The sequence below is a fragment of the Pseudomonas sp. NPDC085632 genome (assembly GCF_044541255.1).
GTDB lineage: Bacteria > Pseudomonadota > Gammaproteobacteria > Pseudomonadales > Pseudomonadaceae > Aquipseudomonas.
In genome coordinates this window covers 1-55,185 of the sequence record NZ_JBITSX010000034.1, presented here as the reverse complement: position 1 = coordinate 55,185, position 55,185 = coordinate 1, and the positions used below count along the sequence as shown (strand labels likewise).

General features: G+C 60.4%; 57 protein-coding genes and 1 pseudogene (1 of these 58 only partly in view). 22 read left to right on the top strand and 36 right to left on the bottom strand.

Going from position 1 to position 55,185, the window contains the following annotated elements; translation table 11 throughout:
• The 5 genes and pseudogenes from ACIF4X_RS20030 to ACIF4X_RS20010 form a co-directional block, all read right to left on the bottom strand.
• Positions 1-1,160: the 5' portion of a multidrug effflux MFS transporter gene (locus tag ACIF4X_RS20030; protein ID WP_397483437.1), read on the bottom strand. It extends 73 nt beyond the left edge of the window; only the first 1,160 of its 1,233 coding nucleotides appear in the window; the start codon lies at positions 1,158-1,160; its stop codon lies beyond the left edge, outside the window.
• Positions 1,153-2,131 (bottom strand): annotated as a pseudogene (locus tag ACIF4X_RS20025) (diiron oxygenase). Before ACIF4X_RS20025 ends, ACIF4X_RS20030 begins: the two are co-directional and overlap by 8 nt.
• Positions 2,128-3,201 (bottom strand): SagB family peptide dehydrogenase, encoded by a 1,074-nt coding sequence (locus ACIF4X_RS20020; protein WP_397483436.1) that lies wholly within the window; start codon positions 3,199-3,201, stop codon positions 2,128-2,130. Before ACIF4X_RS20020 ends, ACIF4X_RS20025 begins: the two are co-directional and overlap by 4 nt.
• 436 nt (positions 3,202-3,637) lie before the next feature.
• On the bottom strand, positions 3,638-4,834 hold the full coding sequence (locus ACIF4X_RS20015) for a class I SAM-dependent rRNA methyltransferase (RefSeq protein WP_397483435.1): 1,197 nt from the start codon (positions 4,832-4,834) through the stop codon (positions 3,638-3,640).
• Positions 4,835-4,937: 103 nt separating this feature from the next.
• Complete coding sequence (locus tag ACIF4X_RS20010) at positions 4,938-5,477, bottom strand: type 1 glutamine amidotransferase domain-containing protein (protein WP_397483434.1); 540 nt, start codon at positions 5,475-5,477, stop codon at positions 4,938-4,940.
• Between the two features lie 227 nt (positions 5,478-5,704).
• Here ACIF4X_RS20010 and ACIF4X_RS20005 point away from each other — a divergent pair, with 227 nt between their 5' ends.
• The 3 genes from ACIF4X_RS20005 (at position 5,705) to ACIF4X_RS19995 (ending at position 7,735) form a co-directional block, all read left to right on the top strand.
• Positions 5,705-6,517, top strand: coding sequence for an HDOD domain-containing protein (locus tag ACIF4X_RS20005; RefSeq protein ID WP_397483443.1), 813 nt, complete (start codon positions 5,705-5,707; stop codon positions 6,515-6,517).
• A 12-nt stretch (positions 6,518-6,529) separates the two neighbouring features.
• Positions 6,530-7,342 carry a bifunctional DNA-formamidopyrimidine glycosylase/DNA-(apurinic or apyrimidinic site) lyase gene (gene mutM, locus ACIF4X_RS20000; RefSeq protein WP_007913582.1) on the top strand — a complete coding sequence of 271 codons (813 nt, stop codon included), beginning with the start codon at positions 6,530-6,532 and terminating at the stop codon, positions 7,340-7,342.
• 69 nt (positions 7,343-7,411) lie between these two features.
• On the top strand, positions 7,412-7,735 hold the full coding sequence (locus ACIF4X_RS19995) for a multidrug transporter (RefSeq protein WP_397483433.1): 324 nt from the start codon (positions 7,412-7,414) through the stop codon (positions 7,733-7,735).
• A 124-nt stretch (positions 7,736-7,859) separates the two neighbouring features.
• Here the strand turns inward: ACIF4X_RS19995 and ACIF4X_RS19990 are convergent, their stop codons facing one another.
• The 5 genes from ACIF4X_RS19990 to ACIF4X_RS19970 all read right to left on the bottom strand — a co-directional run bounded on the left by ACIF4X_RS19990 (position 7,860) and on the right by ACIF4X_RS19970 (position 12,597).
• Positions 7,860-8,111: a YfhL family 4Fe-4S dicluster ferredoxin gene (locus tag ACIF4X_RS19990; protein ID WP_038358877.1), complete on the bottom strand. Its 252-nt coding sequence runs from the start codon at positions 8,109-8,111 to the stop codon at positions 7,860-7,862.
• 141 nt (positions 8,112-8,252) lie between these two features.
• Positions 8,253-8,732: a pantetheine-phosphate adenylyltransferase gene (coaD, locus tag ACIF4X_RS19985; protein WP_042606545.1), complete on the bottom strand. Its 480-nt coding sequence runs from the start codon at positions 8,730-8,732 to the stop codon at positions 8,253-8,255.
• A gap of 115 nt (positions 8,733-8,847) precedes the next feature.
• A complete protein-coding gene (locus tag ACIF4X_RS19980) occupies positions 8,848-10,443 on the bottom strand; it encodes a GMC family oxidoreductase N-terminal domain-containing protein (protein ID WP_397483432.1) in 1,596 nt (531 codons plus the stop codon).
• 130 nt (positions 10,444-10,573) lie between these two features.
• Positions 10,574-11,119 (bottom strand): twin-arginine translocation pathway signal protein, encoded by a 546-nt coding sequence (locus ACIF4X_RS19975; RefSeq protein ID WP_397483431.1) that lies wholly within the window; start codon positions 11,117-11,119, stop codon positions 10,574-10,576.
• Positions 11,120-11,148: 29 nt separating this feature from the next.
• Positions 11,149-12,597 (bottom strand): coniferyl aldehyde dehydrogenase, encoded by a 1,449-nt coding sequence (locus tag ACIF4X_RS19970; protein WP_397483442.1) that lies wholly within the window; start codon positions 12,595-12,597, stop codon positions 11,149-11,151.
• 128 nt (positions 12,598-12,725) lie between these two features.
• Between ACIF4X_RS19970 and ACIF4X_RS19965 the strand changes: the two genes are divergently transcribed.
• Positions 12,726-13,397 (top strand): TetR/AcrR family transcriptional regulator, encoded by a 672-nt coding sequence (locus ACIF4X_RS19965; RefSeq protein ID WP_007913599.1) that lies wholly within the window; start codon positions 12,726-12,728, stop codon positions 13,395-13,397.
• Between the two features lie 32 nt (positions 13,398-13,429).
• Positions 13,430-14,284 (top strand): sulfurtransferase, encoded by an 855-nt coding sequence (locus tag ACIF4X_RS19960; protein WP_397483430.1) that lies wholly within the window; start codon positions 13,430-13,432, stop codon positions 14,282-14,284.
• A gap of 78 nt (positions 14,285-14,362) precedes the next feature.
• Here ACIF4X_RS19960 and ACIF4X_RS19955 read toward each other — a convergent pair whose 3' ends face one another.
• From ACIF4X_RS19955 to ACIF4X_RS19930, 6 genes are all read right to left on the bottom strand, one after another.
• Positions 14,363-15,193, bottom strand: a complete 831-nt coding sequence (locus tag ACIF4X_RS19955; RefSeq protein ID WP_397483441.1) for an AraC family ligand binding domain-containing protein — start codon at positions 15,191-15,193, stop codon at positions 14,363-14,365.
• On the bottom strand, positions 15,190-16,185 hold the full coding sequence (locus ACIF4X_RS19950) for a hydrolase (RefSeq protein WP_397483429.1): 996 nt from the start codon (positions 16,183-16,185) through the stop codon (positions 15,190-15,192). The genes ACIF4X_RS19955 and ACIF4X_RS19950 overlap by 4 nt, the downstream gene beginning before the upstream one ends.
• Before the next feature lie 63 nt (positions 16,186-16,248).
• Positions 16,249-16,863 carry a 16S rRNA (guanine(966)-N(2))-methyltransferase RsmD gene (gene rsmD, locus ACIF4X_RS19945; protein WP_397483428.1) on the bottom strand — a complete coding sequence of 205 codons (615 nt, stop codon included), beginning with the start codon at positions 16,861-16,863 and terminating at the stop codon, positions 16,249-16,251.
• Positions 16,863-18,350, bottom strand: a complete 1,488-nt coding sequence (locus ACIF4X_RS19940; protein WP_397483427.1) for a M16 family metallopeptidase — start codon at positions 18,348-18,350, stop codon at positions 16,863-16,865. Before ACIF4X_RS19940 ends, rsmD begins: the two co-directional genes overlap by 1 nt.
• The gene (locus ACIF4X_RS19935) at positions 18,343-19,698 is read right to left on the bottom strand and encodes a pitrilysin family protein (protein WP_025112091.1); all 1,356 of its coding nucleotides are present in this window, start codon (positions 19,696-19,698) and stop codon (positions 18,343-18,345) included. Before ACIF4X_RS19935 ends, ACIF4X_RS19940 begins: the two co-directional genes overlap by 8 nt.
• 152 nt (positions 19,699-19,850) lie before the next feature.
• On the bottom strand, positions 19,851-20,045 hold the full coding sequence (locus ACIF4X_RS19930; RefSeq protein ID WP_397483426.1) for a hypothetical protein: 195 nt from the start codon (positions 20,043-20,045) through the stop codon (positions 19,851-19,853).
• On the opposite strand from ACIF4X_RS19930, the gene ftsY reads away from it, so the two are divergent.
• The 4 genes from ftsY (at position 20,044) to rpoH (ending at position 24,245) form a co-directional block, all read left to right on the top strand.
• The gene (gene ftsY / locus ACIF4X_RS19925) at positions 20,044-21,585 is read left to right on the top strand and encodes a signal recognition particle-docking protein FtsY (protein ID WP_397483425.1); all 1,542 of its coding nucleotides are present in this window, start codon (positions 20,044-20,046) and stop codon (positions 21,583-21,585) included. The genes ACIF4X_RS19930 and ftsY overlap by 2 nt on opposite strands.
• Complete coding sequence (gene ftsE, locus ACIF4X_RS19920) at positions 21,582-22,253, top strand: cell division ATP-binding protein FtsE (RefSeq protein WP_008065082.1); 672 nt, start codon at positions 21,582-21,584, stop codon at positions 22,251-22,253. Before ftsY ends, ftsE begins: the two co-directional genes overlap by 4 nt.
• Positions 22,250-23,275, top strand: a complete 1,026-nt coding sequence (gene ftsX / locus ACIF4X_RS19915) for a permease-like cell division protein FtsX (RefSeq protein WP_077574909.1) — start codon at positions 22,250-22,252, stop codon at positions 23,273-23,275. Before ftsE ends, ftsX begins: the two co-directional genes overlap by 4 nt.
• A gap of 115 nt (positions 23,276-23,390) precedes the next feature.
• A complete protein-coding gene (gene rpoH, locus ACIF4X_RS19910; RefSeq protein WP_007913617.1) occupies positions 23,391-24,245 on the top strand; it encodes an RNA polymerase sigma factor RpoH in 855 nt (284 codons plus the stop codon).
• Between the two features lie 206 nt (positions 24,246-24,451).
• Here rpoH and mtgA read toward each other — a convergent pair whose 3' ends face one another.
• Positions 24,452-25,174, bottom strand: coding sequence for a monofunctional biosynthetic peptidoglycan transglycosylase (mtgA, locus tag ACIF4X_RS19905; protein WP_016983236.1), 723 nt, complete (start codon positions 25,172-25,174; stop codon positions 24,452-24,454).
• Between the two features lie 74 nt (positions 25,175-25,248).
• On the opposite strand from mtgA, the gene ACIF4X_RS19900 reads away from it, so the two are divergent.
• The 4 genes from ACIF4X_RS19900 to trmB all read left to right on the top strand — a co-directional run bounded on the left by ACIF4X_RS19900 (position 25,249) and on the right by trmB (position 27,491).
• Positions 25,249-25,629 (top strand): DUF423 domain-containing protein, encoded by a 381-nt coding sequence (locus ACIF4X_RS19900; protein ID WP_397483424.1) that lies wholly within the window; start codon positions 25,249-25,251, stop codon positions 25,627-25,629.
• Between the two features lie 71 nt (positions 25,630-25,700).
• Positions 25,701-25,901 carry a sulfur carrier protein ThiS gene (thiS, locus tag ACIF4X_RS19895; RefSeq protein ID WP_122604433.1) on the top strand — a complete coding sequence of 67 codons (201 nt, stop codon included), beginning with the start codon at positions 25,701-25,703 and terminating at the stop codon, positions 25,899-25,901.
• Positions 25,902-25,961: 60 nt separating this feature from the next.
• Positions 25,962-26,756 (top strand): thiazole synthase, encoded by a 795-nt coding sequence (locus ACIF4X_RS19890; protein WP_007913621.1) that lies wholly within the window; start codon positions 25,962-25,964, stop codon positions 26,754-26,756.
• A gap of 9 nt (positions 26,757-26,765) precedes the next feature.
• The gene (trmB, locus tag ACIF4X_RS19885; RefSeq protein WP_397483423.1) at positions 26,766-27,491 is read left to right on the top strand and encodes a tRNA (guanosine(46)-N7)-methyltransferase TrmB; all 726 of its coding nucleotides are present in this window, start codon (positions 26,766-26,768) and stop codon (positions 27,489-27,491) included.
• A 131-nt stretch (positions 27,492-27,622) separates the two neighbouring features.
• On the opposite strand, the gene ACIF4X_RS19880 is transcribed toward trmB, so the two are convergent.
• The 11 genes from ACIF4X_RS19880 to ACIF4X_RS19830 all read right to left on the bottom strand — a co-directional run bounded on the left by ACIF4X_RS19880 (position 27,623) and on the right by ACIF4X_RS19830 (position 35,354).
• Positions 27,623-28,171 (bottom strand): RNA 2'-phosphotransferase, encoded by a 549-nt coding sequence (locus ACIF4X_RS19880; RefSeq protein ID WP_397483422.1) that lies wholly within the window; start codon positions 28,169-28,171, stop codon positions 27,623-27,625.
• A 48-nt stretch (positions 28,172-28,219) separates the two neighbouring features.
• A complete protein-coding gene (locus ACIF4X_RS19875) occupies positions 28,220-28,543 on the bottom strand; it encodes a DUF3392 domain-containing protein (RefSeq protein WP_034153666.1) in 324 nt (107 codons plus the stop codon).
• A 34-nt stretch (positions 28,544-28,577) separates the two neighbouring features.
• Positions 28,578-29,783 (bottom strand): radical SAM family heme chaperone HemW, encoded by a 1,206-nt coding sequence (gene hemW / locus ACIF4X_RS19870; protein WP_134176069.1) that lies wholly within the window; start codon positions 29,781-29,783, stop codon positions 28,578-28,580.
• A complete protein-coding gene (rdgB, locus tag ACIF4X_RS19865; RefSeq protein ID WP_034153664.1) occupies positions 29,780-30,376 on the bottom strand; it encodes an RdgB/HAM1 family non-canonical purine NTP pyrophosphatase in 597 nt (198 codons plus the stop codon). The genes hemW and rdgB overlap by 4 nt, the downstream gene beginning before the upstream one ends.
• Complete coding sequence (locus ACIF4X_RS19860; RefSeq protein ID WP_397483421.1) at positions 30,373-30,807, bottom strand: DUF4426 domain-containing protein; 435 nt, start codon at positions 30,805-30,807, stop codon at positions 30,373-30,375. The genes rdgB and ACIF4X_RS19860 overlap by 4 nt, the downstream gene beginning before the upstream one ends.
• A gap of 26 nt (positions 30,808-30,833) precedes the next feature.
• Positions 30,834-31,454, bottom strand: coding sequence for a methionine biosynthesis protein MetW (gene metW, locus ACIF4X_RS19855; protein ID WP_064116270.1), 621 nt, complete (start codon positions 31,452-31,454; stop codon positions 30,834-30,836).
• A 7-nt stretch (positions 31,455-31,461) separates the two neighbouring features.
• Entirely contained in the window at positions 31,462-32,601 is a 1,140-nt protein-coding gene (locus ACIF4X_RS19850) for a homoserine O-acetyltransferase (RefSeq protein ID WP_093429832.1), read from the bottom strand.
• Between the two features lie 330 nt (positions 32,602-32,931).
• Positions 32,932-33,228: a DUF167 domain-containing protein gene (locus tag ACIF4X_RS19845; RefSeq protein ID WP_397483420.1), complete on the bottom strand. Its 297-nt coding sequence runs from the start codon at positions 33,226-33,228 to the stop codon at positions 32,932-32,934.
• Positions 33,225-33,815, bottom strand: coding sequence for a YggT family protein (locus ACIF4X_RS19840; RefSeq protein WP_129395902.1), 591 nt, complete (start codon positions 33,813-33,815; stop codon positions 33,225-33,227). Before ACIF4X_RS19840 ends, ACIF4X_RS19845 begins: the two co-directional genes overlap by 4 nt.
• A 10-nt stretch (positions 33,816-33,825) precedes the next feature.
• On the bottom strand, positions 33,826-34,644 hold the full coding sequence (gene proC, locus ACIF4X_RS19835; RefSeq protein ID WP_150749752.1) for a pyrroline-5-carboxylate reductase: 819 nt from the start codon (positions 34,642-34,644) through the stop codon (positions 33,826-33,828).
• Positions 34,645-34,667: 23 nt separating this feature from the next.
• Entirely contained in the window at positions 34,668-35,354 is a 687-nt protein-coding gene (locus tag ACIF4X_RS19830; protein WP_397483419.1) for a YggS family pyridoxal phosphate-dependent enzyme, read from the bottom strand.
• A gap of 56 nt (positions 35,355-35,410) precedes the next feature.
• Here ACIF4X_RS19830 and ACIF4X_RS19825 point away from each other — a divergent pair, with 56 nt between their 5' ends.
• Positions 35,411-36,445 carry a type IV pilus twitching motility protein PilT gene (locus ACIF4X_RS19825; RefSeq protein WP_007953348.1) on the top strand — a complete coding sequence of 345 codons (1,035 nt, stop codon included), beginning with the start codon at positions 35,411-35,413 and terminating at the stop codon, positions 36,443-36,445.
• A gap of 106 nt (positions 36,446-36,551) precedes the next feature.
• On the opposite strand, the gene ACIF4X_RS19820 is transcribed toward ACIF4X_RS19825, so the two are convergent.
• Positions 36,552-37,169: a C40 family peptidase gene (locus tag ACIF4X_RS19820; RefSeq protein ID WP_242207790.1), complete on the bottom strand. Its 618-nt coding sequence runs from the start codon at positions 37,167-37,169 to the stop codon at positions 36,552-36,554.
• Between the two features lie 248 nt (positions 37,170-37,417).
• Here ACIF4X_RS19820 and ACIF4X_RS19815 point away from each other — a divergent pair, with 248 nt between their 5' ends.
• Entirely contained in the window at positions 37,418-37,849 is a 432-nt protein-coding gene (locus ACIF4X_RS19815; protein WP_242207791.1) for a TM2 domain-containing protein, read from the top strand.
• A gap of 83 nt (positions 37,850-37,932) precedes the next feature.
• Here the strand turns inward: ACIF4X_RS19815 and ACIF4X_RS19810 are convergent, their stop codons facing one another.
• The 7 genes from ACIF4X_RS19810 to gshB all read right to left on the bottom strand — a co-directional run bounded on the left by ACIF4X_RS19810 (position 37,933) and on the right by gshB (position 44,001).
• Positions 37,933-39,204, bottom strand: coding sequence for a dihydroorotase (locus ACIF4X_RS19810; protein WP_397483418.1), 1,272 nt, complete (start codon positions 39,202-39,204; stop codon positions 37,933-37,935).
• Positions 39,201-40,205, bottom strand: a complete 1,005-nt coding sequence (locus ACIF4X_RS19805; protein ID WP_007913665.1) for an aspartate carbamoyltransferase catalytic subunit — start codon at positions 40,203-40,205, stop codon at positions 39,201-39,203. Before ACIF4X_RS19805 ends, ACIF4X_RS19810 begins: the two co-directional genes overlap by 4 nt.
• A 27-nt stretch (positions 40,206-40,232) precedes the next feature.
• Positions 40,233-40,739: a bifunctional pyr operon transcriptional regulator/uracil phosphoribosyltransferase PyrR gene (gene pyrR / locus ACIF4X_RS19800; protein ID WP_034153653.1), complete on the bottom strand. Its 507-nt coding sequence runs from the start codon at positions 40,737-40,739 to the stop codon at positions 40,233-40,235.
• A gap of 80 nt (positions 40,740-40,819) precedes the next feature.
• Positions 40,820-41,257: a Holliday junction resolvase RuvX gene (gene ruvX, locus ACIF4X_RS19795; protein ID WP_007913667.1), complete on the bottom strand. Its 438-nt coding sequence runs from the start codon at positions 41,255-41,257 to the stop codon at positions 40,820-40,822.
• Positions 41,257-41,829, bottom strand: coding sequence for a YqgE/AlgH family protein (locus ACIF4X_RS19790; protein ID WP_397483417.1), 573 nt, complete (start codon positions 41,827-41,829; stop codon positions 41,257-41,259). Before ACIF4X_RS19790 ends, ruvX begins: the two co-directional genes overlap by 1 nt.
• A 193-nt stretch (positions 41,830-42,022) precedes the next feature.
• Entirely contained in the window at positions 42,023-42,922 is a 900-nt protein-coding gene (locus ACIF4X_RS19785; protein ID WP_008077848.1) for an energy transducer TonB, read from the bottom strand.
• Between the two features lie 107 nt (positions 42,923-43,029).
• Complete coding sequence (gene gshB, locus ACIF4X_RS19780) at positions 43,030-44,001, bottom strand: glutathione synthase (protein WP_397483416.1); 972 nt, start codon at positions 43,999-44,001, stop codon at positions 43,030-43,032.
• A 225-nt stretch (positions 44,002-44,226) separates the two neighbouring features.
• On the opposite strand from gshB, the gene pilG reads away from it, so the two are divergent.
• From pilG to ACIF4X_RS19745, 7 genes are all read left to right on the top strand, one after another.
• On the top strand, positions 44,227-44,631 hold the full coding sequence (gene pilG, locus ACIF4X_RS19775; RefSeq protein ID WP_007913673.1) for a twitching motility response regulator PilG: 405 nt from the start codon (positions 44,227-44,229) through the stop codon (positions 44,629-44,631).
• Positions 44,632-44,691: 60 nt separating this feature from the next.
• A complete protein-coding gene (pilH, locus tag ACIF4X_RS19770) occupies positions 44,692-45,057 on the top strand; it encodes a twitching motility response regulator PilH (RefSeq protein ID WP_007913674.1) in 366 nt (121 codons plus the stop codon).
• A 10-nt stretch (positions 45,058-45,067) separates the two neighbouring features.
• Positions 45,068-45,607 carry a chemotaxis protein CheW gene (locus ACIF4X_RS19765; protein ID WP_007913675.1) on the top strand — a complete coding sequence of 180 codons (540 nt, stop codon included), beginning with the start codon at positions 45,068-45,070 and terminating at the stop codon, positions 45,605-45,607.
• A 141-nt stretch (positions 45,608-45,748) separates the two neighbouring features.
• Positions 45,749-47,797: a methyl-accepting chemotaxis protein gene (locus ACIF4X_RS19760; protein WP_397483415.1), complete on the top strand. Its 2,049-nt coding sequence runs from the start codon at positions 45,749-45,751 to the stop codon at positions 47,795-47,797.
• An 11-nt stretch (positions 47,798-47,808) separates the two neighbouring features.
• Positions 47,809-53,718 carry an Hpt domain-containing protein gene (locus ACIF4X_RS19755; RefSeq protein ID WP_397483414.1) on the top strand — a complete coding sequence of 1,970 codons (5,910 nt, stop codon included), beginning with the start codon at positions 47,809-47,811 and terminating at the stop codon, positions 53,716-53,718.
• Positions 53,711-54,181 (top strand): chemotaxis protein CheW, encoded by a 471-nt coding sequence (locus ACIF4X_RS19750; protein ID WP_397483413.1) that lies wholly within the window; start codon positions 53,711-53,713, stop codon positions 54,179-54,181. Before ACIF4X_RS19755 ends, ACIF4X_RS19750 begins: the two co-directional genes overlap by 8 nt.
• 532 nt (positions 54,182-54,713) lie before the next feature.
• On the top strand, positions 54,714-55,079 hold the full coding sequence (locus ACIF4X_RS19745; protein WP_123376177.1) for a DUF6124 family protein: 366 nt from the start codon (positions 54,714-54,716) through the stop codon (positions 55,077-55,079).
• Positions 55,080-55,185 lie beyond the last annotated feature (106 nt).

Here is a 55,185-nt window from a genome sequence, read left to right as displayed (position 1 = left end):
ACCAGCGCTGTCGCGCTCAACAGCACAAAGCTGTAGCCGAGCGTGGATTGCAGATTGGTTGGGCTGAGGCTGATCAACGCGCTGATAAGACCGCCACAAATAAAGATGATCGTACTGCCCGCCGCGGCCGACGTCCCGGCGTTCTCGGCAAACAGGCCCATGGCCCGCGAGGTGGCAGCGGGGCGGGCGATGGTAGTGCCCGCCGTGCAGATCAACATCGGGATCAACACAGTGGCCGGCGCCAACGCGTGATTGGCTGCCAGGTACAGCATCGCCAGCCCCGACAGCAGTATCAGGCTTAGCCCGGTGAAGACTTGCTGAGCAGGAGTGATCCGTCGGTTGAGTACGGTGGCGAGGATGCCACCGACGACATAGGCCGCACCGTAAACCAGCAGGATCAGCGAAAAGTCATAAGGCGCGAGTTGCAGTTGCTCCATGAAAATCAGCGGCGAAATCACGATGAATGAGAAGTGGCAGGCGAAAGCAAACGCTGAAATCAGCCAGTAGCCGACAAACTCGAAGTCCCCCAACACGCGCCGGTAGGACTGAATGATGCCGATCGGCGAACCCCCCGAGGCTGGACGGCTGCTCGGTAAAAACAGCCAGGCCTTGATCAGCACCATGGCGGACAGCGCGGTAAACACCCAGAAGCTGCCGCGCCAATCGAGTGTGGCTTGCAGAAAGGTCCCGGCCAGCGGCGACACCGAAATGAAAATCCCGGTGGTCGTGACCATCAGGATACGCAAGCGGTCGCGCTCCTCGCCTTCGAACAGATCCTGCACCAGTGCCTGGGACAACACGAAACAGCCACAACCCAAGGCCTGTATCACCCGAAAGACCAGGAATAGCGTGTAATCGGAGGTCAACACGCAGCCGAGCGCGCCCAGCATCGATACGCTCATGCCGGCGAGTAACAAGCCTTTACGCCCGATCACGTCCGAGAGAGGGCCGATCAGCAACTGGGCAAACGCGATCCCCACGGCGAACAGGCTGATGGACAGTGCGATATCCGCCGGGGAGCTGCGAAAGTGTGCCGCCAATGCGGGAAATGAAGGCAGCAGAACATCCAGTGGAAACACGCCCAGCAGCACCATGGCCAGCAACAGGCTGACAGCTGCGCGGCGCTGCCTGGTGGTTGCCACGGATTTTCCTTTATCCATCGATCAGTCCTGCCTTGGCGAAAAGTTTCTGGTTATGGGGAAGTGCGAAGAAACCGGCCCTGCGCAGTGCGTCAAGCGTAGCGATGGAACCTGATCGTGCGCGTGCTCGATTGGCGTGCGCCGTTGCCATGCCGCCGATGATGTCCCTCACATCGCTGTCGGCAATGCCTGCTCCTCGCAAACTCTGTTGCAGCCAGACTTCATCGGCCTCGAAAAAAAATCCCGATGATCTCCAGCAGTGTTCTGCTCACAAACGTACGCTGGCGGCTGTTCATGGACAGCCAGAAGTAATGGAACACTTCGGCGAAGTAACGGCTGTGGCGGGCTTCATCAGTCAGATGATCGCGCAGCATGTCGCTCACGCTGGACACCAGGCTGTCGCGGCAGACGTCCAGCAGCTCCCGGGCAATGATGGTTTCCGAGACGAAACCGAGCAGAAACCATGCCAGTGCCCGGTTGTTTTCCAGGGTGCGGGCAATCAGAGCGTTCATGCGGGTGATGCGCTTCGCAATCACCGGACGACCGGTGAACCCGTAAAACGCGGCGATCTGCTCTGCGAGGCGATTGGAGAACAACGCGTGATAACCCTCGTCGGTGTAGAGCTGCAGCGCGGCGTTTTTCATTGCCAGGGGCACGTGAATGGGCAGTTCGCGGTGCACGATGACTTCCACGGCACGGTTGACGATGCGGTGTTCGAGCAGGGTGGTGTAATCGAGAAAGTGCACCAAGTGGTTGGCTGACAGTCGGTGCAACACATCACGCCCCGCCGTCTGGATAGCCGGGTGTGCCAGATAAGGTAGAAACGCCGGTGGAAACCAGTGGCGGGTTTGCAGTTGCAGCGGCACGTCATCAGGCAATTGATAGTCATGGGTACTGCTGCGCACCGAGGCACGGCTGTCCCAGTCTCCCAAGGTGAATTTGAGTGCCCAGGACACCGGCGCTTCATCCGGGGCGGCAGCTGACAGGGTCATGCTTGCCCCTCGCGCAACAGCTCGCGCATTTCGTGACACATCACTTGCCCGTCGCTGTGTCCGCAACCAACGAAGAACAGCGGTTGTTCAGCACTGTCCTCGAGTTTGAGGAGTGCTTCGACCTGCTGGTCGGCAAACGCGCCGGTCAACCAGGTGTTGAGGCCCAATGCCGTGGCGACCAGTTGAAAGGTCTGCGACAGATGGCCGGCTTCGACGAAAGCCATGCGATAGGCCCGCGAGTGTTCGTACTTCCACCAGAGCCGGTCGAAACGTGCGGTGATGAACAGCCCCAATGGCAGGTTGTTGATGAAATGCTGCCCGCCGAGCAAGTGGCCGAGCGCCGGTTGAGGCAGCGGATTGACCCGGCTCAGGGTGTGTTCGGCCGGATGATAGGCATAGATGCCGGGTTCCAGGCCATCGACGTTCTGCACCAGTAGAAAGCCTTCGCAAGCGTTCAGGCCGCCAGCGGAAGGACTGCTGCGGCGTGCGCCGAGCCCTTGGGCGATACTGTCGTCGCGGTCATTGTCTCGTTCCTGGAGATAACCGAGGGCAAGGTAGAGCAGGGTGCCGACGTCCTTCAGCGTTATCGCTGCACCTGTATAGGAACGGCAGGTTTTGCGCTGGAGCAGAACATTTCCCAGACGGTCGTCATACAAAGCGCACGGCGCAGGCAGGGCGATACGCTGCTTGGGTGCTGGCGTCGGGCGGACTGTAGCGGGCTGTGGGGTGGCCAGTACTTCGTTACAGTGCGCCAGATATTGTCTGGACCACTCGTGAATATTCTGTGGGGTATGTTCGCAGGGAATATTTTGCGTGCCGATGTGATAAATCTTCGACAGCTCATCCCAACCCCATTGCGGACTGTCTATTTTGGAAACGGTTAGAATGCCCGCGCTTAATAGTTGTGTGTCTATTATGTTGTGAACGTTGAACAATTCCGGGTTATGGATTAGTTGTGCAAGTCGATTGGCATAATTAAAGTCAAGCTCGTGCTGTGTGTGGTTTTTATAGTTCCACACGATTTGCCCGGGTGAGCGTGGCAATATAAATAAATAAGGGTTGATGTGCATGGCTGTCGATTCACTCTGGAAAAGTCAAAAGGACGCCGGGTTTCCGGCACTTCCCAGCGTCCTGACTTACTTAGCGGGCTTTAGAGGCAACCAGAAAAGCCAGGTTTGCGATTTTGTTACTTTCCAGAGAAATACGTTTCATGATGTGAACTCCTTGTTCATTGATAGTTGAAGTCACCTCGTGGCGACAACTTCATAATAGTTTGTAATGGGTTCTTGGCAAGAGGATATTAAGTAGGAAATTTCCAGTAATTTTGTCGGAGTAGTCTTTAGTCGCAAATAAACTTGTAGGGTAAGTTTCGATAATTAAAGGACGTAAGGAAATATCCTGCACGTCAGCGAGAAAATAATTGTAGGAGTTATGGGGGAATAGCGAGGAGGAGGGGATGCGCGCAAAAAAAGGGGAGCCTGCTGGCTCCCCCGTTATCCGCATGGATCAGCTATTGGGCAGCAAGCGGCAGGTGATGCTCTTGATGTAGCGCGTTTCAGCGATGGCCGGGTGGACTGGGTGATCCGGGCCCTGACCACCGCGCTCCAGCAACTGGATATTGCGGTCCAGGTGACGCGCGCTGGTCAGCAGGATGTTCTGCAGATCATCTTCCGGCAGGTGCATCGAGCAGGACGCGCTGACCAGGATGCCGTCCTTGTTGAGCAGGCGCATGGCTTGCTCGTTCAGGCGACGGTAGGCGCCTTCGCCGTTTTTCATGTCTTTCTTGCGCTTGATGAACGCAGGCGGGTCGGCAACGATCACGTCGAAGCGCTCTTCGCTGGCTTTCAGTTCTTTCAGGGCTTCGAAAACGTCGCCTTCGATACAGGTCATCTTGTCGGCGAAGCCGTTCAGTGCCGCATTGCGCTCAACGCCGTCGAGGGCGAACGCCGACGCATCAACGCAGAACACTTCGCTGGCGCCGAACGCGGCAGCCTGCACGCCCCAGCCACCAATGTAGCTATAGAGGTCGAGGACGCGTTTGCCTTTGGCGTAAGGGGCCAGGCGTGCGCGGTTCATGCGATGGTCGTAGAACCAGCCGGTTTTCTGGCCCTGAATGACCGGGGCTTCGAACTTCACGCCGTTCTCTTCCAGCGCCACCCACTCCGGCACCAGGCCGAACACGGTTTCGACGTAGCGGTTGAGGCCTTCGGCGTCACGGGCGGCGGAGTCGTTCTTGAACAGAATGCCGCTTGGCTTGAGCACTTGGGTCAGCGCGGCGATCACGTCATCTTTATGTGCTTCCATGGTCGCCGAGGCGATCTGGACCACAAGGATGTCGCCGAAACGGTCAACGACCAGGCCGGGCAACAGGTCGGAATCACCGTAGACCAGACGGTAGAACGGTTTGTCGAACAGGCGCTCGCGCAGCGACAGGGCCACGTTCAGGCGGTGCACCAGCAGCGATTTGTCCAGCGCAACTTTAACGTCGCGCGACAGCAGGCGGGCACAGATCAGGTTGTTCGGGCTCATCGCCACGATGCCCAGCGGCTTGCCGCCGGCGGCTTCGAGGATGGCTTGATCGCCGGCATTAAAGCCGTGCAGCGGGGTGGCGGCTACATCGATTTCGTTGCTGTAGACCCACAGGTGACCGGCGCGCAGGCGACGGTCGGCGTTGGCTTTGAGGCGCAAGCTAGGCAGGGACATGACGTCGCTCCGGAAAAAAGAGCGGGAGTATAGCGTGTTGAAGCGTGTGCAGGTTCAGCGCTGGACATGTGGCGAGGGGGCAAACCCTCGCCACAGGGGTGAGTCAGGCACTGAGGGCGCTGATCAGTTCGCGACTGAACGCCGGAATATCACCCGGTTGCCGACTGCTGATCAGGTTGCCATCCTTGACCACCTCTTTATCCACCCAATGTGCGCCCGCGTTGACCAGGTCATCCTTGACCGTTTTATAACTGGTCATGGTTTTACCGTTGACCAAGCCTGCCGAGATCAGCAGCCAGCCGCCATGGCAGATCACCGCAATCGGTTTGCCGGCAGAGGCGCCGGTCTTGACCAGATGCTGGGCGTCCTGATCGATGCGGATGGTGTCGGAGTTTTGCACGCCGCCCGGCAGGACGATCGCGTCGTACTGCTCGCTGCTGGCGTCCTGGAACGTCTGATCGACCTTGAAATCATCCGCCGGTTTGTCGTGATTCCAGCCTTTGACCTTGCCGGCCTCGGCCGAAAGGATGTCGACCTGCGCGCCAGCTTGTTCCAGCGCTTGCTTGGGACCTGTCAATTCAACCTGTTCGAAACCATCGGTTACCAAAAAAGCGACGCGCTTGCCGTTGAGGGACGTGGCCATCGATAAGCTCCTGAGTCTGTGGGAATTTGTTGCCGCGCCAGACAGAAACTGTCCACCGGGCCTTACCAAGTCCGAAGCCTGAGCTTGAATGAAAGTTCCTGCGATGTGCCCATCGGTGTGTCGCCCTGCGGTTTCAACGGTTAGAATCGCCGCCTGTCCCAGAGTGTGTACTTATGTCCCAAGAGCTGACCACCGAACAGATTCAACAATCGCTGCAAGGCATCAGTGTGCCGGCGCAACCGCAGATCATGGTGGATCTGCAAATGGAGCAGTACATGCCCGACCCGGACCTGGAGGTGATCGCCAAACTGATCGCTCAGGATCCTGGCTTGTCCGGCTCGCTGCTGAAAATCGTCAATTCGCCGTATTACGGCTTGAGCAACAAGATCACCTCGATTCAGCGCGCGGTGAATCTGTTGGGCAGTCGCTCGATCATTAACCTGATCAACGCGCAGTCGATCAAAGGCGAAATGAACGACGACACCATCGTCACCCTCAACCGTTTCTGGGACACCGCCCAGGACGTGGCGATGACCTGCCTGTCGCTGGCCAAACGTATCGGTACTCAAGCCGGCGACGAGGCTTATGCCTTGGGTCTGTTCCACGATTGCGGCGTGCCGCTGATGCTGCAGCGCTTCCCCAACTACATGTCGGTTCTGGAAAAGGCCTACGCCAATGCCGGCGCCGAATGTCGGGTCGTCGACACCGAAAACAGCGAGTTCAACACCAACCACGCAGTGGTGGGTTACTACACCGCCAAATCCTGGCGCCTGCCGGAGCATGTCAGCGCGGCGATCGCCAATCACCACAACGCCTTGGCAATTTTCAGCGATGAGTCTTCGCGCAACAGCCAGATGAAAAACCTGCTGGCGATCCTGAAAATGGCCGAACACATTTGCGCTTCGTATCGCGTGCTGGGCAACCAGACCGAAGATTTCGAATGGAACGCCGTCGGTCCGCTGGTACTCGACTATGTAGGACTGTCGGATTACGACTTCGAAACCCTCAAGCAAACGATCCGTGACCTCGGCGCGCATTGATTCGAGAACCTCATGCCTGAACTGCCGGAAGTCGAAACAACCCGTCGCGGGATTGCCCCGCACCTGGAGGGCCAGCGTGTCAGCCGGGTGATCGTGCGGGACCGGCGGTTGCGCTGGCCGATCCCCGAAGACCTCGATGTGCGTCTGTCGGGGCAGCGCATCGTGCTGGTCGAACGACGCGCCAAGTACCTGCTGATCAACGCCGAGGTGGGTACGCTGATCAGCCATCTGGGCATGTCGGGCAATTTGCGTCTGGTCGAAGTCGGTTTGCCGGCGCTCAAGCATGAACACGTCGATATTGAACTGGAGTCGGGGCTGGCGCTGCGCTACACCGATCCGCGCCGGTTCGGCGCGATGTTGTGGAGCAACGATCCACTCAATCACGAACTGTTGATCCGTCTCGGCCCGGAACCACTGACCGATCTGTTCGATGGCGAGCGTTTGTTTCAGCTGTCGCGCGGGCGTTCGATGGCGGTCAAACCGTTCATCATGGACAACGCGGTGGTGGTCGGGGTCGGCAATATTTACGCGACCGAAGCGCTGTTCGCTGCCGGGATTGATCCGCGTCGTGAAGCCGGGGGCATTTCCCGGGGGCGCTATCTGAAACTGGCGATCGAGATCAAACGCATTCTGGCCGCCGCGATCGAGCGTGGCGGTACGACGTTGCGTGATTTTATTGGCGGTGACGGCCAGCCGGGCTATTTCCAGCAAGAACTGTTTGTCTATGGCCGTGGCGGTGAACACTGCAAGGTCTGTGGCACCGGCTTGCGTGAAGTGAAGCTGGGCCAGCGTGCCAGTGTGTTCTGCCCGCGCTGCCAGAGCTGAGGCAAAAAGCTGAAAAAGTCCTACGGTCTATAGTGAGTTGTCTCACTGTTAAGCCCGAAGGATCGTGCCATGAAATCCTTGCAAGTCCTCGTTGTTACGCTGCTGCTGTGTTCCAGTCTGGCTGTTCAAGCCGCGGAAAATGGCAGTGGCGATCCGCGTTACACCATCCAGAATCCACCGGCCTACGCCATGCTTGGCGATTTGCTGATTGCCCGACCTTTATTGGTGGTGGCGACGGTGATCGGTGCGGGGGCGTTTGTCGTGTCGTTGCCGTTTACCGCACTGGGTGGCGGGGTGGGCGATGCGGGGCAGGCGTTGGTGGTGGATCCGGCGAAAGCCGCTTTTGTGCGGTGCCTGGGGTGTATCGGGGAAGGGTTTGAGCAGCGCGAGTGAGCTGATCAGGGTTTTGCTGTGTGGCTGACGGCCCTTTCGCGAGCAAGCTCGCTCCCACATTGGAACGCATTTCAAATGTGGGAGCGAGCCTGCTCGCGAAGAGGCCCGAACGGACGCTGAAGGCTTAGGCCTTGCCGGTGATGATGCGGTACTTCTCCATCAACTGTTCTTCAGTCTCCGGATGCGCCTCGTCCAGCGGAATGCAATCCACCGGGCAAACCTGTTGGCATTGCGGTTCGTCGTAGTGGCCGACGCATTGGGTGCACAGGTTCGGGTCGATCACGTAGATCTCTTCGCCCTGGGAGATGGCGGCGTTCGGGCACTCGGGTTCGCAGACGTCGCAGTTGATGCAATCGTCGGTGATGATCAGGGACATGCTAACTCCAGCCGGGGCGGCAGGCCCGGGCGCTATAAATCAATGCGCGCAATTGTGCCGCATTGGCGAGCGCAGTGCACGTTGCTGCGATCAAGGGCTGCAATCAAAAGCCAAGATCGCAGCCCAAGCCTTCGACAGCTCCTACTTCTTGAAGCGTAGGGTCAGCGCGTCAGCCACGGCGGGGTGGACGAATTTGCTGATATCGCCGCCCAGCGCGGCAATTTCCCGCACCAGCGTCGAGGAAATGAACGAATAACGCTCGGACGGGGTGAGAAACAGGCTCTCCACATCCGGAGCCAACTGGCGATTCATGTTGGCCAGCTGAAATTCGTATTCGAAGTCCGACACCGCGCGCAAACCACGCAGGAACACATTGGCGTTCTGCTCTTTGGCGAAATGCGCCAGCAGCGTCGAGAAGCCGACCACTTCCACGTTCGGCAGGTGTCTGGTGACCTCGCGAGCCAGTTCGACCCGTTGTTCCAATGGGAACAGCGGGTTTTTCTTCGGGCTGGCAGCGACCGCAATAATCACGTGATCGAACAGGCGCGAGGCGCGTTCGACCAGATCGCCATGGCCCTTGGTAATAGGGTCGAAGGTACCTGGGTACAACACTCGGTTCATCGCGTCGTCCTGGCGGGAGTCCGTTGGGGAGTCGGATGGTATCGCAGCCGTCCCGGTCGGCCAAGTCGCCTGTTGGGTAAGAAAGCACTATAGACGATGGCAATAATTGGTTTTTTCACGGGTTTCTCAGCCGATCGGCGAGGGATGTCGCCAGTTGCGCGGTCAGGCCATACACCGACAGCTGCGGGTTGGCGCCGATGCTGGTGGGGAACAGCGAGCCGTCATGGATCGACAGATTAGCCAGTTGATGATGCCGGCCGAGACTGTCGGTGACGGCGCTTTTCGGCTCTTCACCCATCGCGCAGCCGCCCATGACATGCGCGCTGCCCAGTCGCGTGCGATAAAGCTCAAGGCTCAAACCGTCGATCAGCGTGCGCGCTTCAGCCAGGGTTTTCACGTAACGGGCGTCGGCGTGCATCGGCATTACCGATTTCGCCCCGCCGGCAAACTGGATTTCGGCCATGACGTGAAACGCCCGGCGCAAGCCTTCCCAGGCATAGGGCGAAACCTGGTAGTCGAGCACCGGCGAACCATCGCCCCGCAACTCGATTGCACCGCCCGTGCTGTCCGGGTGAAAACCGTCGCGCAGCAAGGCCAGCATGGCGTGGGTGTGCGGCAGGTCAGCCATGTGTTGCGCACTTTCCTCACCAAAACCGCCAAGCAGCGTCGCGGCCAACGCCGGATGCAGCGGCGGTACTTCCAGTTTGAAGGCCATCGGTCCGGTGGTGCCGTCCTTCCATTGGAAATGATCGGAATAGATCGACTGCGGCGCCCCGTAAAACGGATTGATGACTTCGTCGAAGCGCGCGGCGGACATGTTCACCGGGTGCAGGAAGGTACGCTTCCCCAGGGTTTTATGCGGATCCGGAGCGTCCGAACGCAGCAACAGCGCCGGGCTGTTGATGCCGCCACCGGCCAAAACGTAATGCCGCGCCTTGACGTGGATTGTGCGCCCGGTCGGTTCGACGCAACGCTCATCCATCGCCACGCATTGCAGGCCGGTGACTTTGTCGCCGTTGATCAGCAGTTTCTCGGCGCGGGCCAGATAAAGCAGCTCGCCACCCTTTTCCAGCGTCGCCGGAATGGTCGTGACCATCATCGATTGCTTGGCGTTGGTCGGGCAGCCCATGCCGCAGTACCCGAGGTTCCAGCAGCCGCGCACATTGCGCGGAATCACATGCCAGCTGTAACCGAGTTGTTCGCAGCCTTTGCGGATCACGTCGTTGTTGGCATTGGGCGGGACCATCCACGGGGCGACGCCGAGGCGCTGTTCCATTTTCTCGAACCACGGCGCCATCTCGGCGGGGCTATGGCCCTTGACGTTGTGTTCTTTGGCCCAGTGTTCAAGGGTCGGCTCCGGGGTGCGGAAACTCGATGTCCAGTTGATCAGCGTCGTACCGCCAACCGCGCGCCCCTGCAGGATTGTGATCGCGCCGTCCTTGCTCATGCGGCCGATGCCTTCCTGATAGAGGCTGCTGTAGGCCTTGTCTTCGAGCATTTTGAAGTCGGAACTGGTTTTCAGCGGGCCTTCTTCGATCAGCAGGACTTTGTAGCCGGCAGCGCTAAGGATTTCCGCCGTGGTGCCGCCACCGGCGCCGCTGCCGATGATCGCGACGTCGGCTTCCAGGGTCAGGTCGTCGCTCAGCTGTGCGCCGTTGTAGGTTTTCCAGCCTCGGGCGAGGCCTTCGCGGAACGGGTCGGGTACGGGCATCGATCAGGTTCTCTTTATTATTCTGGATGCTGGGTGTGGCGGCTGGCCCCTTCGCGAGCAAGCACGCTCCCACATTGGAATGCGAACCCCTGTGGGAGCGAGCTTGCTCGCGAAGGCCGCGCCGCCGATCTCAAACGGTAGGCGGACCGGGATAGCCGCAATGTCCCCACGATTCGGTGCGTGTGTACCAAGCCATCATCACCATCTGTTGCAGCGAGCTATGGCCCATACGCAACAAACTCAATGAACTGTTTTCCCAGCGATCAAGGAAATGGCGCATGGCCTCCGGGCTGGCATTTTCCCAACTGCCCCAGATCCCGGTGAGTGGCCCGCGCGTCACCGCCATGCCGAGGACGTCGAACAGTTGCCGGGTGAGTTTGAGCATTTCCGGCGACAGGTGATCGAGACTGTAGTCCAGCGACTTGAGCGTACCCTCAACAGCGTCCGGCAGCTTCTCGGCTGCCACGGCGCCGTCGAGCATCACCGGGATCAGTGCGCGCAAAAACAGCAGGTCGCCGTCACGCAACGAGACAAAACCGTTGGCCGCGACGCTCGACGAGCAGCCGCTGAGGCTGGCGCCGAGTCCGGCGGTGGCGAGGAATGCCGTGGCGCCGAGACTGAATTTCAGCAAACCACGGCGGGACAGTGCAGGTGTTTCGGTCAGGCTTGGGTGCATTGTTTTTATTACCCGGCGGTGACGAAGGTTTAGCGAATGAACAGCTTCTGGATCAGTTTCTGAATCGATTTGCCGTAGGGCGGGTAAATCAGTCTGGCTGCGTTGAACCGCTGTTTAATCAGCACCCCCTTGGCTTTGCTGAAGGTCAGGAAACCTTCGTGACCGTGGTAGTGGCCCATGCCCGAAGCGCCGATGCCGCCGAACGGCATGTCGTCCTGAGCCACATGCAGCAAGGTGTCGTTCAGGCACACACCGCCGGAATGGGTTTCGTGCAGCACGCGGTTCTGTTCGCGTTTGTCGTAGCCAAAGTAGTAAAGAGCCAGAGGACGTGGCCGCTGATTGATGTAAGCGAATGCCTGCTCCAGATCCTGATACGGCACGATCGGCAGCAGCGGCCCGAAGATTTCGTCCTGCATCACCGTCATCTCATCGCTGACATTCAGCAGCACGCTGTGCGGCATGCGCCGGCCTTGACCCTGCTCGAACAGCGGGATCAGCAGCGCGCCCTTGCTGGTGGCGTCGCTGACGTAGCCGTTGAGCCGCGCCAGTTGGCGTTCGTTGATGATCGCCGTGTAGTCCGGATTGTCGGTGAGTGTCGGATAAAAACCGTGCACGGCCTGGCGATAGGCTTCGACGAAAGCACCGACACGCTCTTCCGGGACCAGTACGTAATCCGGGGCGACGCAGGTCTGCCCGGCGTTGAGGGTTTTACCGAAGGCGATGCGCTCGGCAGCATCCTTGAGCGGCACATCACGGGAGACGATAGCCGGCGACTTGCCGCCCAGTTCCAGTGTCACCGGAGTGAGGTTTTCGGCGGCGGCGCGCATCACGTGTTTGCCGATGCTGGTGGCGCCGGTAAACAGCAAATGATCGAAGCGCAGGCGGGAGAACGCCACGCCGATGTCGGCTTCACCGAGCACCACGCAGACCAGGTCTTCGGGGAAAATTCTCGCCAGCAACGCTTTCATCAACAAGCCGGTGGCCGGGGTCGATTCACTGAGTTTGAGCATCACCCGGTTGCCTGCCGCCAAGGCGCCGACCAGCGGGCCGACCGCCAGATACAGCGGGTAATTCCACGGCACGATGACGCCGACGACGCCCAGAGGCTGATACACCACTTTCGCCGACGCTGGCTGGAACGCAATACCGACCTTGCGCCGCGAGGCTTTCATCCAGCCTTTGAGATGACGGCTGGCGTAATGAATGCCGTGCAAGCTCGGCATCAGCTCGGCGAGCAGGGTTTCATCGGCGCTGCGATGACTGAAATCGGAGCTGATCGCCTCGATCAATGCCTGACGTTCGTTGCTCAGCAAATCGCTCAGCGCTTTGAGCCATTGCTGGCGTTGGGCGGCGGGTGGCATCGGGTTCGCGGCATACGCGGCCCGCTGCGCCTCGAACAACCGGTCCAGCTCTGCCAGGGGTTGTTGCAGCGTTTGCAGGTAAGCGATGTCGGCAGTCATGGTCTGCTCCGGATTTATTGTAGTGATGAACTTTTTAGAGTCTATGCTCTATAAAGTCAAATGACTTCCTTGCACTGCAGTGTTTTATCCATTTCCGGTTAGGTCGTAAGATGCTCCCCAACGCACTCTGAATTAAAGCTCAAGCCATGGCCCCACGAATAAAAACCAGCGAGCGTATCGTGCTGAACAGCCTTGAGCTGTTCAATCAACAGGGCGAGCGCAGCATCAGCACCAATCACATTGCCGCCCACATGGAGATTTCTCCGGGCAACCTGTACTACCACTTCCCCAACAAGCAGGCGATCATCGCCGTGTTGTTCAGTGAGTACGAAAGCCTGGTCGACAGCTTTCTGCGCCCTCCGCAGGGGCGCGCGGCGACAGTCGAGGACAAGCGTTTCTATCTCAAGGAACTGCTTTCGGCGATGTGGCGCTACCGTTTTCTGCACCGTGATCTGGAGCATCTGCTCGACAGCGACCCGGAGCTGGCCGCCCGTTATCGGCGCTTTTCCCAGCGCTGCGTGATTCAGGGCGCGGCGATCTACGAAGGTTTTGTCGCCGCCGGGATTCTCGATATGGACCGCGTGCAGATCGAATCCCTGACCCTCAATGCCTGGATCATCCTGACGTCGTGGGTGCGCTTCCTGTGCACCACCCGCGAAAACTCCAACCACCTCAGTGAGCAGGCCATTAAACGTGGCGTGTACCAGGTGCTGGTGCTGGAAGCCGGGTTTGTCACCGAGCAGGCGCGTGACGAGGTCAATGCGTTGTTCGAGGAGTTCTACGTGCCGCTGGCCCAAGCCCTCGAAGACGTGAAATAAACCGTTCTGTTGAAATCCCTCAGGAGCCCGCTATGCCGATTGCGCAACTGATCAGCCCCGAAGCACTGGATGCCCGCAAGGCGCAGCCGGGGCTGGTGATTCTCGATTGTCGTTTTGCCCTCGAAGACCCGGACTACGGCCAGCGCAGCTATGCCGAAGGGCACATTGCCGGGGCGAGCTTCGCCGATCTTGAACGTGACCTCAGCGGTACCGTGGTCAAAGGCGTGACCGGACGTCATCCACTGCCCGAGCCGGCGGCGCTGATCGAGCGTCTGCAAGCCTGGGGCATCAACAATGACAGCGATGTGGTTTTGTACGACGACGGTCCCTGTGCCTACGCCGCGCGGGCGTGGTGGTTGCTGGCGTGGCTGGGCAAGCGCGATGGTGTGTTCATTCTCGATGGCGGGCTCAAGGCGTGGCATGCGGCGGGGTTGCCGCTGAGTCTGGATGCGCCCGCAGTCAGTCACGGTACTTTCAGTGGTCAACCGGACATGAGTCTCCTGCTCAGCGCCGAACAATTACAGCAACGCCTTGGCCAACCGAAACTGACATTGATCGATGCCCGGGGTTTGCCGCGTTTCAAAGGCGAGGTCGAGCCGATCGATCCGATTGCCGGGCACATTCCGGGTGCGCAATGCGCGGCGTTCACCGACAACCTCGGCAGCGACGGGCGATTCCTGCCAGCGGATCAACTCAAGCAGCGTTTTGCCGCGAAGCTCGGCGAGCGTTCGCCAGCGGATCTGGTTGCCTATTGCGGTTCTGGCGTGACGGCGTGTCACAACCTGTTTGCGTTGTGCCTTGCGGGTTATCCGTTGGGTTCGTTATACGCCGGATCGTGGAGCGAGTGGATCAACGAGCCTTCGCGCGGTATCGCCACCGGCGAATAAGATCAAAAGATCGCAGCCTTCGGCAGCTCCTACATTGGAATGCATCTCCCTGTAGGAGCTGCCGAAGGCTGCGATCTTTTAGCTTTCCATCCGGGCGCTGCGGTACGCGGCGGGTCCGACACCATAAGCCTGTTTGAATTGCCGGCTCAAATGGCTCTGGTCGGCGAAGCCCAGTCGCGTGGCGACCTCTACCGGCAGGCAGCCATGTTGTAGAAGTGCACGAGCCTGGGCGATGCGTTGCTGCATCAGCCAGGTGTGCGGGGGCATACCGGTTGCTCGGCGGAACACTCGGGCGAAATGGAAGGGTGACAGATTCACCGCCGCCGCCAGTTCTTCCAGTGACGGTGGCGCCGCCAGTTGCGCGTGCAACAACTCTTTGCCCAACAGCACCGCGCGGTGTTCCTTGCCGGCTCGACCGGGCACCGGCACTGCCGCATGGCGCTGCAACAGCAGCAACATCATCTCGCGCCACACCGTCTGCTGTTGTAACGCGGTGGCGGGGCTTTCGAGCAAACGATGCAATTGCGCAAAGCCGTTGACCAGATCTGCATCGCGATACAGCGTGGCGCCGAACGCCGGCAGACTCGTGGTGGACAGCTCCAGCTCATCCAGCAGCGAAACGATCTGTGAAGTATCGGGATAAAACGCCCGGTACAGCCAGCCGTCCTCGGTGCCCTTGTGCCCGGTGTGCAGCTCGTCCGGATTGATCAACACCAGTGTGCCGCTGCCGGCCAAATGCTCGGCACCGCGATAACGGTAGCGCTGGGCACCGGCCATGATCATGCCGATCACGAATCCGTCGTGGACATGCGGGGCGAAGCGATGCTCGATGTAGCGTGCCGACAACAACTCGACCCCGGCCAGCGGCGCGGTTTGCCAGAAGCGGATCGACTCGCCCTGATCGCTCATGCGGGCACGCGCGTCAGCCACTGCGGGATGCGTCGTTCCAGATAGTAACCGGGCTGGCGCAGCGAGCCATCGACGAAGCCAACATGTCCGCCGCGTGCCTGCAACTCGAAGACAGTCGAGGCCGATAGCTCACTGGCCTGCGGCAAACTGTGCGGGAACACGAACGGATCGTCCGCCGCCTGAATGATCAGGGTCGGTGTGCGGATTTCGCCGAGGAAGTAACGGCTCGAAGCACGGCGATAGTAATCCTCGGCACCATTGAAGCCGTGCAACGGCGCGGTCACCCGGCCATCGAAATCCCAGAACGTGCGCATGTTTTCCAGCGAACCGAGGGCTGCCAGCGCGGCGAGTCCGTCTTCTCGACCGTCATGCTGAAACTGCCGTTGTTTGTTTTTGATATAGGCGACCATCTCGCGCATGAAGTGGGCCTGATAGACCTTGGAAAATCCCTGGCCGATGCGGTCGGCGCATTGGTCGAGGCGAAACGGTACCGACACCGCGACCGCGCCGAGCACACCACTGGCGCTGCCGGTTTCGCCCAAGTGCTTGAGCAGCACATTGCCACCCAGGGAATAGCCGACGGCATACAACGGTGCCAACGGTCGCTTGGCGCGCAGGTGCTTTATGGTTTCGGCGAGGTCTTCGCTGGCACCGGAGTGATAGCTGCGTGGCAGCAGATTCGGCTCGCCCGAGCAGCCGCGCCAGTTCAGCGCGACACTGGCCCAGCCTTGATCGGCCAAGGCTTTCTGGATGCCAGCGACATAAGGCGAATTGGAAGAGCCGGTCAGTCCATGCAGCACCAGCACCAGTGGTGCATCGGCGGTGTGCGGGCCGTGCCAGTCGAGGTCGAGAAAGTCGCCATCCTCAAGCCACAGGCGCTCGCGCTCACGTTCGATATGCACGGTTTTGCGCCACAGCGGTCCCCACAAGGTTTGCAGGTGCGGATTGCCGAGGCCGAGGGCGGGGGTGAAGCGTTCTGAAGAGGCGGACACGATGGTTCTCGATGCAGAGCGGCGACCCCATTGGACGGGACGCCGCTGATTCAGACCGGTCGGTTAACCGGCGATCTCTGCCGTACGTTGCCACAGCGCGTAGTAAACCCGGCCGGATTTCTGCTCGCGGTGCAGGCGCCAGTTGCCCGGCAGGCCCAGCGTCGATGGCGCCGTTTCGCTTTCAGTGTAGATCCACGAGTCGGTCGCCAGCCACTGACGCTCTTCGAGCAAGGTGCAAACAGCCGGCAGCAAGTTCTGATTGAACGGTGGGTCGAGGAACACCAGATCGAACGCGCTGGCGGTCTGGGTTTCCAGATAACGCAAGGCGTCGGCGGTCTGCACCTGGCCGTTGGTGCAACGCAGGGTACCGAGGTGTTCTTTCAGGCTGGACACCGCAATGTTGCTGGCATCCAGCGCCTGGCCCATGGCCGCGCCACGCGACAGCGCTTCGAGAAACAGCGCGCCGCTGCCGGCGAACGGGTCGAGCACCTTTGCCCCTTCAACGTAAGGCGCGAGCCAGTTGAACAGGGTTTCACGCACGCGATCCGGCGTCGGGCGCAGGCCCGGCGCATCGGGGAAGCTCAGCTTGCGGCTGCGCCATTGGCCACCAATGATGCGCAACTGGTTCACACCGTTGTGGACGTTGTGCGCAGGTTTTTTTGGGGAACGAGTCGCCATTAATGCTCCGGAACCCCGAGCGGTTGCTCGGCAGGTTTATCAGATGGGGCCGGTAACGGCTTTTGCGGCACGGTCGGTCCAGCGGTGACGACGACCATTTTGTCCGTGCTCAAGTGTTTGTTCAGGGCGTCGCGGACTTGTTCCACGGTCAGGCTTTGCGACTGACGCATGAAATCATCCAGGTAGCTCAGCGGCAGATTATAGAAGCCCATCGCGCCGAGCTGGCCAACGATATCGGCGTTGCTCGCGGTGGACAGCGGGAAGCTGCCGGCCAATTCGCGCTTGGCGTCGTCGAGTTCTTTCTGCGTCGGCCCGGTTTTCAGGTAATCGGCGAGTACGTCCTGCACCAGTTTCAGGGTGCCTTCGCTCATTTCCGCGCGGGTCTGCAGGTTGATCATGAACGGGCCACGCGCCTGCATCGGGCTGAAAGCCGAGTACACGCCGTAGGTCAGGCCGCGTTTCTCGCGCACTTCGCTCATCAGGCGCGTGCCGAAACCACCGCCACCGAGTATCTGGTTGCCCATCGACAGCGCCGCGTAATCCGGGTCGTCACGGTCGATGCCCAGTTGCGCGATCATCAGATTGGTCTGCTTCGACGGGAATTCGATATGGCCCGTGCTGGCCTTCGGTTCCTGCGGCTGCGCGATCTTCGCCAGCGCCGGGCCTTTGGGCAGTGCGCTGGAAACCTGATTGGCAATCGCCTCGGCCTCCGCACGCGACAGGTCGCCGACCAGCGCGATCACCACGTTGCCAGCGGCGTAGGCCTTGGCGTGGAATTCACGCAATTGCGCGAGGGTGATTTTCGGCACACTTTGCGGATTGCCGTCGCTCGAATGCGCGTACGGATGATCGCCGTACAGACGTTTCATCAGTTCAAGGCTGGCGAGTTTGCCGGGGTTCTGTTTCTGGTATTCGAAACCGGCGAGCATCTGGTTCTTGATGCGCGAGAACGAGTCGGCCGGGAAGGTCGGTTTGCCGACCACTTCCGAGAACAGCTTCAGTGCCGGTTCACGTTGCTCGGTCGCACTCAGACTGCGTAGCGAAGCCAGCGCCATGTCCTTGAAAGCACCGTTGCCGAAATCCGCACCCAGGCCTTCAAAGCCCTGCGCGATGGCGCCGACATCTTTACCGGCGACACCTTCGTTGAGCATCGCGTTGGTCAGCACCGCCAGACCCGACGCGCTGCCGTCCTGGCTGCTGCCGGCGGCGAAGATCAGGCGCATGTCGAACATCGGCAACTCATGGGCTTCGACGAACAGCACCTTGGCGCCTTCGGCGGTGTTCCAGGTTTGCACATCGAGTTTGCGGCTGGCCGGGGCTTTGCCGTCGAGTTCGGCCAGCGATTGCAGCTTCTGGCTGGTCTTTGCGTTATCCAGTGCTTCGCTGGCCTTGCTGTCAGCGCCTGGCGTCAGGTACAGCGCGGCAGAGCCGATCACCGCCACGGCGATCAGGCCGAGCAGCAGGCGTGGGGATTTGCGCTTACTCATGAGTCGTCTCCAGTGGCAGGACATGGGCGACGCTGAGACGTTCGCGGGTGAAATACAGCTTGGCGGCGTTCTGGATGTCTTGCGGGGTGACGCTTTCCAGATCGGCGAGTTCGGTGTCCATCAACTTCCACGACAGACCGACTGTTTCCAGCTGGCCGATGGCGGTGGCCTGGCTGGTGATCGAATCACGTTCGAACACCAGACCGGCGATCACTTGTGCACGCACGCGCTCAAGTTCTTCGGCGGACGGCGCGGTGGTTTTCAGCTGCTCCAGCAGTTTCCACAGGCCGGCCTCGGCCTGCGCCATGGTCTTTTTCTTCTGCGTGTTCGGGGTTGCCGACAGGGTGAACAGGCTGTCGCCACGGGTGTAGGCGTCGTAGCTCGACGAACCGCCAGAGACCAGTTCTTCGCCGCGCTCCAGTTGCGTCGGGATGCGCCCGCTGTAACCGCCGTCGAGCAGCGCCGAGATCAGGCGCAGGGCGTTGACCGAGCGTTTGTCTTCAGCGGTGGCAATGCTGGGCACGTTGAAACCGAGCATCAGGCTAGGCAGTTGTGTCTGCACGTGCAGGGTGATCTGGCGTTCGCCCGGTTCGGCCAGTTCCAGTGGCTTTTTCGCCGGTGGCACGTCGCGCTTGGCGATCGGGCCGAAATAGCGTTGGGCGAGGGTTTTCACTTCGTCCGGGGTGACGTCGCCGACTACTACCAACGTGGCGTTGTTCGGCACGTACCAGGATTGGTACCAGTGGCGCAGCTCTTCAACCTTCATCCGGTCGAGGTCGGCCATCCAGCCGATGGTCGGCGTGTGGTAGCCGCTGGCCGGGTAGGCCATGGCCTTGTAGCGTTCGTAGGCCTTGGACATCGGTTTGTCATCGGTGCGCAAGCGGCGCTCTTCCTTGATGACTTCGATTTCCTTGGCGAACTCGTCGGCCGGCAGGCGCAGATTGGCCATGCGGTCGGCTTCCAGTTCGAAGGCTACGCCCAGACGGTCGCGAGCCAGCACCTGGTAATAAGCGGTGAAGTCGTCGCTGGTGAAAGCGTTCTCTTCGGCGCCCAAATCGCGAAGGATCAGCGAGGCTTCGCCGGGGCCGACTTTCTCGCTGCCCTTGAACATCATGTGCTCAAGCGCGTGGGACAGACCGGTCTGGCCCGGGGTTTCGTAGCTGGAGCCGACCTTGTACCAGACCTGCGAGACAACCACCGGCGCGCGATGGTCTTCGCGCACAACGACCTTGAGGCCGTTGTCGAGGGTGAATTCGTGGGTCGGTTGCGGGTCGGCCGCCAAGGCCGAAAGGGGCAGGCAGACTGTGCTGAGCAGCAGGCCGGCAGCGCGGCGGGCTAGAGCATTCATTCGTTTTTTAACCTGTTGGGCTGCCCGCTTGGTCTTAGCCTAGGCGGGCGAGGAGGTGCTAGGATACTGATCCGTTTTACTGGCGGCCACGCCTATCAAGCCACTGATCGGTCGATAGGTTGTATGGGTTCCCGGCAGAAGCTTTGAGTTTGTCAGCTAAACTCTGCGTTTTCGCCGACGATGCCGTTCCAGTCCTTCGTATTAATCGACCTTTGAGGTGCCTGTAGCGCCTCGACAAAATGTTGCGCGTGAACAAGCTGGGTGAAACACAGTCTGTTCTGCATCGAATATTTATTTGCCGGGGCGCCCTTATGGCGCGTCGCTACCGTGAGATAGCCGTCCTCCATGTTTGGTTCCAACGACGACAAGAAGACCCCAGCTGCGGCTGGCGAGAAGAAAAGCCTGTTCGGATGGCTGCGTAAGAAACCGCAGGAACCCGTCGTCGAACAGCCGCCGGTGATTCCTGAGCCCGCCCCGGCGCCGGCTCCAGTCATAGAAGAAGAGCCGGCACCGATTGTGCTGCCGATTGCCGAGCCGGTGCTGCAACCGGTAGAGCCAGATCCCGAGCCTGAAGTGCCTGTGGCGGCTGAGTTGCCGCTGACTCCTCCGGCCGCGCCTTGGCTGACTTTGCCGGTGGCCGAAGAGCCAGTGGCACTGGTTGAAGAGGCTGCGCCGCACATCACGCCAGTGATTCCTGCGCCTGCCGCGTTTGTGGCTGAAGTTGCTCCGGCAGCTGTTGTCGAACCTGCGCGGGTTGTTGCAGAACCTGTTATTGCAGAACCTGTGGTTGCTGAAACTATTGTTCCTGAGCCTGTTGCTCCGGTCGTTGTCGCCCCCGTTGCCCCGGCCATTCAACAACCCGAGCCCGAGCCTGCACCTGTCGCTGCGGCGCCAGTTGTGCCAGGCGAAGTGGTTGCCGAGGCCCCAGTCGAAGCCCCGCGCACTGAAGAAACCAAAGCCGGTTTCTTCGCCCGCCTCAAGCAGGGCCTGTCGAAAACCAGCGCGAGCATCGGCGAGGGCATGGCCAGTCTGTTCCTCGGCCGCAAAACCATTGACGACGATCTGCTCGACGACCTCGAAACCCGTCTGCTGACCGCCGACGTCGGCGTCGAAGCCACCACGCAGATCATCCAGCGCCTGACCCAAAAGGTCGCCCGCAAAGAATTGGCCGACGCCGACGCGTTGTACAAATCCCTGCAGGCCGAACTGGCCGCGATGCTCAAACCGGTCGAACAACCGCTGAAAATCGCCTCGCAGAACAAGCCGTTCGTGATTCTGGTGGTGGGCGTCAACGGCGCCGGCAAGACCACCACCATCGGCAAACTGGCGAAGAAGCTGCAACTGGAAGGCAAGAAAGTCATGCTCGCTGCCGGTGACACCTTCCGCGCCGCTGCCGTAGAGCAATTGCAGGTCTGGGGCGAGCGCAACAAGATCCCGGTCATCGCCCAGCACACCGGCGCCGACTCGGCTTCGGTGATCTTCGACGCCGTGCAGGCCGCCAAGGCCCGTGGCATCGACGTGTTGATCGCTGACACCGCCGGTCGTCTGCACACCAAAGACAACCTGATGGAAGAGCTGAAGAAGGTTCGCCGCGTAATCGGCAAGCTCGACGCCGACGCGCCGCACGAAGTGCTGCTGGTGCTCGACGCCGGTACTGGCCAGAACGCCATCAACCAGGCCAAGCAATTCAACCAGACCGTCGAACTGACCGGCCTGGCGCTGACCAAGCTCGACGGTACCGCCAAGGGCGGGGTGATTTTCGCCTTGGCCAAACAATTCGGTCTGCCGATCCGCTACATCGGCGTCGGTGAAGGCATCGACGATTTGCGTACCTTTGAAGCCGAACCCTTTGTCCAGGCACTGTTTGCCGAGCGGGAGCGTTCATGATTCGTTTCGAACAGGTCGGTAAACGCTACCCGAACGGTCACGTCGGCTTGCATGAGCTGAGCTTTCGAGTCCGTCGTGGCGAGTTCTTGTTTGTCACCGGCCACTCCGGTGCCGGTAAATCCACCCTGTTGCGCCTGTTGCTGGCGATGGAACGCCCGACCAGCGGCAAACTGCTGTTGGCCGGGCAAGACCTGAGCACCATCAGCAACGCGCAGATTCCGTTTCTGCGCCGGCAGATCGGCGTGGTGTTCCAGAATCACCAGTTGCTGTTCGATCGCACGGTGTTCAACAACGTCGCGTTGCCGCTGCAGATTCTCGGGCTGTCCAAAGCCGAAATCGCCAAGCGTGTCGATTCGGCGCTGGAGCGCGTGGCACTTTCGGATAAAACCGATCTGTACCCGGGCGACCTGTCCACCGGTCAGCAGCAGCGTGTCGGTATTGCTCGCGCCATCGTTCACCGTCCGGCCTTGCTGCTGGCGGACGAACCGACCGGTAACCTCGACCCGCGTCTGGCGGCGGAAATCATGGGCGTGTTCGAAGACATCAACCGTCTGGGCACCAGCGTGCTGATCGCCAGTCACGACCTGGCACTGATCGCGCGCATGCGTCACCGCATGCTGACCCTGCAACGCGGCCGATTGATTGGCGACGGGGAGGCCGGAGAATGAGTGCGACACGCAGTCCGAAGGTTTCCGAACGCGTGGCCCCGAAAGCCGCCGATCCGCAACCACCGAAGAAGAAAAAACACGACGAAGACGATGGCCCGGACTTCGCCACGCTGTTCCGTGCCTGGGTCGAAAGCCATCGCGCCAGCCTGCTCGACAGCCTGCGTCGCCTTGGCAAACAGCCAATCGGCAGTTTCTTCACCTGCATGGTGATGGCCGTGGCGCTGAGCCTGCCGATGGGCTTGTCGCTGCTGCTCAACAACGTCGAGCGTCTGGGCGGCTCGTGGCAGCGAGCGGCGCAGATCTCGCTGTACCTGCAACTCGACGCCAGCCCGGAACAGGGCGAGTCTTTGCGTGAACAGATCAAAGGCATGCCCGGCGTAGCTGATGCTGAATATGTCGGCCGTGATCAGGCGCTGGAAGAGTTCCAGCAGCAGTCTGGGCTGGGTGAAGCCCTGCGCGAGCTGCCGGAGAACCCGCTGCCGGGCGTTGTGCTGGTGACGCCGAACGAAGTCGACAAGCCGACGCTGGAAGCATTAAGACAAAAACTTTCCGAGCTGCCCAAGGTACAACAGGCGCAACTTGATCTAGTCTGGGTCGAGCGTCTGGCTGCCATCCTCAAACTTGGCGACCGTTTTGTTTTCGGTCTGACGGTGCTTTTGGTTTCTGCATTACTTTTGGTGATAGGCAATACCATTCGTCTTCATATTGAAAACCGCCGCACCGAGATAGAAGTGATTAAACTCGTCGGCGGCACTGACAGCTATGTGCGACGTCCCTTCCTTTATATGGGCGCGCTGTATGGCTTCGGTGCGGGACTGTTGTCCTGGGGTGTATTGGCGTTTGGCCTGAACTGGCTGAACGACGCGGTGGTTGGGCTGGCCGGTTTGTACGGCAGTGATTTCGCGCTGGCCGGAGTGCCAGTTGCCGATGGTCTGTCGCTCTTGCTTGGCGCGGTGCTGTTGGGTTATATCGGTGCATGGATTGCAGTCGCACGTCATCTCAGGGAGCTGGCGCCGAAGTAGAATCTTTTTTGCGCGTGATTGACCTTGCGGTTTTTTTGGGAACTTGCACTTGAATTCCCGGTCAATTTTTCGCAGTGCCGAGAGGCACGAGTATGTAAGTGGGAGGTTTTTTCGTATGACCAATTCTTTGCAGCCTGCGTATGCGTTGGTTCCGGGTGCGAACCTGGAAGCCTACGTGCACACCGTCAACAGCATTCCATTGCTGACGCCGGAGCAGGAGCGTGAACTGGCCGAGAGTCTCTACTATGAGCAGGATTTGGGGGCGGCTCGGCAGATGGTGCTCGCCCACCTGCGTTTTGTCGTACACATTGCCCGTAGCTATTCCGGCTACGGTCTGGCTCAGGCTGACCTGATCCAGGAAGGTAACGTCGGCCTGATGAAGGCCGTGAAGCGCTTCAACCCGGAAATGGGTGTGCGTCTGGTGTCGTTCGCCGTGCACTGGATCAAGGCGGAAATTCACGAGTTCATCCTGCGCAACTGGCGCATTGTGAAAGTCGCGACCACCAAGGCCCAGCGCAAGCTGTTCTTCAACCTGCGCAGCCAGAAAAAACGTCTGGCGTGGCTGAACAACGAGGAAGTCCACCGCGTGGCGGAAAGCCTCGGCGTCGAGCCGCGGGAAGTGCGCGAGATGGAAAGTCGCCTGACCGGCCATGACATGGCCTTCGACCCGGCTGCTGAAGCCGACGACGACAGCGCTTTCCAGTCGCCGGCCAACTACCTGGAAGACCACCGGTACGACCCGGCCCGTCAACTGGAAGATGCCGACTGGAGCGACAACTCCAACAGCAACCTGCACGAAGCGCTGGAAGTGCTGGACGAACGCAGCCGTGACATCCTCTACCAGCGTTGGCTGGCAGAAGAGAAAGCCACGCTGCACGACCTGGCGCAGAAGTACAACGTGTCAGCCGAGCGGATCCGTCAGCTCGAGAAGAGCGCGATGAACAAGCTCAAGTTGTCGATCGCCGCATAACCGGCGAGCAGGCAATAAAAAACGCCCCGATCAGCGATGATCGGGGCGTTTTTTATGCGCATATTTCAGGGTGGCATCAATCCCTGTGGGAGCTGGCTTGCCAGCGATGGCGTCGGGTCAGTCATGCAGATGTTGTCTGAATCACCGCTATCGCGGGCAAGCCCGCTCCCACAGGAATTTTCAGTGTCTACAAAAACAGTGACTGGCTATCGGGACCACGGTGCGCGTCGTGAATCATTGAGCCCCAGCAAGTAACTGTCCCCACCCAACTGACTCATCTGTTGTCGAATCCATCCAGCCCGGCGCGATACATAAGCGGTCGGATGACTGGCACTCCAGACTCGCGGGTTTGGCAAAACGGCAGCCAGATAACTCGCCTGCTGCCGTGACAACGACTTCGCGCTGACACCAAAGTGATGACGGGCCGCAGCTTCGGCGCCAAACACCCCGTCATCCCACTCAACGCTGTTCAGGTACACCTCAAGAATCCGCTGTTTGGGCCAGAACACCTCGATCAGCGCCGTAAACCACGCTTCCAGGCCTTTACGCAGATAGCTGCGACCGGCCCACAGAAACAGATTCTTCGATACTTGCTGGCTCAAGGTACTGGCGCCGCGAATCGAGCCGCCCAGCTCGTTGTGCGCCAGGGCAGCCTGAATCGCACTGAAGTCAAAACCCCAATGCTCCGGAAACTTCTGATCCTCACCGGCCATGACCGCGACTTTGAGGTCATCGGAAATCTCGTCCCATGGTTTCCACGTGCGCTGCAGGTCAATCGGCTCGCCATCGACCCAGGATTCAACTTTACGCTCGACCATCAACGCCGTGCCCGGCGGCGGTACGAAGCGAAACACCAGCACCAGCAAGATGCTGCCGCCCGCGAACCAGAGCAGGGCCTTCGTGAGACGACGGAAAATAGTACGCAGCATAGAGATGGCTTGGCCGAACCCGTGGAGCGGGCCATTATACAGACCCTGCCGATCGCGTCTGACTGGAGTTCCCCATGCTGCGTGGCTTTTTGATGCTGGCCGCTTTTTTTGGTTTTACCGGCGTCGCTTTGGGCGCATTCGCCGCCCATGGCCTGAAAAACCGCCTGACACCTGAGTACCTGACGATTTTCCACACCGGCGTCACCTATCAACTGGTGCATACCCTGGCGCTGTTCGGTGTAGCGCTGCTGGCCACGCAAATTCAAACCCGGCTGGTGACATGGGCTGGGGTTTCCTTCACCGTCGGTATTCTGCTGTTCTCCGGCAGCCTGTATGTGCTGACCACCACCGGCATCAGCAAACTCGGCATTATTACTCCGTTCGGTGGCCTGGCATTTCTGGTCGGCTGGCTGTGCCTCGGGCTCGCCGCCTGGCGCTTGCAACCAACCGCTTGACGCTTGGTGCTGACCTTTAGGTCATGATCGGGCTAGAATGCCAGCCCCCAAAAATGATGGCGGCATTACGCATGCGCATTCAATTGAACGGCGAATCCCTTGAACTGCCCGACGGTGAAACTGTTGCGGCCCTGATCACCCGTCTGGAACTGACCGGACGCCGGGTGGCAGTCGAGCTCAATCTGGATATCGTCCCGCGCAGCCAGCATGCCGACACCACGCTCAATGACGGCGATAACGTCGAAGTCGTGCACGCCATCGGCGGCGGTTAATCGGGTGGTCCGCAAGGGCACAGAATTCTGCAAGACCCTCACTCCTAAAGAGGATTCCCCATGAGCATCGTTCGTAGCGACAAGCCTTTTGTGCTGGCCGGTCGTACTTACCAGTCGCGTTTGCTGGTCGGTACCGGCAAGTACCGTGACATGGAAGAAACCCGTCAGGCCATCGAAGCCTCGGGTGCCGAAATCGTCACCTTCGCCGTGCGCCGCACCAACCTGGGCCAGATCGAAGGCGAGCCGAACCTGCTCGACGTGCTGTCGCCGGAGCGCTACACCTTCCTGCCGAACACCGCCGGTTGCTACGACGCCATCGAAGCCGTGCGCACTTGCCGCCTGGCCCGTGAGCTGCTCGACGGCCACAACCTGGTGAAGCTGGAAGTCCTGGCCGACCAGAAGACCCTGTTCCCGAACGTCATTGAAACCCTCAAGGCCGCGGAAACGCTGGTCAAGGAAGGTTTTGACGTGATGGTTTACACCAGTGATGACCCGATCATCGCCCGTCAACTGGCGGAAATCGGCTGCATCGCGGTCATGCCGCTGGCCGGTCTGATCGGTTCCGGCCTGGGGATCTGCAATCCGTACAACCTGCAGATCATCCTCGAAGAAGCGAAAATCCCTGTGTTGGTCGATGCCGGTGTCGGCACTGCGTCCGACGCAACCATCGCCATGGAACTGGGTTGCGATGCGGTGCTGATGAACTCGGCCATCGCCCACGCCCAGCAACCGGTGATGATGGCTGAAGCCATGAAACATGCCATCGTTGCAGGCCGTCTGGCCTACCTCGCTGGCCGTATGCCGAAAAAACTCTATGCCAGCGCCTCCTCGCCGCTGGATGGTCTGATCAAGTAAGAGCCATTGATGACTGAATCGAACGACACGCCTATCCAGACGGAAGAAGGCGACGAGCGCCAACACCGCCGCATCAAGAGTTTCGTGATGCGCGCCGGGCGCATGACCGAAGGCCAGCAGAAAGGTCTGGATCAAGGCACGCCGCTGTTCGTGCTGCCGCTGGCAGACGCGCCGGTGGATTACGATCAAGTGTTCGGCCGTTCGGCACCGCGCTCGCTGGAGATCGGTTTCGGCATGGGCCACTCGCTGCTGGAAATGGCTGCGGCGGCGCCGGATCAGGATTTCATCGGTGTTGAAGTTCACCGTCCGGGTGTTGGCGCGCTGCTCAATGGCGCCCTGACTCAGGGCCTGACCAACCTTCGCGTCTACGATTGCGACGCGATCGAAGTGCTCAACCGCTGCATCGCCGACAACAGCCTCGATCGCCTGATGCTGTTTTTCCCGGATCCATGGCACAAGAGCCGTCACCACAAGCGTCGTATCGTTCAGGCGTCGTTCGCTGAACTGGTGCGCAGCAAGCTGAAGGTCGGCGGCATTCTGCACATGGCCACCGACTGGGAGCCGTACGCCGAATACATGCTGGAAGTGATGAACGTCGCCCCGGGCTACCGCAACCTCGCCGAAGACGGCAAGTGCGTGCCACGCCCGGCCGAACGCCCCATCACCAAGTTTGAACGCCGCGGCGAACGTCTTGGCCATGGCGTGTGGGATCTGAAGTTCGAAAAACTCGCTTAAGCATCACGCAATAAAAACTGTGGGAGCTAGCTTGCTCGCGAAGGCGGATGTTCATTCAACGTTGATGTTGACTGACACACCGTATTCGCGAGCAGGCTCGCTCCCACAGTTGTTTTCGGTTTCGTCAGAAGTTACAGGGTGGAAATGAAGTGCACTGGCACTTGCTCTGTCAGCCAGACGCCATTTTCGGCCTGATAAAACTTGAAGCCTTGCTCCTGCATTTGCTGCGCGGCGACTTTCAGGACTACCACGGTTCCGTAGCGTTGCCCTACGGCTGAGGCAGTGGCGGATTCTGCCGAGAGATGCACGTGGTGACGCGATCCCGGGATCAAGCCTTGCTGGTTGATAGAGTCCATGAAGCGCGTCGCCGTACCGTGATACAGCGTTTTCGGTGGCTGCTTTTCCTCCAGTTGAAGCGCTACGCTTTTCGTCGAATGGCCCTGAACGGCGCGAATGGACTGGCCATCTTCCGAGATCGAAAAGCGCTTTTTGTCGCTGTTCGCTACGACGTTTTCAATCAGTGAACGATCCAGGTTTCGACCATCACGCGCAGCGCCGCTGATCACTGCTTCGATATCTGCCCAGCCTTCCGAATCCAGCGTCAGCCCAATCGCCTGAGGCTCGTGGCGCAATACGTAGCTAAGAAATTTGCTCGTCTCATCCAGCAGTTTTTTACTCATGAGCTTCCCTGTCATTGCTCCCACAGTTGTTTTGGGGTGTTTGTGGGGTTAGCGGCGGTCGGCGACTACGCCGATGAGAACGAGGACTACCAGCAGCACGGGGGCCAGGCTGTAGTTGTTGAACTGGCTCAAGCCCTTGATCACCCACGGCGTGGCGTAAATCAGCGCCGCGCCGCTACCGATCACACACAGCAGCGACATCAGCGGTATGCGCAGGGCGCCGGCGATGCTGCCCAGGCGTTGCTCGACCCAGCCTTTGAAGTCGGCACCGAACAGCACCAGCAGGCAGCCCACCAAGGCCAGAGCGATTTCCGAGAGGTTGCTGCGGCTCCAGCGGGAGACGGTGGCGAGCAGGTCGAGTATCAAATCCATGGGTTTTTCCTTGGGGCTGAAGTTGAGGTTGGGCTCAGTTCAGAAATTGTTGCAGCAAGTCGTTGAGGAACAGCTGTCCGCGCTCGGTGGCCGCCAGACGTGACGGTTCGACCTGCAACAGACCGCTTTGTTCTGCCGCTGCCCGGCCTTCGGCGAGGCTTTCCAGCGACAGGCCGGTACGCTCCGGATACAGGCGCGATTCGACGCCCGCGGTCAGGCGCAAAGCGTTCATCAGAAACTCGAACGGCATCTCGTCATTGGTCAGGGCTTTTTCGCCGGCCTGAAAGCTTTTCGCCGGATTCAGGTAATCCTTCGGCAGACGCGTCTTCCAGGTGCGCACGATGCGTCCGTCCGGATGACTCAGCTTGCCGTGGGCTCCCGCGCCAATGCCGATGAAGTCGCCGAAGCTCCAGTAATTGAGGTTATGCCGCGCCGGGCGCCCGGCCTGGGCATACGCCGAGACTTCATACTGCGCGTAACCGTGCTCGGCCAGCAGCGCTTGCCCGGCCTCTTGAATATCCCACAACGTGTCGTCTTCCGGCAGCACCGGCGGCTGATTCCAGAACACGGTGTTCGGCTCCAGCGTCAGCTGATACCAGGAGATGTGCGTCGGATTCAGCGCGATGGCCTGGCGCAGATCGCTCAAGGCATCGTCCAGCGACTGATCGGGCAAGCCGTGCATCAAGTCGAGGTTGAAGTTATCGAACCCGGCCTGACGCGCCATGCCGGCGGCACGCACCGCTTCGTCACCGTTGTGAATCCGGCCGAGCGCCTTGAGTTTTTCCTGCTGAAAACTCTGGATACCGATCGACAGGCGATTGATCCCCAGCTTGCGGTACGCGACGAACTTCTCTTGTTCGAAGGTGCCCGGATTGGCTTCCAGAGTGATTTCAATGTCATGAGCAAATGGAATGCGCTGCTCGACGCCTTCGAGCAAACGCCCAAGCGCTTCGGCGCTGAACAGGCTCGGCGTGCCGCCACCAAAAAAGATCGAGCTGATTTCACGCCCGTACACGGCGTGCAGATCCTGATCGAGATCGGCCAGCAAGGCGTCAACGTACTCCTGCTCCGGCAACACCGGGCTGGCAGTGTGCGAGTTGAAGTCGCAATACGGGCATTTGCGCACACACCACGGGATGTGGATGTACAGCGCCAGGGGCGGCAGCGTCGGCAACGGCGCCCGAGGCGAAGAGGCGGCGCCGCCGACAATCAGCGACGACGCAGAAGAATCACGGGTCATTTCAAGCCCAGACGCTGGCGCAGCAGATCCATTGCACGGGCGCGGTGGCTGATCTGGTTCTTGTCCGCCGGGCTCAGTTCGGCGCTGGACACGTCACGTTCCGGCACCCAGAACAGCGGGTCATAACCGAAACCGTGTTCGCCGCTGGCAGCGGTCAGAATCCGCCCGTGCCACAGGCCTTCGCAGAGGATCGGCAACGGATCGTCAGCGTGACGCACCAGCGCCAGCACGCAAACGAACTGCGCACCGCGCTCGGCTTGCGGGACATCCTTCAAGGCGTCGAGCAGTTTCGCGTTGTTCGCCGCATCGCCCTTGCCGTCGGCATAACGCGCGGAATAGATGCCCGGCGCACCGCCGAGGAAATCCACCGCCAGACCGGAATCGTCGGCCAGCGCCGGCAACCCGGAAATCCGTGCGGCGTTGCGCGCCTTGAGGATCGCGTTCTCGACGAACGACAGGCCGGTTTCTTCCGGCTCGACCTTGCTCCACTCGCCAATCGAGCGCAGTTGCACCGAGTCGCCGAGCATGGCCTGAAGTTCTTTGAGTTTGCCGGCGTTATGGCTGGCCAGTACGAGCTGCTTGATGTTCATCATTCGCCGGGAAAGAGTTCTTGGTTGAAATTGATGGCGTTGATCTTGTCGCCGTTCTGCACCTTGATCTCAAAGGTGCGGGTTTCCTGCTGTTCCACCGGGTACTGGGCGATGTAGTACACCGCGCCCTGTTCGGTCACCTGGCGGAAAGTCAGCGTCACGCTCTGGCTGGTGAGGTCTTTGACCGTGCCGGTGACGTTGGCGATCAGCGGTTTGCCGTCCTTGATCACCGAGACATTGATCACGCCCTGATTCTTGCTGCGGATGAGTTCGGCAGCCTTGGCGATGTCCGGTTGCAGGTACGTCGAGTTGAAGGTGTTGTAGTGCACCGTCACGTCGCCAAAGGTTTCCTGACGCTCGCCCTTGATGACATCAGCCGCCAGAGCGCTGGCGCTCAGGCAGGCAGTCAATAACAACAACGCTAAACGACCCATGATCGTGCTCCTCGAAATGCCGGGATTCAGACCGCGACTTTGTGGTCTGCAAGCTGCGGGCTGCTGACACGGTAGATACCGATCTCACCTAACAGATTAGGCCATAGCTTACTGGCCCACCCGTGACGGTGCTGTTGATCCACGGCAAGCCGATCAATGACCTTCGCATCACGTTCGCGACAAAGTTCTTCAAAGTCTTCAAAGGTGCAGAAGTGAATGTTCGGTGTGTTGTACCAGGTGTACGGCAGAAATTCGGAGACCGGCATGCGGCCCTTGCTCGCCAGGTACCAGCGGCAGCGCCAGTGACCGAAATTCGGGAAAGTGATGATGCACTGACGACCGACCCGCAGCATTTCGTCGAGGATCCTGTCCGGGTAGTGCACCGCTTGCAGGGCCTGGGTCATGACGACGATGTCGAAACTGTTGCTGGCGAAGTTGCCCAGCCCTTTGTCCAGATCCTGCTCGATGACGTTGATGCCCTTGGCCACGCACTCGGCGATGTTGTCGGCGTCGTTCTCAAGGCCATAACCGGTGACATTCTTGTTGTCGCGCAGCCAGGTCAGCAGCTCGCCGTCACCGCAACCGAGGTCGAGGACGCGGCTGCCGGCGGGGATCCATTCCTGGATGATTTCCAGATCAGCTCTCATGGCTTTCTCACAACGTGATGCGGTTCATGTAATTGCCGAACGCCTGCAAGTAACGCGGGATCGGAATCAGGAAGGCGTCGTGGCCCTGCGGTGCGTCGATTTCCAGATAGCTGACGTCTTTGCGCGCCGCCATCAACGCATCCACCAGCTCGCGCGAACGCGCCGGGGAGAAACGCCAGTCAGTGGTGAACGACATCACGCAGAACTTGGCCGTGGCGTTCTCGAAGGTTTTCGCCAGGTTATCGTCGAAGTTCGCCGCCGGATCGAAGTAATCCAGCGCCTTGGTCATCAACAGATAGGTGTTGGCGTCGAAACGCCCGGAAAACTCTTCGCCCTGATAACGCAGGTAGCTTTCGACCTGGAACTCGACACTGTGGAAGTCGTAGTTGAGCTTTTCGCTCTTCAGGCCACGGCCGAATTTTTCGCCCATGGAATCGTCGGACAGGTAAGTGATGTGCCCGACCATGCGCGCCAGCATCAAGCCGCGCTTGGGGATCACGCCGGCCTCCTGGAACGAGCCGCCGTGGAATTCCGGGTCAGTCAGGATCGCCTGACGCGCGACTTCGTTGAAGGCGATGTTCTGCGCCGACAGCTTTGGTGCCGAGGCGATGGCCAGGCAGTGACGCACGCGATCGGGGTAGGTGATGGTCCATTGCAGCGCCTGCATGCCGCCGAGGCTGCCGCCGATCACCGCCGCCCACTGGCCGATGCCGAGCAGATCAGCGAGGCGTGCCTGGCTGTGCACCCAGTCTTCCACGGTGAGCACCGGGAAATCGGCGCCGAACGGTTTGCCGGTTTCCGGGTTGATGCTACTCGGGCCGGTGGAGCCGTTGCAGCCGCCCAGATTATTCAGGCTGACCACGAAGAACTTGTTGGTGTCGATCGGTTTGCCGGGGCCGATGCAGCTGTCCCACCAACCGGGCTTGCGGTCGTCGACGCTGTGATAACCGGCGGCGTGGTGATGGCCGGACAAGGCGTGGCAAATCAGCACGGCGTTGCTCGCTTGCGCGTTCAGCGTGCCGTAGGTTTCGTAGATCAGGTCATAGGCGGCCAGCGAGCGGCCACAGGCCAGCGCCAGCGGATCGCTGAAGTGCGCGGTTTGCGGCGTCACCAGACCAACAGAATCGGGGGGAAAGGCAGTTGGCATCGACCCTGCTCTCGTTGAAATGAGGCGTAAGTCTAAAGACCGGGGGGGTTAGCGGCAAGCGGCCCTCACCCTAGCCCTCTCCCAGAGGTAGAGGGGACCGACCGAGGTGTTCTTTTGAGCTACGCCGACCTGATCTGTCGAGTTGAACTCAGGCCTTGAAAACCACCAAAATCGGCTCCCTCTCCCGGAGGACGAGGGGACTGACTGGGGTGGATGTTCGAGATACGCCGACGTGGGATATCGAGTCGAACTCAGGTTTTGAAAACACCATGGATCGGCTCCCTCTCCAGGGGGAGAGGGCTGGGGTGAGGGGTACAGACGCCGCAAAACTCAAGACAAGCGCGCAACCAACCCCGGCAACTCCGGCAACTTCTTCGGCGAGCAGATTTTCACTCGCTTCTGCCGGTTCAGCTCGCCACTGAGCAAACTGACCTGGCTCTTCGAAACGCCAAATGCCTTGGCCAGAAAGCCCATCAGATAAGCATTGGCCTTGCCCTCGACCGGCGGCGCAGTCAGGCGAATTTTCAGACGATCACCGTGCAGCCCGGCGAAGTCATCGCTGCGGGCTGCCGGTTGCAGGTGACACTCGAGGATCAAGTCGTCACCGTCCCATCGAAACCAGCTCACATCAGCAGACGGAGGATTTCCGGCATCATCGTCATCGCCGCCAGATTGTTGATCACCAGCATGTCGATCAGCTTCAGCGCGAGGAAGGCGAAGATCGGCGACAGGTCCAGACCGCCGAGATTCGGCAGGATTTTGCGGAACGGCGCCAATGCCGGTTCGCAGATCTGGTTGACCAGCTCAGCGCCCGGATTGTGGCTGCCCGGCGCGACCCACGACAGAATCACGCTGATGATCAGGGCGAAGAAGAAAATCTTCAGGAACAGCGCGGTCACGCCAATGATCGACCAGATAAACAGTTGCAGCGGGTTGCCAGTGGTGCCGTAAGTCAGCAGCAGGGTCAGCGCCATCAGCGCCAGTTGCACCAGAATCGCCAAGACCAGCGACGACATGTCGAGACCGAACAGGCTCGGGATGATCCGGCGCAGTGGCTTGAGCAGCGGCTGGGTGGCTTTGACGATGAACTGGCACAGCGGGTTGTAGAAGTTTGCCCGTACCAGTTGCAGGACGAAGCGCAGCAGCACGATCAGCAGGTACAGGCTGCCGAGGGTTTGCAGCACGTAAACCGCTGCAGTGTTCAATCCAATCATGTAAGGCTCCTTATTTGCCCAGTTGTTCGGCCATTTCGGCCGAGCGGTGCGCGGCGGCGCCGAGTGCGGTTTCGACCAGGGCTTCGAAGCCATTGGCCTGGAATGATTTGATTGCAGCTTCCGTGGTGCCGTTTGGCGAGGTCACGCGACGGCGCAGTTCGGCAGCGTCAACATCGCTGGACACAGCCATGTGTGCGGCGCCCAGCGCGGTCTGCAGGGTCAGTTGCTCGGCGATGTCCTTCGGCAAACCGAGTTTGACGCCGGCGGCGGTCATGGCCTCGATCAGCAGGAAGAAGTACGCCGGGCCGGAACCGGAAACGGCAGTGACCGCGTCCAGTTGCTGCTCTTCGTTGAGCCACAGGGCGATGCCCACGGCGGACAGCAGCTCTTCGGCTTGCTGGCGCTGCTCGGCGGTCACTTCACTGGTCGCGTACAAACCGCTGACACCCTGGCGCAGCAACGCAGGGGTGTTCGGCATGCAGCGCACGATTGGCTGTTCGCCGAGCCACGCGGTCATGCTGGCGCAAGTGATGCCCGCCGCGATGGAGACCACCAGTTGATTCGGTTTCAGGCTCGGGCGAATCGCTTCGCACACGGTTTTCATCGCCTGAGGTTTGACCGCCAGGACGATCACATCGACGCCGTCGATGGCCTGGGCGTTGTCGGCGAAAGTTTCGATGCCGTGCTCGGCGCTGACCTTGGCGCGGGTTTCTTCGCCCGGATCACTGGCGCGGATCTGCGCCGCTTCCAGCCCTTTGGCGCGCAGGCCGCCAATCAGACTGGCCGCCATGTTGCCCGCACCGATAAACGCAATACGTGTGTTGCTCATGTGTGGTCCTTATCTGGATTCGTTCAAGACTGGGAATAATCTCTGGCACCAAACAGGGCCGTACCGATACGGACCCAAGTGGCGCCTTGAGCAATGGCCGACTCGAGGTCGTGGCTCATGCCCATGGACAGTGTGTCGAGCGGCAGATCGAGGCTGGCCTGCAATTTCTGCACAGCGGCGAAGGCCGCATCCTGCTCGGTGCGGTCGTCGGTCGGCTCGGGAATCGCCATCAAACCGCGCAATTTCAGGCGCGGCAAATCGCTGATGGCTTTAGCCAATGCTGGCAGGTCCGCCGGTGTGCAGCCGGATTTACTGGCTTCACCGCTGACGTTGACCTGAATGCAGATGTTCAGCGGCGGCAACTCGGCCGGGCGCTGTTCGGACAGGCGCTGAGCGATTTTCAGGCGATCCACGGAGTGCACCCAGTCGAAATGCTCGGCAATGGCGCGAGTCTTGTTCGATTGAATGGGGCCGATGAAGTGCCAGATCAAGGGCAGGTCCGCCAGTTCGAGCTGTTTGCCCAGGGCTTCCTGCAGGTAATTCTCGCCAAAGTCACGCAGGCCGGCGGCAAACGCTTCGCGCAGGGCCTCGGCGGGTTTGGTCTTGCTGACGGCGAGTAACTGGACGCTGTTTTCAGGACGGTGTGCGGCTTGGGTCGCGGTCTGGATGCGCGAACCAACCTTAAGAATGTTGTCTGCTATCGTGGACATCAAGAGGCGCCAGCGGTCTGAAGGTTCGCGGCATTCTACTGGAATTGAGGAGCGCTATGGATATCACTGAACTGCTTGCCTTCAGCGCCAAACAAGGCGCTTCCGACCTGCACCTGTCGGCTGGTCTGCCGCCGATGATCCGCGTTGATGGCGATGTGCGGCGGATCAATCTGCCGGCGCTGGATCACAAGCAAGTGCACGAATTGATCTACGACATCATGAACGATACCCAGCGGGTCGACTTCGAGAAACATCTGGAAACCGACTTTTCTTTCGAAGTCCCCGGTGTGGCGCGCTTTCGGGTTAACGCCTTTAACCAGAACCGTGGCGCTGGCGCGGTGTTCCGTACGATTCCGTCGAAAGTGCTGAGCATGGAAGACCTGGCCATGGGCGATGTCTTTCGCAAGATCACCGATGCGCCGCGCGGGCTGGTGCTGGTCACCGGGCCGACCGGTTCCGGCAAATCGACCACGCTGGCGGCGATGATCGATTACCTCAACACCCACCGTCATCACCATATCCTGACCATTGAAGACCCGATCGAATTCGTTCACGAATCGCGCAAATGCCTGATCAATCAGCGTGAAGTCCATCGTGATACCCGCAGTTTTGCCACCGCATTGCGCTCGGCGCTGCGCGAAGACCCGGACGTGATTCTGGTCGGCGAGATGCGTGATCTGGAAACCATTCGCCTGGCGCTGACCGCAGCGGAAACCGGGCACCTGGTGTTCGGCACCTTACACACGACTTCAGCGGCGAAAACCATCGACCGGGTGGTGGATGTGTTCCCCGGTGACGAGAAGTCGATGGTCCGCTCGATGCTGTCCGAATCGTTGCTGGCGGTGGTTTCGCAGACGCTGATCAAGAAGATCGGCGGCGGGCGGGTGGCGGCGCACGAGATCATGCTGGGCACGTCGGCGATCCGTAACCTGATCCGCGAGGACAAGGTGGCGCAGATGTATTCGGCGATTCAGACCGGTGGGTCGTTGGGGATGCAGACACTGGACATGTGCCTGAAGGATCTGGTGACCAAGGGCTTGATCAGCCGCGAGCATGCGCGAGAGAAGGCGCGTACGCCGGATAATTTTTAAACGCCAAAAGCAAAAGATCGCAGCCTGCGGCAGCTCCTACAGGGAAACGCTGATCCCGATGTAGGAGCTGCCGCAGGCTGCGATCTTTTGATCTTGCTTCGAAGACTCAGCGCTGAACGACGCGCATCTGGCTTTGTTCTTTCGGCAACACCCGCTTGGCAACGACGTAATGCTGTTCCCAATACGGCTTGTTCAACGTGTCGATGCTCACCGCTTTGCCACGACGTGGGGCATGGATGAAGCGGTCGTTGCCCAGGTAGATGGCAACGTGGTTGACCCGACGGCTCTTGATGTTGAAGAAAATCAGGTCGCCCGGTTTCAGATCCTTGCGCTCGACTTTCTCGCCGTGACCGCTGGCCATGGCGTTGGAGGTGCGTGGCAGGTCGAACGTAGCGTCGTTGAACGCGTATTTCACCAGACCGCTGCAATCGAAGCCTTTACTTGGGCTGCTGCCGCCCCAACGATAAGGTGTACCGAGGACGTTCACAGCACGGCTCAGCACATTGCTGCTTTCCTTGCTCGCCATCGGTGGCACCAGCTTGCTGTGGCTCTTGCTGCTCAGCGTGGTGGTTTTGCTTTTGCTGCTTTTGCTCGAAGGAGCCGAAGCATGGGATTTAGGGGTGAAGCCGTTAACGTTGGGAAGACGTTGCTCACGATTGGTGGCGTGGGCGGCCAGTGGCATTAATAGGCAGATGGTTAGCCATGTCTTGAAAAATGGTCGCATTAGGCGTGGCTCTTCAGTGATAGCGCGCAACTTTATAACAGAGTTTTTTTTCATTCCGAGGCCGTTGGTCGATTCACTTGGCTGCCAACGGAACCAAATAAGCGGCAAATGGACGCAATTGTCCGACAGAAGTCAGGTGTTATAAGGCTTTGACGCTAGCAACGGTAACATTTGCCATACGTCGGCTACCTGTAAAAAAGTCACAAAGAATTCAAGAATATTTATCTATCGAGTGAATCGAGGTCTTCATGAACCCCTATCAACAATTCGTTCAGCAGCAAGATACGCACAGCAAAATCATCGGCTATCTGCTGTGGATTTTCGGTTTTACCGGCGCTCACCGCTTCTATTACGGCAAGCCGGTAACCGGGACGATCTGGTTCTTCACCTTCGGTTTGCTGGGTATTGGCTGGCTGATCGACGTGTTTCTGATTCCGGCAATGGATCGCGAGGCGGATCTGCGTTTTACCGCGGGGCCGATCGAGTACAACGTGGCGTGGATTCTGCTGACGTTCCTTGGCGCACTGGGCGTGCACCGGATGTACCAAGGCAAGTGGATCAGCGGACTGATCTATCTGCTGACGGGCGGGTTGTTCTTTCTGGGGGTGCTGTATGACTTCTGGACGCTGAATGATCAGGTGTCCGTGCGTAACGCCGAAGGCAGAGGCGCCTTCCAGTAAGTCTTCGCGAGCAGGCTCGCTCCCACAGGGTTCGCGGTGATCCTTGTGGGAGCGAGCCTGCTCGCGAATGGGGCGACGCGGTATCAAGCCTGGTGACTGATCCGCCCATCCACCAGCGTGTAGCGAACCACACCCGGCAACGTGTGCCCAATAAACGGGCAGTTCTCGCCCTTCGACAACCAGTTCTCACCGGCCACCGTCGAAGCCTGTGGATCGAACAGCACGATATCCGCCGCGCCACCGACCGCCAGTTTGCCCGCCGGCAGGCGCAACGCTTCAGCCGGGCCTGCACTCAGGCGCGCGAGCAGCGTCGGCAGATCCAGCAAGCCATCCTCAACCAGCGTCATCGCCAGCGGCAGCAACAGCTCAACACTGCTGATGCCCGGCTCGGTCGCGCCGAACGGTGCCAGTTTGGCATCACGTTCGTGCGGCTGGTGATGGCTGGAAATCGCCGACACAACGCCGGATTGCACAGCTTCACGCAAACCGTCGCGATCCGCGCGAGTGCGCAGCGGCGGTTGCACGTGATACAGGCTGCTGAAGTCGATCAGCGCTTCATCGGTCAGAATCAGCTGATACAACGCGACATCCGCCGTCACCTTCAAGCCACGGGCCTGAGCCTGAGCAATCAGGGCAACGCCGCGAGCGCTGGTCAGCTGGCTGAAGTGCGCACGCACGCCTGTCTGCTCGACCAGCAGCAGATCCCGAGCCAGGGCCACGGTTTCAGCGGTTTCCGGAATCCCCGGCAAACCGAGGAAACTGGCAACCGCGCCCTCGTGAGCCAAGCCACCTTCAGCCAGATCATGATCCTGCGAATTGAAGATCACGGTCAGGTCAAACGTCGCCGCGTATTCCAGTGCCCGGCACAGGGTGCGGGTGTTGCGGAAACTCTCCAGACCGTTGCCGAAGGCCACGCAACCAGCGTCGCGCAGCGCCACCAGCTCGGCCAGTTGCTCGCCATCCAGACCTTTGCTCAGCGCGCCAATCGGAAACACCTTGGTGTTGCCGGCCTCGCGGGCGCGGTCGAGGATCAGCTCGGCCACGGCGGAGGTGTCGAGCACCGGTTTGGTTTTTGGCGGGCAGCACAGGCTGGTCACGCCGCCGGCTGCGGCCGCGCGGGTTTCGCTGATGATCGAGCCTTTACGGCTGTAGCCCGGCTCGCGCAGGGCCACATTCAGATCGACGAGGCCCGGAGCGGCGACAAGGCCTTGGGCGTCGATGGTTTCTACAGCGCTGAAACCGGACGGGGCGGCGCCGAGGGCGACGATCTTGCAGGCTTCAACGTGAATGTCGGTGACTTGATCCAGGCCGCTGCTTGGATCGATGACGCGTGCGCCGAGAATGCTGAGCTTCACTGGGCGTTCTCCTGCTCGAATTGACGCTGCGCGGTTTGCCCGCTCATGGCCATGGACAGCACGGCCATACGAATCGCGATGCCGTAGGTGACCTGGTTGAGGATCACCGAGTGCGGACCGTCGGCCACTGCTGACTCGATCTCCACCCCCCGGTTGATCGGCCCCGGGTGCATGACGATGCAATCGGGTTTGGCACCGGCCAGACGTGCGGTGGTCAGGCCGAACAGGCGGTAGAACTCGCCTTCGCTCGGCAGCAGGCCGCCGGTCATGCGTTCACGCTGCAGGCGCAGCATGATCACCACGTCGACGTCTTTCAGGCCTTCGGTCATGTCGGTGTAAACCTTCACGCCGTATTGCTCGATGCCGATCGGCAGCAGGGTCTTCGGCGCGATCACGCGGATGTCCGGGCAACCGAGGGTTTTCAGCGCGAGCATGTTCGAGCGTGCGACCCGTGAGTGCAGGATGTCGCCAACGATGGCCACCGAGAGGTTTTCAAAGCCGCCTTTGTGCCGACGGATGGTGAGCATGTCGAGCATGCCCTGCGTCGGGTGCGCGTGACGGCCGTCGCCGCCGTTGATGATCGCCACTTGCGGGCAGACGTGCTCGGCGATGAAGTGCGCAGCGCCAGAATCACCGTGGCGCACGACGAACATGTCGGCGGCCATGGCTTCGAGGTTGCGCAGGGTGTCGAGCAGCGTTTCACCCTTGCTTGCCGACGAGGTCGACACGTTCAGGGTGATTACGTCCGCCGACAGCCGCTGGGCCGCCAGTTCGAAGGTGGTGCGGGTGCGCGTGGAGTTTTCGAAGAACACGTTGCACACGGTCTTGCCGCGCAGCAACGGGACTTTCTTCACCGCCCGGGCACCGACTTCGAGGAACGAGTCGGCAGTGTCGAGGATTTCCGTCAGCAACTCGCGGCGCAGGCCGTCGAGCGAGAGGAAGTGGCGCAGCTGGCCCTGATCATTGAGCTGCAGCGGGCGCTTGGTATCTAGAGGCGTCATCGCGAAGGGGACTCTCAATAGGGCGGATTAAAGGTTGAAGTCTTGCAGTTCGAGCGTCAGCGGCTCGGGGCCGGACAGCTTCACCCGTTCGTGCGCGGCCAGCGACAGCGTTGCGCCCACCACGTTCGGGCGGATCGGCAGCTCGCCAGCGTCCAGGTCCAGCAGGCAGACCAGGGTCACGCTGGCCGGGCGGCCGTAGTCGAACAATTCGTTCATGGCGGCGCGGATGGTGCGACCGCTCATCAGTACGTCGTCGATCAGCACCAGATGCTGGCCTTCGATCTCGAAGGGCAGGGCGGACGGGCGCACTTGCGGGTGCAGGCCGTTCTGGCTGAAGTCGTCGCGGTAGAAGGACACATCCAGCGTGCCCAGTGGCGCGTCGCTGCCCAGTTCCTTGAGCAAGGCCTGCGCGACCCAGATGCCGCCGGTGCGGATGCCGATGTAACGCGGTTCAGTGATTTCACGCTGGGCAAGGTGCGCCTTGAGGCGGGTCGCCATCTGGCTGATCAGATCGGCGGGATTTGGCAGGCTCATGGTTGCTCCTTGTTGGGGGCGAGTCGGGTCCTTGGACGCAACTCGGTTTTTCACTCAAAAGAAAAGCGCCGAAGCGCTTGTCAGGATTCAAACAATGCAGTGTTTTCATCGAGCCAGCCCTGCAACAGCAGAGCGGCGGCGATGGCGTCCACCGGGTTGTCGCGGTAGCTGCCTTTCTGGCCGCCCCGCACCAGTCGCTCGCCCTTGGCCTCGAAAGTGGTCAGGCGTTCGTCGTGGGTATAGAAGGGCACATTGAAGCGGCCGTTGAGGCGGCGGGCGAATTTCTCCGCGCGCAGGCACATTTCACTCGGCGTGCCATCCATGTTCAGCGGCAGGCCGACGACCACGGCGTCGGGCTTCCATTCCTTGAACAGCGCTTCGACCTGATTCCAGTCGGGAATGCCGTTTTGCGCTTTCAGCGTGCACAGCTCGCGGGCCTGGCCGGTAATCACCTGGCCGACCGCGACGCCGATCTGTTTGGTGCCGTAGTCGAAGCCGAGAATCAGGCGCAGGGCCATCAGGCGTGTCCTGCCTGGCTGGTCAGCAGGCTGAGGTTGATCCCCAGGTGCCGGGCCGCCGCTTCGAGGCGCAGTTCGCTGCTGGTGTTGAAGAGGATGTCGGCGTCGTACGGGCAGTTCAGCCAGGCGTTGTCGGCCAGCTCAGCTTCCAGCTGCCCGGCTTCCCAACCGGCATAACCGAGGGCAATCAGGCTTTTTGCCGGGCCGACGCCGTCAGCGATGGCGAACAGCACGTCTTGCGAGGTCGACAACGAAAGGTCGCCATCCAGCTGTGCGGTGGCCTGGAAGGTTTTCCCGGCTGGATGCAGGACAAAACCGCGATCGGTCTGCACCGGACCGCCGATGAAGATCGGCACATGCTGGCACAGTGCTGGCGGTTCGATGTCCGGGCGCAGTTGCTCGAGAATGTCGGCCAGATTCAGCTCTTGCGGTCGATTGACCACAATCCCCATCGCGCCATTGGCCGTGTGCTCGACGATGTAGGTCAAGGTGTGGGCAAAGTTCGGGTCGGCCATGTGTGGCATGGCGATCAGGAATTGATGCTTGAGGTAGCTGGGGCTGACGTTTTTCATGTGCGCTAGTGTGGCGTTCGGGGGGCAAACTGACAAGCTGGAGATGTCTGGGAAATGCTGCAAAAAACCTCGAGCAATGCTGATCCCTGTGGGAGCGGGCTTGCCCGCGATGGCGTCAGGTCAGTCTCCATCAATGTCGGATGTGCCGGCCCCATCGCGGGCAAGCCCGCTCCCACAGGGTTTTGCAGTGTCTTTAATTGCTTGAGAGCTTGTCGCCGCGGGCGAATTTCCAGGTACGAATGATTTCCAGACGGTCGATATCCGACAAGTCCCCGGTGAACGGGGCAAACGGTGCCGCCAGTCGGACGATGCGCTGCGCCGCCTGATCCAGCAGCGGCTGACCGGACGACTCCAGCACCAGCACTTCATACAGCGAGCCGTCGCGGTTGATCGAGACCATCAGGCGCAAATTGCCGTAGATCTGCTTGCGCCGTGCTTCCTCGGGGTAATTGAGGTTGCCGATGCGCTCGACCTTCTTGCGCCAGTCGTCCTTGTACCAGGCGCCCTTGTCGCGCATGGTCGACGCCGCGCTCAAGCGGTGGATACGCGGGCGCTTGGCGTACAGCTGTTGTTCCTTGGCCAGTTCGGCTTCGAGGCTGGCGATGTCGCTGGACAGCTGCGAGCTGTCGAACTCGGGCGCGTCGACCGTCGGTTTGACTTCGGTCTTGGTTTCTTCTTTCTTGGTCGGCGCTTTTTTCGGCTTCGGCGCGACGGTGGTCACCGCAGCCTTGGGCGCAGCCTCCTGCACTTCTGGCTTGGCGGCCGGTGGCGGCGTAACTTTTTTGACCTGATTGTCCTGGAATGGCGCCACTTCAGTGGTTTTCGGAATCGCCTTCTTGTCCAGCGTGCCGCTGCCTTCCTGATGCTCTTGAGCAAGAAAGTCAGCCTTCTCCGGCTTCTTTTCGCTCTTGAAGGTGGCGAGGGTGATTTCCAGGGTTTTGCTGATTTGCTTGGGCTCGACCATCGTGAAGCCGACGCCGAGCAGCAGCGCCAAATGGATCAGCGCCGCGAGGAACAGGGTAAATCCGAGGCGATCGGCCGGGCGCACGCCACGGTGGGCGAGTTCTGCGGGCAGATCGGACGGGAGGGTCATGACAAGAAAACCAACATCGCGTTTTTCAGAGGCTGCGCATGATAACGCAATGTTGGTTTCACGCCTTGGGCTTCACGCTTCAAGCGACAGACTGCATGTGACGTGCATCAAGCTTGTGGCTTTTTGCCGGCGGCTTGCAGCTTCTTGGCGATCGCGTCCATCAGCATGCCGCCGATATCAGTGCCAAACGCATTGTCGATTTCACGAATGCAGGTCGGGCTGGTCACGTTGATTTCGGTGAGGCTTTCGCCGATCACATCGAGGCCAACGAACAGCAGACCTTTCTCACGCAGGGTCGGGCCGACCTGAGCGGCGATCCAGCGATCCTTTTCAGTCAGCGGGCGCGCTTCACCACGGCCACCGGCGGCGAGGTTGCCACGGGTTTCGCCCTGCGCCGGAATCCGCGCCAGGCAGTAATCCACCGGCTCGCCGTCGATCATCAGGATGCGTTTGTCGCCGTCCTTGATTGCCGGCAGGTAAGCCTGGCCCATGATCTGCTGGCCACCGAGGGCGGTCAGGGTTTCCAGGATCACCGACAGGTTCGGATCGCCCGCGCGATGACGGAAAATAGAAGTGCCGCCCATGCCGTCCAGCGGCTTGAGGATCACGTCGCCGTGCTTGGCGGCGAATTCACGCAGCACGTCGGCGCGACGGCTGACCACGGTCGGCGGCGTGCACTGCGGGAACAGCGTGGCGAACAGTTTTTCATTGCAGTCGCGCAGGCTCTGCGGCTTGTTCACCACCAGCACGCCAGCGGTTTCGGCCTGTTCGAGCAGGTAGGTGGAGTAGACAAACTCCATGTCGAACGGCGGATCCTTGCGCATCAGGATCACGTCCAGATCGCTCAGCAGGTTGTCCTGCTCGGCGTCCAGTTCGAACCATTTTTCCGGGTTGGCGAAGACTTTCAGCGGCTTCATGCGCGCCCGGGCCTGACCTTCGCCCTGATACAGGTCGCGCTGTTCCATATAGAACAGTTCCCAGCCACGCTTCTGCGCGGCCAGCAGCATGGCCAGCGAGCTATCCTTTTTATAGGAGATGCTGGCGATAGGGTCCATGACAATCCCGACGCGAACGCTCATTGGGTTTTCCTCGAAAATTGGCTACCGGATCGGTATTGAAAAAGTGCCGCCAGAGTGGCGCCGGGCGGGTTTTCGGTCAAGGAAAAACCCGTCGATAGATTGCATCTGGAGACTGTGCTAAAAAGGCTGCCAAGCGGTGCTGGCCCTTGAACATCAAGGGTTTCCAGCCATTACTCATCGCAAAACGGACAATTTGATTCGCAAAGGCGACGGTAGAGCCCTCTTATGGAACAGCAGTCCAGCGCCTTGAAGGTCATGGTGATCGACGACTCGAAAACGATTCGTCGCACCGCCGAAACATTGTTGAAGAATGTCGGGTGCGAAGTGATCACGGCGATCGACGGTTTCGACGCCCTGGCGAAGATCGCCGACAACCATCCCGGGATCATTTTTGTCGACATCATGATGCCGCGTCTGGATGGTTATCAGACCTGCGCTTTAATCAAGAACAACAGTGCATTCAAGGCCACGCCGGTGATCATGCTGTCATCGCGTGATGGGCTGTTCGACAAGGCCAAGGGGCGGATTGTCGGTTCCGATCAATTTTTGACCAAGCCTTTCAGCAAGGAAGAACTGCTCAACGCGATCCAGGCCCATGTTCCGGGCTTCGCCGCCGTTTTGCCGCAGTAAGACACGTACAGAGACACGCGGCCAGCGGGCCGGGGGTCGACAAGAAAAATGGGGAAAACCATGGCACGTATCCTGATCGTCGATGATTCGCCGACTGAAATGTACAAACTCACCGGCATGCTCGAAAAGCACGGCCATGAAGTGCTCAAGGCCGAAAACGGCGCCGACGGCGTGGCCCTGGCCCGTCAGGAAAAACCCGACGCGGTGCTGATGGACATCGTCATGCCCGGCCTCAACGGTTTCCAGGCCACTCGCCAGTTGACCAAGGACGCCGACACCAGCCACATCCCGGTGATCATCATCACCACCAAGGATCAGGAAACCGACAAGGTCTGGGGCACCCGTCAGGGCGCCAAGGACTACCTGACCAAACCGGTCGACGAAGACACCCTGATCAAGACCCTGAACAACGTGCTCAAAGGCTGATCGCGCAACCATGAGTGAATCGCTGACCGCGTTCGAACTGCTCTGGCAGATCGACCAGCGCTGCCGCTTGCTGGCGGCGGACCTGCCGTCGCAACCGGCGCGCCAGGATCGCTGGAGCGGCATCGGCTTTCGCCTTGGCGAGCATTGGTATGTGGCACCGATGGGCGAAGTCAGCGAAGTGCTGCACGAACCGCGCTTTACTCAATTGCCCGGGGTCAAGCCGTGGGTCAAAGGCGTGGCTAACCTGCGTGGGCGGCTGCTGCCGATCATGGATCTGTGCGGCTTCTTCGGCCATGAACTGTCGCCGTTGCGTAAACAGCGGCGGGTCTTGGTGGTCGAGCACGGCGACGTGTTTGCCGGGTTGATGGTCGATGAGGTTATTGGTCTGCAGCATTTCGAGCAGGACAGCTTCGAACCGATCTCGATCAGCAAGCGCCAGGGCTCGAAGGCCGAGTTCGTCAAAGGCTATTTCCGCCGCGAGCAGAACTGGCGGGTGTTCAGCCTGTTTGCATTGGCCAAATCCCCGGTGTTCATGAGCGTCGCGATATAACAGATTCAACACCGTCTCCTGTGGGAGCGGGCTTGCCCGCGATGGCGTCAGATCAGTCGCCATCAATGTAGGATGTGCCGGCCTCATCGCGGGCAAGCCCGCTCCCACAGGGTAAGTGGAACGTTCCCAAGGCGAGGACCGATGACAAAAGCAAAAACAGGCAAGCCGGCGGAAGGCTCGCGCAGTCGCTCGCAGATCATCGTGCTGTTCATCGCACTGATCGTGTTCATCATGCTGCTGTTCGCCAACTTCGCGTACCTCAACACCCAGGCGAACTACGACAAACAGTACATCGGCCACGCCGGTGAGTTGCGCGTGCTCTCGCAACGCATCGCCAAGAACGCCACCGAAGCCGCCGCCGGCAAGGCGGCCGCGTTCAAGTTGCTCAGCGATGCGCGCAACGATTTCGCCCAGCGCTGGGGTTACCTGAAAAAAGGTGATCCGGTCACCGGCCTGCCGCCGGCACCCGCCACCGTGCGCCCGGAAATGCGCGCCGTGCAGCTCGACTGGGAGCGCCTGCTGAAAAACACCGACGCGATTCTCTCCAGCGAACAGACCGTGCTGTCGCTGCATCAGGTCGCCGCGACCCTGGCCGAAACCGTGCCGCAGTTGCAGATCGAATACGAAAAAGTCGTCGAAATTCTTTTGCAACGCGGCGCCCCGGCGGCGCAAGTGGCGATGGCCCAACGTCAATCGCTGCTGGCTGAGCGCATCCTCGGCGCGGTCAACACCGTGCTCGCCGGCGACGAAAACTCGCAGCAAGCCGCCGACGCCTTTGGCCGCGACGCCACGCGTTTCGGCCAAGTGCTCAACGGCATGCTGCAAGGCAACCCGGCGCTGAAAATCAGCCAGGTCGAAGACCGCGATGCCCGTGCGCGCTTGAGTGAAATATCCGAGCTGTTCCAGTTCGTTTCCGGCTCCGTCGATGAAATCCTCGAAACCTCGCCCGAGCTGTTCAAGGTCCGCGAATCGGCGAGCAACATCTTCAGCCTCTCGCAAACCCTGCTCGACGAAGCCTCACACCTGGCCACTGGTTTCGAGAACCTTGCCGGCGGGCGCAACACCGACACCATCGGCGGCTACGTCCTCGGCTTGCTGGCCCTGGCCTCGATTATCCTCATTGGTCTGGTGATGGTCCGCGAAACCAATCGGCAACTACGCGAAACCGCCGAAAAGAACGAGCGCAACCAGAACGCGATCATGCGTCTGCTCGACGAGATCGAGGACCTCGCCGACGGCGATCTCACCGTGACCGCCTCGGTGACCGAAGACTTCACCGGCACCATCGCCGACTCGATCAACTACTCCGTCGATCAACTGCGCGATCTGGTTGCGACCATCAACCTCACCGCCGGTCAGGTCGCCGCTGCGGTGCAGGAAACCCAGGCCACCGCGATGCATCTCGCGCAGGCCTCGGAGCATCAGGCCCAGCAGATTTCCGAAGCCTCGACGGCGATCAGCGACATGGCCGAATCCATCGATCAGGTTTCAGCCAACGCCGCCGAGTCTTCGGCGGTAGCCGAGCGTTCCGTGGAAATCGCCAACAAAGGCAACGAGGTGGTGCACAACACCATCCACGGCATGGACAACATTCGCGAGCAGATTCAGGACACCGCCAAACGCATCAAGCGCCTCGGCGAGTCATCGCAGGAAATCGGCGACATCGTCAGCCTGATCGACGACATTGCCGACCAGACCAACATCCTCGCCCTCAACGCGGCGATTCAGGCGTCGATGGCCGGCGATGCCGGACGCGGTTTTGCTGTGGTCGCCGACGAAGTGCAGCGGCTGGCCGAACGCTCGTCCGCCGCCACCCGGCAGATCGAAACCCTGGTGCGGGCGATTCAGACCGACACCAACGAAGCGGTAATCTCGATGGAGCAAACCACCACCGAAGTGGTGCGCGGCGCGCGACTGGCGCAGGATGCCGGTGTGGCCCTGGAAGAAATCGAAGGCGTGTCGAAGACCCTCGCGGCGCTGATTCAGAGCATCTCCAACGCAGCGCAGCAGCAGACGACTTCGGCCGGGCAGATCTCACTGACGATGAACGTGATCCAGCAGATCACCTCGCAAACCTCGTCCGGCTCCACGGCCACCGCCGATAGCATCGGCAACCTGACGAAAATGGCCAGTCAGCTACGGCGTTCGGTGTCCGGCTTCACCTTGCCGGCGGCGACAGATAAAGCGTGAGTGGAGTGGTTATGGGTGATCGGCACGACTATGTGGCCCTCGAGTGGGTCAAGGGCGAAATTGCCGAAACGCTGAAGCAGGCGCATCAGGCGATTGAAGCCGTGCTCGATGATCCGCAGGCTTTTCCCGGGCTGGACGAGTGCCTGGATTACATCCATCAGGTTCACGGCAGCCTGCAGATGGTCGAGTTCTACGGCGCAGCGTTGCTCGCCGAAGAGATGGAACATCTGGTCGAAGCCCTGCAGCACGAACGCGTCAGCCACCGCGACGAAGCGCTGCACCTGTTGCTGCAAGCCCTTGGGCAATTGCCGATCTACCTCGACCGCGTGCAGAGCGCCCGCCGAGATCTGCCGTTGGTGGTGCTGCCGCTGATCAACGATTTGCGCAGCGCCCGTGGCGAAAGTCTGCTCTCGGAAACCAGTCTGTTCAGCCCGCAACTGCCCGAGCTATCGCCCTTGAGCGCTGATACGCTAGCGCTGCTCGAACCGGCAGAGCTACCGAATGTGCTGCGCAAATTACGTCAGATGCTGCAAATGGCTTTGGTCGGTTTGCTGCGCGAGCAGGACGACCAGACGCATCTCGACTATCTGGCGAAAGTCTTCACCCGCCTCGAAGCCCTGAGCGGTGATGCGCCCCTGAGCCCGTTGTGGCAAGTCGCCTTGGCGCTGGTCGAAGGCATGCGCGAAGGCGTCATCGCCAACAGCCCGGCGCTGCGCAGCCTGTTCAAGGACGCCGACAAAGAACTCAAACGCCTGCTCGATCAGGGCATGACCGGGCTCAATCAGCCTGCCCCGGCGGAGCTGCTGAAAAGCCTGTTGTTCTATATTGCCAAAGCCGAACATCCCACCGGGCAGATGCTGACCATGAAAGATCGCTACTCCCTGGACGACGCGTTGCCCGACAGCGCGATGGTCGACGAAGAACGCGCACGCCTGGCCGGCCCCGACCGCGATGCGATGCGCTCGGTGCTGGCGGCGTTGTGTGAAGAACTGGTGCGGGTCAAGGAGCGCCTCGATCTGTTCGTACGCAGCGACCGTCAGCACACCTCCGATCTGGAAAGTCTGCTTGCGCCGCTGCGGCAGATCGCCGACACCCTTGCCGTGCTCGGTTTCGGCCAGCCGCGCAAAGTCATCATCGATCAATTGGCCGTGGTGCTCAGTCTTGCCCAAGGCCAGCGCGAACCGAATGACGCGATCCTGATGGACGTCGCTGGCGCGCTGCTTTACGTCGAAGCGACGCTGGCCGGGATGGTCGGCACCGTCGAACCGGAAAGTCCGGAAGATGCGCGCCTGCCGACCACCGACCTGACGCAGATCCATCAGATCGTCATCAAGGAAGCACGCATCTGCCTGCAACAGGCCAAGGACATGATCGTCGACTACATCGACGCCGATTGGGATCGCCAGCAACTGCAAGCGTTGCCGGCGCTGCTGACCCAGGTGCGCGGTGCGCTGGCGATGATTCCGCTCAGTCGCGCGGCGAGTCTGGTCGAAGCCTGCAACGGTTTCATCCGCGAACATCTGTTGCTCGATCCCCACGAGCCGGGTTGGGAGCAACTGGATCGGCTGGCCGATGTCATCAGCAGCCTTGAGTACTACCTCGAACGCTTGAGCGATGACCCGCAGGCCCCGGGCGAACAATTACTGGATGTCGCGCAGAAATCCCTCGCCAGTCTGGGTTTCTTTCCCGATGAACAGCCTGGTGCGCAGCATGTGCCCGTGCTCGACGACGTGCTCAGCCCCAGCGAAGCGCTGGTGATGCAGGACATGCAGGCGCTCGACGATCCTGAGATCGTGCAGTCGCTGGCCGACGTTCTGGCCAGCCCGGTTTCGGCGCTCAACCCGCCGGCCCTGATTACTCCCGGCAGCCTGATGCCGCCGCCGGCCGATGAAGAACCGGTCGACGACGAATTGCGCGAAGTGTTCCTCGAAGAGACTGACGAGGTTCTCGAAGTTCTCCACGAATACCTGCCGCGCTGGATCGCCAATTCGCAGGATCGTGATGCACTGACCGAACTGCGCCGCGCCTTTCACACCCTCAAGGGCAGCGGTCGTATGGTCCGCGCGCTGATCCTCGGCGAGCTGGCGTGGTCGGTGGAAAACCTGCTTAACCGCGTGCTCGAACAAAGTGTCGAACCGGGCTCGGTGGTGCAGCAGGTGCTGACCGACACCGTGCTGTTGTTGCCTGAACTGATTAACGAATTCGCCACGAACAGCCAGCGTCAGCGCAGCGATGTCGATCAGCTCGCGGCCCGTGCCCACGCCTTGGCCAAGGGTGACGAGCCACTGGCTGCCGAAGACGTCGACGATGTCGCCGCGCTCGATCCGTTGTTGCTGGAGATCTTCCGCAAAGAAGCTGAAACCCACCTCGCCAGCCTCAATCGCTTTCTCGATCAAGCCGCCGAGCATGTGCCATTGCAGGCCAGCGACGAACTGCAGCGCGCCCTGCACACGCTAAAGGGCAGCGCGTCGATGGCCGGTGTGTTGCCGATTGCCGAACTGGCCGCGCCGCTCGATCAACTGGCCCGCGAGTTCAAGGCGCACCAGCTGCCGCTGGATCTCGACGAAGTGGAATTGCTGCTCGAAGCCGAGGGCCTGTTCCGCGTCGGCCTGCGTCAACTCAAGCATGATCCGTTGGCACCGATTGTTGGCGCGCAGTCGCTGATCAAACGCTCGGAGACTCTGCTCACCGAGCGTCTGGAATCGATCCTCAGTGCGCCGCACACCGGCCTGCGGATAAAGCGTGATCCGCAACTGATCAACAACTTCCTCGCCCAGGGCATGGACATCCTCCTCGACGCGGAAAACCTCTTGCAGCGCTGGCAGCAACATCCCGGCGAGCGTCAGGAACTCAGCGCGTTGCTGGATGAACTGACCACCCTTGGCGAAGGCGCACACATGGCCGATCTGCTACCGGTCGATGTGCTCTGTGAAGCCTTGCTCGATCTGTATGGCGCGGTGGAAGAAAGCAGCCTGGCGGTCAGCGAGCGCTTTTTCCAGGAAGCGCAAAACGCCCATGAAGCGCTGATCAACATGCTCGACGAACTGGCGGCCGGGCAGGAGGTCACGCCGCAGCCAGCGCGGATTCGTGCCTTGCATGATCTGCTCGATGAGAGTCTCGACCCGTCGTCCATGGGCTTGATCCGCAGCGATGGCAGCCGCACTTTGAGTATCCGTGAACTGGGCAGCGCCACCGCCGAGTTGCAGCAAAAGGCAACGGCGCTTGAACCCGATGACGAGATTGTCGAGATTTTCCTTGAAGAAGCGGTCGACATTCTCGACAGCTCAGGCCAGGCCTTGCAGCGCTGGCTGAGCGACCCGGATAACGCTGCGCCGCTGTCCTCGTTGCAGCGGGATTTGCATACGCTCAAGGGCGGTGCGCGGATGGCTGAAGTCGAGGCCATCGGCGATCTGGCCCAGGAGCTGGAAAGCCTCTACGAAGGTCTGGTCGATCGTCGTTATCACTACAGCGAAAGCCTGGGGCGCTTGCTGCTCAAGAGCCATGACCGCTTGGCGCTGTTGCTTGATCAGTTGCAAAACCATCAGCCGCTGACCCCGGCGCTGGATCTGATCGAAGTCATCCGTCAGGTGCGCCAAGGTCAGAATGTTGCCGAAGCGCCGCCAGCTACAACCGAGCACGACAGCGCTGGCCATGATCCGGAGTTGCTGGAGATCTTCCTCGAAGAAGGTTTCGACATCATCGAAAACTCTGGCGCCGCGCTGCTGCGCTGGCAGGCCGAGCCGGGCAATCGCCAGGAAGTGGAAACCCTGCTGCGCGATCTGCACACCCTCAAGGGCGGCGCGCGGATGGTCGAAATCGGCCCGATCGGCGACCTCGCGCATGAGCTGGAATACCTTTACGAAAGTCTTTCCAGCGGCGCTTTGCAGCCGTCGGCGGAGCTGTTCGCACTGGTGCAGCGCGGCCATGATCGACTGGCGCAAATGCTTGATGGCGTGCGCGCCGGGCAACCGTGCCCGCCGGCGGATCGGTTGATCAATGCGATCCAGAATTTCAGTCATCCGGTAACGGTCGAAACACCGCCAGCGTTGCCGCTGCCCGCCAAGACCGAACCCGCGCCGCCGGCTGCCGAGGCTGGCGCGGACATGGTCAAAGTCTCCGCCGAATTGCTCGATGAACTGGTTAACCTGGCCGGCGAAACCTCGATCTTCCGTGGCCGTATCGAACAGCAGGTCAACGACGCGCAGATCGCCCTGAACGAGATGGAAACCACCATCGAACGGATGCGCGATCAGTTGCGCCGCCTCGACACCGAAACCCAAGGGCGGATTCTCAGCCGTCAACAAGTCGATGCCGAGCGCCTTGGCTACGAAGAATTCGATCCACTGGAAATGGACCGCCATTCGCAGTTGCAGCAATTGTCGCGGGCGCTGTTCGAATCGGCTTCCGACTTGCTCGACCTCAAGGAAACCCTTGACCGCCGCAACCACGACGCCGAGAACCTGTTGCAGCAACAGGGGCGCATCAACACTGAATTGCAGGAAGGCCTGATGCGTACGCGCATGGTGCCGTTCGAGCGCATGTTGCCGCGCCTGAAACGCATCGTCCGCCAGGTCGCCGAAGAGCTGAACAAAGACGTCGCGTTTGTCGTCGGCAACGCTGAAGGCGAGATGGACCGTAACGTCCTCGAACGCATGGCCGCGCCGCTGGAACACATGCTGCGCAACGCCGTCGATCACGGTCTGGAGTCCGCCGAAGTACGGCTGGCGGCGGGTAAACCGGCGCAAGGGAAGATCAGCCTCGACCTGTCCCGCGAGGGCGGCGACATTGTTTTCGACATCCGCGACGACGGCGCCGGGGTGCCGCTGGAAGCCGTGCGCAAGAAGGCGATCAAACGCGGCATGCTCGCGCCGGAAGCCGAGATCAGCGACCGCGACGTGTTGCAGTTCATCCTTCAGCCGGGGTTTTCCACAGCGGAAAAGATCACCCAGATTTCCGGGCGCGGCGTCGGCATGGACGTGGTGCACGAAGAGGTACGGCAACTCGGCGGCAGCATGAGCATCGATTCGGTGCCGGGGCAGGGCGTGCATTTCCGCATTCGCCTGCCGTTCACCGTGTCGGTCAACCGTGCACTGATGGTGCAGTGTGGCGAGGATCAATACGCGATTCCGCTGAACACCATCGAAGGCATTGTTCGCGTGTTGCCGAATGATCTGGAAGCGCACTTCCGGGTTGATCCGCCGCGTTATCAATACGGCGGCCAGACCTATGAGCTGTGCTACCTGGGCGAACTGCTGAAAACCGCGCCACGGCCGAAATTGCTCGGCCAGAACCTGCCGTTGCCGGTGCTGCTGGTGCATTACAACGACCGGCGCATCGCCGTGCAGGTCGACACCATGGCCGGTACGCGGGAGATCGTGGTCAAGAGTCTCGGCGCGCAATTCGCGGCAGTGCAAGGCGTGTCCGGCGCGACGATTCTCGGCGATGGCCGGGTGGTGCTGATTCTCGATTTGCTCGCGCCAATTCGCGCGATGCAAGCGCGGGTTCCGCAGACACCGACGCTGCCGGAGATCGACAGCGAACCGCACAAACCGCTGCTGGTGATGGTGGTCGACGACTCGGTGACCGTGCGCAAGGTCACCAGCCGTTTGCTCGAACGCCACGGCATGAACGTGCTGACCGCCAAGGACGGTGTCGACGCCATGCTGCTGCTCGAAGAGCACATGCCCGACCTGATGTTGCTCGACATCGAAATGCCGCGCATGGACGGCTTCGAAGTCGCCACCCAGGTGCGCAACGACGAACGCCTGCAACACCTGCCGATCATCATGATCACCTCGCGCACCGGGCAGAAACACCGCGATCGCGCGATGGCGATTGGCGTCAACGACTACCTCGGCAAGCCGTATCAAGAGTCGGTGCTGCTTGAAAGCATTGCCCAATGGAGCAAGAAACATGCATGAGCGCCGGCACAATCAGCGCAGCAGCCAGCTGACCGGGTTGTTGCTGCCGTTGGCGGATCGCAATTTGATCCTGCCTAACGTCGCTGTCGCTGAGTTGATTGACTATCAGGCCAGTGCCTTCGATCTGGACACGCCGCCGTGGTATCTGGGGCGAGTGAAGTGGCGTGAGCGGCAGATTCCTCTGCTCAGTTTTGAGTCTGCGTGCGGGCAGAAAATCGTCATTGGCGAGCGCGCGCGGATCGTGATTTTGAATGCGCTGGGCGGGTTGCCTGAGCTGAAGTTCATTGCGCTGCTGGTGCAGGGGATACCGCGGTCGTACAAGCTCGATAGTCAGTTGAGTTATGTCGATGTGCCGTTGTGTGCGCTGGAGCAGGCGGCGGTGCAGGTAGGGGAACAGGTGGCGAAGGTGCCGGATTTGTTGGGGTTGGAGAGTTTGTTGGTGGATGCTGGGCTGGTCCATTGATCCAGAATTCGTGTTGCTTTGACTGGCCTCATCGCTGGCAAGCCAGCTCCCACAGTGTCCGAGTTGTATTCGAATTCTGTGAACCACACAAAACCCTGTGGGAGCTGGCTTGCCAGCGATGAGGCCAGTTGCATCAGCAAACTCTTACAGGCAAATCCTCAATTTCTGCAGTGCAATAAACACCATTCAGCCACGCTGTTTAAAGACACCCGGTGTTACGGCTCCCTAGCCTACAAATCCTTGCGCCGCTGCCTACGCATGCACCAGAATCCGCCGGCTTGTACGCCTTGGGCTGGCTGCGTAACTTGATTCCGTCACTGATTTCCAGTGATCGGGTTTAGTAGCCCGCCATATTTGGGGCGTATAGCTCATCAGACAGTCAGGTACTCCATACCTGCACTTTATGGTGGTTGTGCGCAGGGCGCCTTCGGGCGCGCCGGTTTCCCAGATCCCCGGTCTACTAACCTGCGCACAGCTGCCTCCACTTCTTTTAGTAGGGAAGCGGTGGCTAGCCCGAATGAGGATCTGGTAAATGTTCAAAGTAACGCCAAACCCGCCGGTCACCGACCCGGCATCCCCCTACGAATCCCCCGACTCAAAGAAATTCCACGAAGCCGCCGAGCGCGCCCTCGACCATTACCTCGGCCCGACCAACGCCGACCTCATGGCCACGCCCTACACCCCGAACACGCTGTACATGGCCAACCCCAATGCCGACACCGAATCCCTGCTGGCCGACGCCAGCGAAACCCTCGGCTCGGCCACGGTGATGCTCAACAACCACGCGGCAACGGTGGAAGGTACGCACCGCAAGACTGTGCAAGGTATTGCGCAGGTGGTGATGGTGGCGGAGATGGCAGTCAACCGTTTGTTGGACAGGTTGGTGCCGACGGAGTGACTTAAAAGCCGACCCTCACCCCAGCCCTCTCCCTGTATGTACCGGAGACATGGTGGACACATGTTCGGAGACATGGTGGACGGTTTTAGATCTTCTTACCTGCCGT

Bases quoted from the DNA above. Each gene is read 5' to 3' on its own strand.
- ACIF4X_RS20020 (WP_397483436.1), bottom strand. From the start codon at position 3,201: ATGCACATCAACCCTTATTTATTTATATTGCCACGCTCACCCGGGCAA.
- ACIF4X_RS20015 (WP_397483435.1), bottom strand. From the start codon at position 4,834: ATGTCCCTGCCTAGCTTGCGCCTCAAAGCCAACGCCGACCGTCGCCTG.
- ACIF4X_RS20010 (WP_397483434.1), bottom strand. From the start codon at position 5,477: ATGGCCACGTCCCTCAACGGCAAGCGCGTCGCTTTTTTGGTAACCGAT.
- mutM (WP_007913582.1), top strand. From the start codon at position 6,530: ATGCCTGAACTGCCGGAAGTCGAAACAACCCGTCGCGGGATTGCCCCG.
- ACIF4X_RS19995 (WP_397483433.1), top strand. From the start codon at position 7,412: ATGAAATCCTTGCAAGTCCTCGTTGTTACGCTGCTGCTGTGTTCCAGT.
- ACIF4X_RS19990 (WP_038358877.1), bottom strand. From the start codon at position 8,111: ATGTCCCTGATCATCACCGACGATTGCATCAACTGCGACGTCTGCGAA.
- coaD (WP_042606545.1), bottom strand. From the start codon at position 8,732: ATGAACCGAGTGTTGTACCCAGGTACCTTCGACCCTATTACCAAGGGC.
- ACIF4X_RS19980 (WP_397483432.1), bottom strand. From the start codon at position 10,443: ATGCCCGTACCCGACCCGTTCCGCGAAGGCCTCGCCCGAGGCTGGAAA.
- ACIF4X_RS19975 (WP_397483431.1), bottom strand. From the start codon at position 11,119: ATGCACCCAAGCCTGACCGAAACACCTGCACTGTCCCGCCGTGGTTTG.
- ACIF4X_RS19965 (WP_007913599.1), top strand. From the start codon at position 12,726: ATGGCCCCACGAATAAAAACCAGCGAGCGTATCGTGCTGAACAGCCTT.
- ACIF4X_RS19960 (WP_397483430.1), top strand. From the start codon at position 13,430: ATGCCGATTGCGCAACTGATCAGCCCCGAAGCACTGGATGCCCGCAAG.
- ACIF4X_RS19955 (WP_397483441.1), bottom strand. From the start codon at position 15,193: ATGAGCGATCAGGGCGAGTCGATCCGCTTCTGGCAAACCGCGCCGCTG.
- rsmD (WP_397483428.1), bottom strand. From the start codon at position 16,863: ATGGCGACTCGTTCCCCAAAAAAACCTGCGCACAACGTCCACAACGGT.
- ACIF4X_RS19940 (WP_397483427.1), bottom strand. From the start codon at position 18,350: ATGAGTAAGCGCAAATCCCCACGCCTGCTGCTCGGCCTGATCGCCGTG.
- ACIF4X_RS19935 (WP_025112091.1), bottom strand. From the start codon at position 19,698: ATGAATGCTCTAGCCCGCCGCGCTGCCGGCCTGCTGCTCAGCACAGTC.
- ftsY (WP_397483425.1), top strand. From the start codon at position 20,044: ATGTTTGGTTCCAACGACGACAAGAAGACCCCAGCTGCGGCTGGCGAG.
- ACIF4X_RS19930 (WP_397483426.1), bottom strand. From the start codon at position 20,045: ATGGAGGACGGCTATCTCACGGTAGCGACGCGCCATAAGGGCGCCCCG.
- ftsE (WP_008065082.1), top strand. From the start codon at position 21,582: ATGATTCGTTTCGAACAGGTCGGTAAACGCTACCCGAACGGTCACGTC.
- ftsX (WP_077574909.1), top strand. From the start codon at position 22,250: ATGAGTGCGACACGCAGTCCGAAGGTTTCCGAACGCGTGGCCCCGAAA.
- rpoH (WP_007913617.1), top strand. From the start codon at position 23,391: ATGACCAATTCTTTGCAGCCTGCGTATGCGTTGGTTCCGGGTGCGAAC.
- mtgA (WP_016983236.1), bottom strand. From the start codon at position 25,174: ATGCTGCGTACTATTTTCCGTCGTCTCACGAAGGCCCTGCTCTGGTTC.
- ACIF4X_RS19900 (WP_397483424.1), top strand. From the start codon at position 25,249: ATGCTGCGTGGCTTTTTGATGCTGGCCGCTTTTTTTGGTTTTACCGGC.
- thiS (WP_122604433.1), top strand. From the start codon at position 25,701: ATGCGCATTCAATTGAACGGCGAATCCCTTGAACTGCCCGACGGTGAA.
- ACIF4X_RS19890 (WP_007913621.1), top strand. From the start codon at position 25,962: ATGAGCATCGTTCGTAGCGACAAGCCTTTTGTGCTGGCCGGTCGTACT.
- trmB (WP_397483423.1), top strand. From the start codon at position 26,766: ATGACTGAATCGAACGACACGCCTATCCAGACGGAAGAAGGCGACGAG.
- ACIF4X_RS19880 (WP_397483422.1), bottom strand. From the start codon at position 28,171: ATGAGTAAAAAACTGCTGGATGAGACGAGCAAATTTCTTAGCTACGTA.
- ACIF4X_RS19875 (WP_034153666.1), bottom strand. From the start codon at position 28,543: ATGGATTTGATACTCGACCTGCTCGCCACCGTCTCCCGCTGGAGCCGC.
- hemW (WP_134176069.1), bottom strand. From the start codon at position 29,783: ATGACCCGTGATTCTTCTGCGTCGTCGCTGATTGTCGGCGGCGCCGCC.
- rdgB (WP_034153664.1), bottom strand. From the start codon at position 30,376: ATGATGAACATCAAGCAGCTCGTACTGGCCAGCCATAACGCCGGCAAA.
- ACIF4X_RS19860 (WP_397483421.1), bottom strand. From the start codon at position 30,807: ATGGGTCGTTTAGCGTTGTTGTTATTGACTGCCTGCCTGAGCGCCAGC.
- metW (WP_064116270.1), bottom strand. From the start codon at position 31,454: ATGAGAGCTGATCTGGAAATCATCCAGGAATGGATCCCCGCCGGCAGC.
- ACIF4X_RS19850 (WP_093429832.1), bottom strand. From the start codon at position 32,601: ATGCCAACTGCCTTTCCCCCCGATTCTGTTGGTCTGGTGACGCCGCAA.
- ACIF4X_RS19840 (WP_129395902.1), bottom strand. From the start codon at position 33,815: ATGATTGGATTGAACACTGCAGCGGTTTACGTGCTGCAAACCCTCGGC.
- proC (WP_150749752.1), bottom strand. From the start codon at position 34,644: ATGAGCAACACACGTATTGCGTTTATCGGTGCGGGCAACATGGCGGCC.
- ACIF4X_RS19830 (WP_397483419.1), bottom strand. From the start codon at position 35,354: ATGTCCACGATAGCAGACAACATTCTTAAGGTTGGTTCGCGCATCCAG.
- ACIF4X_RS19825 (WP_007953348.1), top strand. From the start codon at position 35,411: ATGGATATCACTGAACTGCTTGCCTTCAGCGCCAAACAAGGCGCTTCC.
- ACIF4X_RS19820 (WP_242207790.1), bottom strand. From the start codon at position 37,169: ATGCGACCATTTTTCAAGACATGGCTAACCATCTGCCTATTAATGCCA.
- ACIF4X_RS19815 (WP_242207791.1), top strand. From the start codon at position 37,418: ATGAACCCCTATCAACAATTCGTTCAGCAGCAAGATACGCACAGCAAA.
- ACIF4X_RS19805 (WP_007913665.1), bottom strand. From the start codon at position 40,205: ATGACGCCTCTAGATACCAAGCGCCCGCTGCAGCTCAATGATCAGGGC.
- pyrR (WP_034153653.1), bottom strand. From the start codon at position 40,739: ATGAGCCTGCCAAATCCCGCCGATCTGATCAGCCAGATGGCGACCCGC.
- ruvX (WP_007913667.1), bottom strand. From the start codon at position 41,257: ATGGCCCTGCGCCTGATTCTCGGCTTCGACTACGGCACCAAACAGATC.
- ACIF4X_RS19790 (WP_397483417.1), bottom strand. From the start codon at position 41,829: ATGAAAAACGTCAGCCCCAGCTACCTCAAGCATCAATTCCTGATCGCC.
- ACIF4X_RS19785 (WP_008077848.1), bottom strand. From the start codon at position 42,922: ATGACCCTCCCGTCCGATCTGCCCGCAGAACTCGCCCACCGTGGCGTG.
- gshB (WP_397483416.1), bottom strand. From the start codon at position 44,001: ATGAGCGTTCGCGTCGGGATTGTCATGGACCCTATCGCCAGCATCTCC.
- pilG (WP_007913673.1), top strand. From the start codon at position 44,227: ATGGAACAGCAGTCCAGCGCCTTGAAGGTCATGGTGATCGACGACTCG.
- pilH (WP_007913674.1), top strand. From the start codon at position 44,692: ATGGCACGTATCCTGATCGTCGATGATTCGCCGACTGAAATGTACAAA.
- ACIF4X_RS19765 (WP_007913675.1), top strand. From the start codon at position 45,068: ATGAGTGAATCGCTGACCGCGTTCGAACTGCTCTGGCAGATCGACCAG.
- ACIF4X_RS19760 (WP_397483415.1), top strand. From the start codon at position 45,749: ATGACAAAAGCAAAAACAGGCAAGCCGGCGGAAGGCTCGCGCAGTCGC.
- ACIF4X_RS19755 (WP_397483414.1), top strand. From the start codon at position 47,809: ATGGGTGATCGGCACGACTATGTGGCCCTCGAGTGGGTCAAGGGCGAA.
- ACIF4X_RS19750 (WP_397483413.1), top strand. From the start codon at position 53,711: ATGCATGAGCGCCGGCACAATCAGCGCAGCAGCCAGCTGACCGGGTTG.
- ACIF4X_RS19745 (WP_123376177.1), top strand. From the start codon at position 54,714: ATGTTCAAAGTAACGCCAAACCCGCCGGTCACCGACCCGGCATCCCCC.